This window comes from Sphingomonas xinjiangensis, from assembly GCF_014199255.1.
Taxonomy (GTDB): domain Bacteria; phylum Pseudomonadota; class Alphaproteobacteria; order Sphingomonadales; family Sphingomonadaceae; genus Sphingomonas; species Sphingomonas xinjiangensis.
Genome location: NZ_JACIJF010000006.1, coordinates 112,449 through 168,367, shown reverse-complemented (window position 1 = coordinate 168,367; position 55,919 = coordinate 112,449). Strand labels below are relative to the sequence as shown.

The following is a 55,919-nucleotide window of genomic DNA, read 5'->3' as shown; positions in this document are numbered from 1 at the left end:
GCGCAAGGGCGAGAAGAAGCGGAGAAAGGTCATGCTGCCGCTTAGATAAGGGGACCGGGGCCGGCCCGCAAACCCTCCCGCAGCCGCACGGGAAGAACGATGCGTTTTCACACTCTCGTCAGTGCCGGCCCTGGCCGAAATCCCGCTTCTTAAGCCGGTGCAAGGCAGCGTCACCCCGGCTCGAGGCCGGGGTGACGATTGGGGGTAGGTGTCGATAGGGAGGGCGCCCTCCCCCACCCCTTACGGCTAGAGATTCTCGATCAGAAAGCGGGCGGTGATCTGTTTCCAGCTTTCCTGGGGCACGTCGCCGCGCGTCGCGGGCTTGAAGCGCCATTTGGCGAGCGCCTGACGCCTTGTGGCTTCAAAGAAGGCGGGACTGGTGGCGCTGAGCTGCTGCACTTCCTTTACACGGCCATCGACGCCGATCCGTACGCGGACCACGACCACCCCGTCGCGCTGCGCGCGCAGTTCGTTCGAGGGATATTCGGGCTGGAAGTCGCGGGCGTAGCGCGGATCCTGGGTGGCGCCGACCAGTGGAAGCACCACTGGCTTCGGCGTTTCCACGGCACCGGTGGTGGTGGGGCCAGGCTGCGCGACCGGACCGGGCGGCGGCAAGTCCAGGGGCAAGCGATCGGTGCCGTCGAGCACCGGCGCCTGCGGGACGGGGATCGGGGCGGGGGGAATGTACGGCGCGGGTGCTTGCGCGATGTCGCGCTGCTCGACCTTGGGCTGAGGCTTGGGCGGTTCGGGTGGCGGCACCGGCGGGAGCGGGATGTTCTCGGTCTGGAGGATCGTTTCGGGCGCGCCGGGCAGCACGTGCGGGGCGGAGAACATCAGCCCGGCGATGATGACGCCGTTGATGAGGAACGCCGCACCGAAGCTGACGGTGCGGGACTTGGGAGGCGTGTAGCGGTCGGCTTGCATGCGTTGCACTCCTTCTCCTGGTACCGGACTCGGGCCGGCTTAGGTGATGGTACAACGTTTCATTCACGTGGCAAGCGGAGACGTGACGCGCCATTTCCTCCCGGCACGGGGAAGGGGACCATGCGGACCATGCGGACCATGCGGACCATGGTGGCGGGGGCTTTCCACTAAGGAAAGCCTGTGAAGAGGACCTCCTCCATCGCGCCGCTTTGCGACGCCGTCCCCCGGCACGGAGGGAATTTAGGCTTGGAGCCGTTCCACAGCGCGTTCCTTGCCGATCAGCGGCAAGAGCGCCCCCATGTCGGGGCCGTGTTCGCGGCCGGTGAGTGCCAGGCGGAGCGGCAGGAACAGCGCTTTGCCCTTGCGGCCGGTTTCTTCCTTGAGCGCGCCGGTGAGGGCGCGCCACGGATCCGTGCTCCAATCGAGCGACTCGGCGTGTTCGGCGGCGCGGGTGAGGAAGGCGCGGTCATCGTCCGATGGTGCGGGGGCGTCGACCGGGCCTTGTACGACCCGCCACCAGTCGGCGGCCTGGCCGACGGTCTCTAGATTGGGGCGGATGGCGCTCCACGCCGCGGCATCCACCCCCTCTGGCACGCGGCCGGCAACCGCCGCGAAGGGCAGCTGGTGGACGATGCGGGCGTTGAGCTGGGCGAGCTCGGCTTCATCGAAGCGCGCCGGCGCGCGGCCGAAGCGGGCAAAGTCGAAGCCGGCGATCAGCGGCGACAGATCGGCGAAGGGTTCGACCGGATCGCTGGTACCCAAGCGCCCGAGCAGTGACGCGATCGCCTGCGGCTCGATGCCGAGTTCCCGAAAATGGGCGATGCCGAGCGAACCGAGGCGCTTGGACAGCTTGCCTTCGCTGCCGGTCAGCAAGGCTTCATGCGCGAAGGCTGGCGGCGTGCTGCCAAGCGCCTGAAACATCTGGAGCTGGCTGGCGGTGTTGGAGACATGGTCCTCGCCGCGCACGACATGGGTGACGGCCATGTCAATATCGTCGATCACCGAAGGCAGGAGATAGAGCCAGGACCCGTCGGCGCGGCGGATAACGGGATCGCTCATCGTCGCGGGATCGAAGCGCTGGGGGCCGCGGACAAGGTCGTCCCATATGATCGGCGCGTCGTGATCGAGGCGGAAGCGCCAATGCGGCGTGCGCCCCTCCCCTTCCAGCCTGGCGCGGTCTTCGTCGCTCAGCGCCAGCGCGGCGCGGTCATAGACCGGCGGCAGGCCACGCCCGAGCCGGATCTTGCGTTTGAGATCGAGTTCCTGCGCGGTTTCATAGGCGGGATAGACGCGTCCGGCGGCGGCGAGTTCAGCGAAGCGCGCTTCGTAGTGGTCGAAGCGCGCCGACTGGCGTTCCTCGGCATCCGGCTGAAGCCCCATCCAGGCGAGATCGGCGCGGATCGCCTCAACAAAGCTTTCCTGCGAGCGCTCCTTGTCGGTGTCGTCGATGCGCAGCAGGAAGGTACCGCCATGACGCCGGGCGAACAGCCAATTGTGGAGCGCCGTGCGCAGATTGCCGACATGGAGCGTGCCGGTCGGGCTGGGAGCGAAGCGGGTGGTCACCGTCATGGCGCGCGGCTTAGGACGCGGCGCCGCGCCGGGCAACGGTGTGGATTGCCCGGGCATCACTGTGCCGTTCCCGCCACACCTGCCACCCGGTGTGCAGCGATGTGACAGAAGCGTGGCGATGCCCCTTTGCGCAGAGCCGCTGTGCGCCCTAAGGGAACGCGCAACAGCAGCGGACGGGACCTCGCGCACATGAAACTGATGGCCGGCAATTCGAACATGCCGCTCGCCACGGCGATCGCCGACTATCTGGAGATCCCGCTGACCAAGGCGAATGTGCGCCGCTTCGCCGATGACGAGATCTTCGTCGAAATCCTGGAGAATGTCCGCGGCGAGGACGTGTTCGTGCTCCAGTCGACCAGCTATCCGGCCAACGACAATCTGATGGAACTGCTGATCATGATCGACGCGCTGAAGCGCGCGTCGGCCAAGCGGATCACCGCGGTGCTCCCTTATTTCGGCTATGCCCGCCAGGACCGCAAGCCGGGCCCGCGCACGCCGATCTCGGCCAAGCTGGTCGCCAATCTGATCACCAAGGCGGGTGCCGACCGCGTGCTTTCGGTCGACCTGCATGCCGGGCAGATCCAGGGTTTCTTTGACATCCCGACCGACAATCTGTTCGGCGCGCCGGTGATGAGCGCCGACATCCAGACGCGCTTTCCAGGCAAGCAGTGGATGGTAGTGTCGCCCGACGTGGGCGGCGTGGTGCGCGCGCGGGCGCTGGCCAAGCGGCTCGACAATGCGCCGCTGGCGATCGTCGACAAGCGCCGCGAGCGTCCGGGCGAATCCGAAGTCATGAACATCATCGGCCATGTCGAGGGGCGCTTTTGCATCCTGATCGACGACATCGTCGATTCGGCTGGGACGCTGTGCAACGCGGCTGCCGCGCTGAAGGCGGCGGGCGCCGAGGGCGTCGTGGCCTATTGCACGCACGGCGTGCTGTCGGGCGGCGCGGTGGCGCGCGTCGACGGATCGGCGCTGCACGAGCTGGTGATCACCGATTCGATCGGCAATCACGCGGTAATCGCCGAGAGCGAGAAGATTCGCCACCTGACCATCGCGCCGCTGCTGGCCGAGGCGGTGCGCCGCATCGCCGACGAGGCGTCGGTTTCCAGCCTGTTCGACTGAGCCTTTGGGCGGTGCCGGCCCGCTCCTCTCCCGTCGCCCATAGCATATTCTGGATGGGTCGCCGGAGGGGGAGCGGGCCGGCCCCGTGATTCACGGAAGCGCTTCCCAGAGAAGCCCTGCACCGACTGCGATCATCAGCATGTAGATCGCGGTGAAGAAGCGCTCCGCCGGCACGCGGCGGACGAGCCAGACGCCGGCCACCGTCGAGACGAGCGCGAGCGGGAGCAGCGCAGCGGAGGTGAGCAGGTTGGCCGCAGTGAACTGGCCGAGCGCGAAATAGGCCGGCACCTTGATCCAGTTGATCAGCGCGAAGAACACCGCGGTCGTGCCGACCAGCAGTTCGCGCGGCAGGTTGCGTGGCAGCACCCAGAGTTGGAACGGCGGCTGGCCGGCATGGGCGATCTGGCTGGTGAAGCCCGAAGCGACGCCGAACAGCGAGCCCACCCATTCGGGCCAGCGCGCGGCACTGCGGGGCGTCGCGTGGCGCGCCGCCCAGAGGCGGTAAGCGCCGAACAGCATCGAGATCGCGCCGACCGCGGCCATCACCATGGCGGGCGAAACGCTGGCGGCAAAGGCATAGCCCAGCCAAATGCCGAGCACCGCGCCGGGCACCATCCAGCCAAGCAAGCGCCACTCGACGGTGCGGCGGAACGCCCAGACGCCGACCACGTCCTGCGCGATCAGCAGCGGCAGGGTGATCGCGGCGGCGCGCACCGGATCGACGGCGAAGGTGAGCAATGGCAGCGACAGCGCGCCCATGCCGGCAAACCCGCCCTTGGCAAGACCAAGCAGGATGACGGCGGGGATGGCGAGCGCGTAAAAGTGCCAGTCGGTAATCATGGGCTGCGCGCTAGCGGCTTTGCGGGCCGCGGCAAAACTTCTTACGCTGCCGCCTATGGAACAGGGGCGCACCGGGGAGACCGCCGTGATCTTCATCGCCGAGCGGACGGCGGAGGACGATGCCGGCTATGCCGCGGCAGCCGCGGCGATGGACGCGCTGGCGGCGGCGCAGCCCGGCTATCGCGGGATCGACTCGGTGCGCGGGGGCGATCAGGTCGGAATCACCGTCAGCTATTGGGCGGACGAGGCAAGCGCGGTTGCGTGGCGCAAGCATCCCGAACACGCGGCGATCCGCGAGGCCGGGCGGGAGCGGTGGTATCGCTGGTACCGGCTGCACGTGGCGCAGGTGGGGCGGAGTTATGGGTGGGAGCGGCCCTGAGGCCGCAGCCGGTTACCCGGCTGCGGCGTGGCAGATCAGTCGCTGCCCTTGGGGCCCCTGCCCTCGAGCATACCGGGGGCGATGAACCCCAGCGGCTGGAGGGCGCTGGCCTGTTGCTTGAGGCGGCCCTGCATGGCGCGGTATTCCTCCTCCATCTCGGGCGTGACGGTTGCGCGGCTGTCGCCCAGGGCTTCGTCGAAATGCGCCATGGTCACTTCGCGCGTGTCGAGCGACTGGCGCAGCGCGACGAGGCCGGCGCGGCGGACCACGTCTTCCAGATCGGCGCCGGTGTAGCGCTCGGTCTTGCCCGCGACCTCGCCGAGATCGACGTCGCCCGCGAGCGGCATCTTCTCGGTCTGGATGCGCAGGATGCGCTCGCGCCCGGCCTTGTCGGGCACCCCGACATAGACGAGCTCGTCGAAGCGGCCCGGACGGAGCAGTGCCGGATCGATGAGGTTCGGGCGGTTGGTCGCGCCGATCACCACCACCGATTGCAGCTCTTCCAGCCCATCCATCTCGGCGAGGATGGTGTTCACCACCCGCTCGGTCGCCTGGGGCTCGCCGAGCCCGCCGCCGCGTGCCGGCACAAGGCTGTCGAGCTCATCGATGAAGATGACGCAGGGCGCCACCTGGCGGGCGCGGGCGAACAGCCGCGCGATCTGCTGCTCGGACTCGCCATACCATTTGCTCAGCAGGTCGCTTGACTTGGTGGCGATGAAGTTCGCCTCCGCCTCGCGCGCGACTGCCTTGGCGAGCAGGGTCTTGCCGGTGCCGGGCGGGCCGTAGAGCAGGAAGCCCTTCGCCGGGCGGATGCCCAGGCGGCGGAACGCGTCGGGATCCTTCAAGGGCAGCTCGACACCTTCCTTGAGGCGCATCTGCGCGTCGTCCAGCCCGCCGACATCCTCCCAGCGGACCTGCGGCGCCTGGACCATGACTTCGCGCATCGCGCTTGGCTGGACGCGCTTCAACGCCTCGACGAAATCGTCGCGAGTCACTTCCAGCGTGTCGAGCACCTCCGACGGGATCGTGCCGTCTTCGAGGTTGAGCCGGGGCATGATGCGGCGGACCGCCTCGATCGCGGCTTCGCGGCAAAGCGCCGCCAGGTCGGCACCGACAAAGCCGAAGGTGGTGCGGGCGAGCTCGTTCAAGTCGACGCCCTGCGCCAGCGGCATGCCGCGGGTGTGGATGCCCAGGATCTCTCGGCGGCCGCGGTCGTCGGGAACCCCGACCACGATCTCGCGGTCGAAACGGCCGGGACGGCGCAGCGCTTCGTCGATCGCCTCGGGGCGATTCGTCGCGGCGATGACGACGATGTTGGCGCGGGCTTCCAGCCCGTCCATCAGCGTCAACAGCTGGGCGACAAGGCGCTTTTCCGCCTCGCCCGACACCTGGCCGCGCTTGGGCGCGATCGAGTCGATCTCGTCGATGAAGACGATCGAAGGCGCGTTCTTGGCCGCCTCCTCGAACACCTGGCGCAGCCGCGACTCGGACTCGCCATAGGCCGAGCCCATGATCTCGGGTCCGTTGATCAAGTGGAACTGCGCGTCGCTTTCATTGGCGACTGCACGCGCGAGGCGCGTCTTGCCAGTTCCGGGCGGGCCATGGAGCAGCACGCCCTTGGGCGGATCGACGCCCAGACGCTGGAACAATTCGGGGTAGCGTAGTGGCAGCTCGACCATCTCGCGCAGTTGGTCGATCGTGGCGGCCATGCCGCCGATATCGTCATAGGTGACGTCGGCGCGACGGCTTTCGGTCGGCTCCTCATATTCGGAGCGCAGTTCCACCTCGGTATTCTCGTCGATATGCACGACGCCGCGCGGCGCGGTGGAGATCACGCCGAGGCGGATCTCCTGGAGCGCATAGGCCGGCGCGCGCAGATATTGCGCGACATTGGGCGGCACGTCGGCGCGCTGGTGGCCGACAGTGGCGATGGTGTCGCCGGCAGTGAGCGGGCGGGCGAAGAAGGTGCGCTTGAGCGCGTTGCTCGACCCCTGGAGGCGCAGATTGGCCTGGGCCGGGGCGAACACCACGCGCGTCGCAGGCTTCGATTCGGCCTTGCGCACTTCGACGAAGTCGCCCGAGCCGACGCCGGCATTGGCGCGCTGAAGCCCGTCGATGCGGAGCAGCTCGAGCCCTTCATCCTCGTTATACGGCAGCACCGCGCGCGCCGGCGTGGCGCGCTTGCCCACGATCTCGATCACGTCGCCTTCGGTGATCCCCAGCGTCGCCATGAGCGAGCGTGGAATATGGGCTAGGCCGCGGCCGCTATCCTCGGGCCGGGCATTGGCAACCTGGAGCTTGCGACCTCTTGTTTCATCGTCCGCCATGGGATCCTTCCAGAAGCATGAAGGGCGGAACATAGGAACGGTGCGAGGGTGCCGCGAGAGGGGCAAAAAAAATGGCGGACCCGGGGGTCCGCCTTTGAAAGGTTTAGGAGAGGATGCCTGAAAGGCCTGCTCGATTTGCGGTCGAGGGAACTTTTGTGCAAGTGCGAAAAATACGGAAGTGACGTGCAGGACTTGCAATCGTAACGTTCCGGATCGATATTCCTCTACAGCGTGAACATGCGGCAAAGCCCGTCCGCGGCTCGCCAGGAGTTCTGACGCAGTGCACAACGAGACGCCATGCGCCGCCTTCCTCCCCTGACCGCGATCGAAGCGTTCGTGCAGGTTGCACGGCTCGGGTCGATCAAGGCCGCAGCCGAAGAGCTGGCGCTATCGTCCCCGGCGCTGAGCCGCCGTGTCCAGTCGCTGGAACGCTTCATCGGCAAGCCGCTGTTCGAGCGGCGTCACCAGGCGCTGCGGCTGAACGCCGAGGGCGAGCGGCTGCTGGGGATGATCGCCCCGGCGCTGGACGGAATGACCGACGCGGTCGAGGCGATGATGAGCGGCAGCGAGTTGCTGCGCCTGCGCCTGAGCGTGTTTCCGCTTTATGCCACCCAGCAGCTGATGCCCAAGATGCCCGAGCTTCGGCGGCGCCACCCCGAGTTGCACCTGGACGTCGACACCGCCGGCCATGCCATTGCCCGGCTGGGCGACAGCCTGGACGCGGCGATCGTGATCGCGCGCGACATCGACCCGGCGCTCTATGCCCGGCGGCTGGACCGCAACCGGGTGCATGTGATCGGCCACCGTTCGCTGCTGGAAGGGCCGAATCCGGTCACCGAGCCCGAGCATCTGGCGCGGCTGACCGCGCTGGTGCACCGCGACATGCCCGAGACGTTCACGGCGTGGAAGGCGGCGGCGGGCATTCCGGACTTGGACCCCCTCGCGATCGATCATTTCGACGCGGGCAACCTGATGCTGGAAGCCGCCGCGCAAGGGCTGGGCGTCGCCTTCATGCTCGAATCGCATTTCGAGGCCGCGCGCGACGAGCGGCTGGTGCGTCTGTTCGACCTGACGGTGGAGAGCCAGTACAGCTATTGGTTCGTGTGCCGTCCCCGGGCGCTGTCGCAGCGGCCGGTGAAGATCTTCCACGACTGGCTGGTGGAAGCGTTCGCGGCGGAGTAGCCCTTTAAAAGGCAAAAGGCGAGGCATCGAGCCTCGCCTTTGCTGAACCCGCCCACCCCTGCCCCCCCTTGCGGGGAGGGGAAGAGGGGAGGTCAGAGCGCGCTTACGCTTCCGAGCGCGCCTTCACGATCTTGCCGGGATTGCGGGGGGGCTCGCCCTTGGGGAGCGCGTCGACATGCTCCATGCCTTCGACCACTTCGCCCCATACGGTGTACTGGCGGTCAAGGAAGCTGGCGTCGGCCAGGCAGATGAAGAATTGCGAGTTGGCGCTGTCCGGATCGTTGGTACGTGCCATCGAGCAGACGCCACGGGCATGACGCTCGGCCGAGAATTCAGCCGGAAGGTTCGGTTCCTTGGAGCCACTCATGCCCGTGCCCGAGGGATCGCCGCCCTGGGCCATGAAGCCGTCAATCACACGGTGGAACACGACGCCGTCATAAAAGCCTTCGTCCGACAGCTTGACGATACGGGCGACATGCTGGGGCGCGAGATCGGGGCGCAGCTTGATGCGGACGTCGCCCGTTTCGAGCGTCATCACCAGCGTGGTTGGATCGGCCATGGAAAAACTCCTGAGAAATACTTCGCCCCGGACTTAAGGGGCGCACCCCCAAACGGCAATGGCCGGGGTGCATTGGCAGGAGAGAGGCGGCGCGTTAGGAGCGGCGCGACCGGGTGCGACGAAGGAGGTCCAAGGTGAGCGAGACCGAACTTCTGGATGCGACGCCCCCCGCCGAAAGCCAGCTTGACGAAGACGACCGGCTGAAGCCCGAATTCGTCGACGCGGTGCTGGAGGCAGTCGAGGCGGGCGACGCCGAGGCCGCGCATCTGAAGGTTGCGCCGCTCCACCCCGCGGACATCGCCGACCTGGTCGAGCTGACACCCGCCGAACAGCGCCCCGCGCTGGTGGCGGCGATAGGCGACCTGATCGACGGCGATGTGCTCGCCGAGATGAACGACTGGGTCCGCGAGACCTTGGTCGACGCGCTGACCGCCACCCAGGTCGCCGACATCGCCTCCGAACTCGATACCGACGACGCCGTTGCGATCATCGAGGACATGGAGCCGGAGGATCAGCGCGAAGTGCTGCGCGCGCTTGACCCGGACGACCGTGCCGCGATCGAGGAAGCGCTGTCCTATCCCGAGGAGTCCGCCGGACGCCTGATGCAGCGCGAGCTGATCGCCGTGCCCGAGCATTGGACGGTGGGCGGCGTGCTGGATTACCTGCGCGGGCACGAGGAACTGGCGACCGATTTCTGGGAAATCTTCGTGGTCGATCCGGCTCACAAGCCGGTCGGCACCTGCGCGCTGTCATGGGTCCTGCGCTCTCCGCGTTCGGTGTCGGTCAGCGACGTCATGGCGCGCGAGCAGACGCTGATCCCGGTCGACATGGATCAGGAGGAAGTCGCTTTGCGCTTCCAGAAATACGCGCTGATCTCTGCCGCGGTGGTCGACGGCAGCGGGCGGCTGGTGGGAATGATCACGGTGGACGACGTGGTCCACATCATCTCGCAAGAAGCCGGCGAAGACATTTTGCGCCTGTCCGGCGCGGGCGAAGGCGACATCAACGAGCCGGTGCTCGACAGCTATAAGGGCCGCGTCCGCTGGCTGATCACCAATCTGGTGACCGCGCTGTCGGCCGCGACGATCATCAGCCTGTTCGGCGGCACGATCGAGAAGCTGGTGGCGCTGGCCGCGCTGGGGCCGCTCGTGTCGGGGGTCGGCGGCAATGCCGGCACGCAGACCATGGCGGTGACGGTGCGCGCATTGGCGACCAACCAGCTGACACAGTCCAACACGCTGCGCGCCATTCGACGCGAGTTGCAGGTGGCGGTTCTCAACGGATTGTCGGTCGCGACTCTGGTGGGGATCGGCGTGGCGCTGTGGTTCGGCCATGTGGCGCTGGGCGGGGTGATCGCGGTCGCGATGCTGGTCAACATCGTCATCGCCGGGCTGGCCGGCGTGGTCGTGCCGCTGACGCTGGAGCGGTTCGGGGCCGATCCGGCGGTGTCTTCGTCGGTGTTCGTAACGATGACCACCGATTCGATGGGGTTCCTGGCGGTACTGGGGCTTGCGACACTGGTGGGGCCGGCACTGCTGGCTTGAACCGCAATGGCCAAGCGCCCAGCTAAGCCGCGTGCCGCTTCATCTGACCAAGGTCGCCTTTGGCTGCGACAGTATCGAATTCCTGCAAGATCGTCTGGCGATGCGCGCCGTGCATGGGCCGAGCTATCTGAGCACGCGCTACTTGCCCAAGCGGCATGAAGAAATCGCCGGCGGATCGCTGTTCTGGATCATCAAGCATCAGCTGATCGGGCGTTCGCCGATCCTGGGCTTCGGCGAGGCCGAGGGCGGGCGCGTGGCGATCCATCTCGAGCCCAGGCTGGTACTGGTGCAGGCGCGGCCCAAGCGCGCGCATCAGGGATGGCGGTATCTGGAGGGCGCGGATGCGCCCGTCGATCTGGGCGAGGCCGCTGGCGGCGTGGACGAGCTGCCGCCGCATCTGGTTGGCGAGTTGGCGGGCTTGGGGTTGCTCTAGGGTCCGTCCCAGCGGCTGCGCTGCGCCGGCCCCTCACCCAACCCTCTCCCGTAAACGGGAAAGGGCTTTTGATCCTTAATTGGTTAGTTGCGGGTAGGCGTTGCGGAAGGCGGTAACCTTGGGCTTGTCCCAGCGCGTGATGTAGGGGTTGTTCGGGTTGCGCCAGAAGAAGTCCTGGTGCTCGGCCTCGGCCGGGTAGAAGCCGCCGGTCTCCAGCCTGGTAACGATCGGGCGTGGATAGGCCTTGGCGCGGCCGAGTTGGGCGATGTACGCCGCCGCTACGCGCTGCTGCTGGCGATTTTGCGGGAAGATGGCCGAGCGGTAGCTGGGGCCGCGGTCCGGACCCTGGCGGTTGAGCAGCGTGGGATCGTGCGCGACCGAGAAGAAAACGCGCAGCAGCGTGCCGTAGCTTACCTTGCGCGGATCATAAACGACGCGCACCGCCTCGGCATGGCCGGTGCGCTCGGTCGAGACCTGGGCATAGCTGGCCGACGCCTTGGTACCGCCGGCATAGCCGTTTGTGACCGATTGCACCCCCTTCACCGACTGGAACACCGCCTCCATCCCCCAGAAGCAGCCGCCGGCGAATATGGCGACCTGCGGCCCCTTGGCCGCCGGCACATCCTGCTGCGCGACGGGGATCGGCACCGCCCGCTCGGCCCCGACCGAGGCCGGGGCGAGGAACAGGGCTGCCGCGACTGCCGCGGCGGGAAGCGTCCATTTGAGCATGGACGATAGATCGTGCGGCGAACCGTTCAGCGCAAGGCGGCGCAGGCGGTTTGAATGCGGGTGCACGCCTCGGTCAGCAAGGCCTCCGACGTGGCGTAGCTGATCCGCATCGCCGGCGAGAGTCCAAAGGCCGCGCCATGCACCGCGGCGACCTTCGCTTCGTCGAGGAAATAGCCGATCATTTGCTCGTCGGTGGTGATCGTCTGGCCCTTGGGCGTGGTCTTGCCGATCAGGCCGGAAAATTCGGGATAGACATAAAAGGCGCCTTCGGGCGTCGGGCAGGTCATGCCCTCGATCTGGTTGAGCATGCCGACCACCAGGTCGCGCCGCTTCTGGAAGGCGGCGGTGCGTTCGGCCAGGAAGCTTTGATCGCCGTTCAGCGCGGCGACCGACGCCGCCTGGCTGATGCTGCAAGGGTTGGACGTCGACTGCGACTGGAGCTTTCCGATCGCCTTGATCAGCCAGTCCGGGCCACCGGCATAGCCGATGCGCCAGCCCGTCATCGCATAGGCCTTGGACACGCCGTTGGCGGTCAGCGTACGATCATGGAGCTGGGGCACGACCTGGGCGATCGTCGCGAATTCGAACCCGTCATAGAGGATATGCTCGTACATATCGTCGGCGTAGATCAGCACATGCGGGTGGCGCAGCAGCACTTCGCCGAGGGCGCGGAGTTCGGCGGCGCTATAGGCAGCACCGGTAGGGTTGGACGGTGAGTTGAGGACCACCCACTTGGTCTTGGCAGTGATCGCGGCGTCGAGCTGCTCGGGCGTGATCTTGTAGTTCTGGCCGGCGCCCGCGGCGATGAACACCGGCTTGCCACCGGCGAACTGGACGACATCGGGATAGCTGACCCAATAAGGCGCGGGCACGATCACTTCGTCGCCGGCGTCGATGGTCGCGCAGAAGGCATTGAACAGCGTGTGCTTGCCCCCGGCATTCACGCTGATCTGGTTCTCGGCATAGGTTAGGCCGTTGTCGCGCGCGAACTTGGCGACGATCGCCTGCTTGAGTTCGGGAATGCCGTCGACATTGGTGTATTTGGTCTTGCCGGCGCGGATTGCCTCGATCGCGGCTTCCTTGACGAAATCGGGTGTGTCGAAATCGGGCTCGCCCGCGCCCAGGCCGATCACGTCGATGCCCTGGCGCTTCAGCTCGAACACACGGCTCGTCATGGCGAGCGTGGCGGAGGGCTGGATGCGCTGGAGCGCGGCGGAGGTCTGCATGTGCGGCGGCCTTTCCGGGATGGGAACGCGCCGGGCTATACGTCCGCGTTCGCGCTTTCCGCAACTGTAACGGCTGCAACCAGTCCGCGCACCGCGTTGCCGACGAAGAAGCCATCGGCCAGGTCGGCGGGGGTGAGGTCTCCCTCCACCGCGCGGCCGGTTTCGAGCAGTTCGGCGCGCAGTATCCCGGGCAGCAGGCCGCGCGCGAGCGGTGGGGTGACGAGCACGCCGTTGCGCGCCACGAAGACCGAGGTGAAGCTGCCCTCGGTCAGATATCCTTCGGGATCGGTGAAGACGACTTCCCAGGCGCCGGTCGCGTCGCGGGCGCGGTCGTAAAAGCCGCGGCGGCTGGTCTTGTGGCGCAGGCGGAAATCGTCGGGCGCAACGGGCAGCGGGCGAATCGCGACCTCCACCGGTCCCGCCGGCGCGGCAGGAAGCGGGCTCGCGCCGATCGCGATCGCGCCGGAGGGGCCGAGCAGCAGCCGGACCCTGGCGGCGTGGCGCAGGCGGAAAGTGGCTGCCTGAAGTTCGTTGCGGACCGCGTGGCGATCGAACGGAAAGCCGAACCCCGCCGCGCTTTCCTTTATTCGTGACAGGTGACGCTCGAGATGGAGAATGCCGTCGAGCGGGTCGAAGCGCATCGTCTCGATAAGGTCGAACCGAGTCTCGCCGGCAGTCACGAACGCTCCCTTGGCAAGGCATTCCTCCCATTCGGCGCGCGGCTGCGAGTCGGCGACGACGCCTGAGCCGAGGCCGAGCACCGCCCGACCCGCGCCATCGCAGGCCAGCGTACGGATTGCCACGTTGAACATTGCATCGCCATTGGGATCCAGCCTGCCTATCGCCCCGGTATATGTGTCGCGCGGCTCCTGCTCGACCTCCCCGATGATCTGCATCGCGCGGATCTTGGGGGCGCCGGTCACCGAGCCGCAGGGGAACAACGCACGCAGCGCGCTTACGGCGTCAAGCTCCGGCTTCAGGTGCGCGGTGACGGTGGAGATCATCTGGTAGACGGTGGGATAACGCTCGACCTGGAAGAGGTGTGGGACGGCGACGGTGCCCGGTTTTGCGATCGTGGCGAGATCGTTGCGCATCAGGTCGACGATCATCAGATTTTCTGCCTGCTGCTTGGCGTCGGCGGCAAGCGCTCGGGCGGCCTCGGCATCCATGACGCCCTCGCCGGTGCGCGCTGCGGTGCCCTTCATCGGCCGCGCGGTGAGCTGGCCGGCTTCCAGCGCGAAGAAGAGCTCGGGCGAGAAGCTGAGCAGCCAGCGGTCGCCAGTGGCGATCAGCGCGCCATAGCCGGCACGGGCACGCTTGCGCAGCAGGGCAAACAGCGCAGCCTCGCCGCCGGCATAGGGCAGCGCGGCGCGGAAGGTCAGGTTCGCCTGGTAGATGTCGCCGGCGCGGATATAGTCGAGCACGCGGTTGCACGCGGCGCGATAGTCGGGCCAGCCTATCCGTGGTTCCGGCGCGCCCGCCCAGGCGCCGGCCGGATCGGGAAGCAGCGCATCGACCTCGTCGGCGTTCAGCGTGGCGAAGTCACCGAACAGGCCAAACCACAGGCTCGACCCTTCGTAGTTCAGATACCCGGCAGCATGGAGGCCCTCTCCGCTCGCCTGCCGCAAGCGGGCAAGCGCCGGCTCGATTTGCTGCATATCGCGGGCTTCGACGATTTCGACCGGGTTGGCGTACAGCCGCGAAGGCGCACCGCCGTTGCGGGCGTCGTCGAGCAAGACAAAAGGAGGTGCCGGCAGCCGCATTGCCGCTCGCATGCCGATAGCGGAGGGCAGGAGCAACCCCGTGTTGCCGCTCCCCTCTGCCCGGCCTATCACCGCTCCATGTCCGCCCCCCCGCTGCGCGCCGTCATCGTCCCCGTCACACCCTTGCAGCAGAACTGCACCTTGCTGTGGTGCACCAAGACCATGCGCGGTGCTTTCGTGGATCCGGGGGGCGACTTGCCCAAGCTGCGCGCCGTCGCCGCCGAACATGGCGTAACGGTCGAAAAGATCCTGCTGACTCACGGCCATATCGATCATTGTGGCGAGGCTGGCGTGCTGTCGCAGGAACTGGGCGTGCCGATCGAGGGGCCGCAAGAAGCCGACCGCTTCTGGATCGAGCGGCTGGAGGCGGACGGCCGCAAATATGGCATTCGCGGGGTGCCGTTCGAGCCCGACCGCTGGTTGAACGAAGGCGACCAGGTGCATGTCGGCGAACTGGCATTCGCCGTTCATCACTGCCCTGGCCACACACCGGGGCATGTGATCTTTCACCAGCGCGACTCCAAACTGGCGCTGGTGGGAGACGTGCTGTTCCGCGGGTCGGTGGGCCGCACCGATTTTCCCCGCAGCAACCCGCAGGCGCTGATCGACTCGGTCGTCGCCAAGCTCTGGCCGCTCGGCGACGATACCGCGTTCATTCCAGGCCATGGTCCTGCCAGCAACTTTGGGTACGAACGGCGGACGAACCCGTTCGTCGGAGACGCGGCACTGCGGCGGAGTTGAGGGCCGATCAGCGGTTCTGCTGGATATGGAACACCGTCGTGCCGGGCTCGGGCGCCCCGCGGCTCTGAAGCCCGGTCCAGGCCGCGAACAGGGCGAGGCCCAGCATGATCAGCATCGTCGTCGCGATGCCGATCTGACGCAGCCGCATAGAGCCGTCCATGCCGAAGCCGTGCAGGATACGGCCGAACACGAAGATCGCCGCCACGACCCAGAGCCACAGCTGCGTCCCAACCGCGAATTCGATCAGCGCGATCAGCAGGAGCACGACCGGGGCATATTCGGCGAAATTTGCGTGCGCGCGCATGCGGGCAAGCACCTGGGGATCGCCGCCATCGCCCACCGAGATACGCCGGGCGATCCGTAGCTGGCCGACGCGCGCGGCGAGCCAGAAGTTGATCAGCGCGGCGGCGCCCGTGGTCGTGAGCGCGACTGGCAACAGCATGTGAAATCCCTTCGAATAATCGCCCGCACCCTACACACACTTGCAACATGGACAAGAATCGCTATAGGCGCTGCCTCGCTTCGTGACCTGTCCGCTGGTCCGGCGAGCGGCCGGCAGCAGCCGTCGCTTGCCTGAACATCGACGCGGGCGTATCGCGACCTATATTCAAGTGCTTGTTTTGTAAGAAGGTGCCTCCATGGCCGTTCCTAAGAGAAAAACCTCGCCGTCGCGGCGTGGCATGCGCCGGGCGCACGATGCGCTCACCGTTGCAGCATTCCAGGAATGCTCGAACTGTGGCGAACTGAAGCGCCCGCACAATCTGTGCACCGGCTGCGGCCATTATAACGGCCGCGAAGTCGTCGCCACCGAGGCCTGAGCCACGCGGACAAGAGGCCTGTCGGCATGACTAGTCCCATGCGAATCGCCGTCGATGCAATGGGCGGCGACGAAGGGATTGCCGTCATGCTGGCCGGCGCCGCACGCGCGCGCCGCCGATTCGAGGGGATGGAATTCATCCTGGTCGGCGACGAGGCCAAGATCCGGGAAGGGCTGAACACCCATCCCAACCTGGCGGCTGCGTCGGAGATCGTCCACGCGGCCGATGTCGTCGCGTCCGACGCCAAGCCGAGCCAGGCGATTCGCCGCGCCAAGACCACGTCGATGGGGATCGCCATCGATATGGTGAAGCAGGGGCGTGCCGGCGCCGCGGTATCGTCGGGCAACACCGGTGCGCTGATGGCGATGTCCAAGCTGGCGCTACGCACCATGCCAGGTATCGACCGGCCGGCATTGGCTGCGCTGATGCCGACGCTGGGCGAAAACGACTCGGTCATGCTGGATCTGGGCGCAAATACCGAGGTGGACGCCCAGAACCTGGTCCAGTTCGCCGTCATGGGCGCAGCCTATGCGCGCATCGCACTGGACCTGGAAAACCCCCGGGTCGCCTTGCTGAACATCGGTACCGAAGAAATGAAGGGCACCGACAGCATCCGCGACGCGGCGGCCGAGCTGCGCGACGCCAAGCATCTGCGACTCGACTTCCAAGGCTTTATCGAAGGCAACAAGCTGTCACGCGGCGAAGTCGACGTGATCGTGTGCGACGGCTTTTCCGGCAACATCGCGCTCAAGACGATCGAGGGCACGGCCCGGTTTGTCGGCGACCTGTTGAAGCGCGCCTTTTCCAGTTCGGTGCGCTCCAAAATTGGTTTCCTGATCTCGAAACCGGCGACCGAGCTGCTGCGCCACCATCTGGACCCCAACAACCACAATGGCGCGATTTTCCTGGGGCTGAACGGGATCGTGGTGAAGAGCCATGGCGGCGCCAACGAAATTGGCATAGATACGGCTATCGGCTTTGCGGCAAAGATGCTGCGCGACGACTTGAATCGCCGCATCGCCGAGGATCTTGGGAATTTCAAGGCTAAGGCTGCGTGACACGGCGTTCGGTTATCCTCGGCACCGGTTCCTTCCTGCCGGCGCGGCGCGTCTCCAATGCCGAATTAGCGGAGACGGTGGACACCACCGACGAGTGGATCGTCGAGCGTACCGGTATCCGGTTCCGCCACATCGCGGCTGAAGACGAGACGACCAGCACGCTGGCCACCGGTGCCGCGCGTGCCGCGTTGGAAGCCGCCGGCGTTGAGCCGACGTCGATCGACTTGATCGTGCTGGCCACCGCCACTCCGGACCAGACCTTCCCCGCCACCGCGACGCGCGTGCAGACGGCACTGGGCATCGGCGACTGTGTCGCCTTCGATGTGGCGGCGGTGTGCTCAGGCTTTCTCTACGCAGTGCAGGTCGCCGATTCCATGATCCGCGCCGGCGCGCACACTCGCGCACTGGTGATTGGCGCCGAGACGTTCAGCCGCATCCTCGATTGGGAGGACCGGGCGACCTGCGTATTGTTCGGGGACGGCGCAGGCGCAATCGTGCTGGAAGCCCAGGAGAGCGATGAAGCGGCGGGCGCCGGCATCCTCGCTACCCGGCTGCATGCCGATGGGCGCCACAACGACTTGCTCTATGTCGATGGCGGGCCGTCCACGACGGGCACTGTCGGCAAGCTGCGCATGAAGGGCCGCGAAGTGTTTCGCCACGCGGTGACGAATCTTGCCGCGGTGATGCAGGAATCGCTCGGCGCTGCGGGACTGGTGTCCGGCGATGTCGACTGGGTGGTGCCGCACCAGGCCAACGCCCGCATCCTGGACGCCACCGCGCGCAAGCTGGGCCTGGCGCCTGAAAAGGTTGTGGTGACTGTCGACCAGCACGCCAACACTTCGGCCGCGTCGGTGCCGCTGGCGCTCGACACGGCGGTGCGTGATGGGCGAATCAAGCGCGGCGACCTGCTGGTGCTCGAGGCAATGGGCGGCGGCTTCACCTGGGGCGCGGCAGTGGTGCGCTTCTGAACCGCCGAGCGGTGCTGTAGTTGCGGTGTTAGGGACGTTGCAGGTTTGCGAAACGCTCGCATTCTGCTAAGTTGAAACAACACAGGTTAAATCTTCGGGGGAAGTTTGGTGGACATGGCCGTTCCGGGCACGCTGACTCGAGCTGACCTGGCAGAATCGCTGCATCGCGAAGTCGGCCTGTCCCGCGCAGACGCAGCACGGCTGGTTGAGCAGATCCTCGCCCATATGTGCGAGTCGCTCGCCAAGGGTGACAATGTGAAGATCTCCGGCTTCGGCAGCTTCATCTTGCGTGACAAGGGGGAGCGGATCGGCCGCAATCCCAAGACCGGCGTCGAAGTGCCGATCGCACCCCGCCGCGTCCTCACTTTCCGCGCCAGCCAGATGATGCGCGACCGCATCGTGGCTGGTGACTGAGTAGCCGATGGCGCCGGCGGAAAAGGCAGCCGGCGCGCTGCGGACCATCGGTGAGCTGGCCGAAGAGATCGGGCGTCCGCAGCATATCCTGCGCTATTGGGAAACGCGTTTTCCTCAGCTGCGCCCGCTGACTCGTGCCGGAAACCGCCGCTATTATCGCACGGAGGACGTCGCGCTCGTGCGACGCATCCACCAGCTGCTGGCCGACCAAGGCTATACAATCCGCGGCGTTCAGAAATTGCTCACCGAGGAGAAGGGCGCCAGCGCCAGGGTCCCGAGCGCGGCGCCGAGACCCGGCCAGGATTTGCGGGCGATACGCGACACGCTGGCGCAGGCGCTGGAAGACGACCGAAGCTAACCTCCCCGCGTTTGCGCTGTGCGTGCCTCTTGAAGCGTGAATCGAACGGAAGCAGCGTGCCGCAAGGATAGGGCTCGCTTCGATCCGGGCCCGCTACGGCGTGTCGGGCCCCAGCGTAGGATCCAGGTCGCGCGGCCGGACGAAGAAGGCCAGCTCCGCCGCTCCGCGCCGAACATCGGTCCATTCGCCGGCGAAGTGCAGTTGCGCGAGGCTGGCGGTGGGAAACTTGATCTCCACTTCGTCGCGCAACGCGCCGCCTTCGGGCACCAGCAGCAGGATCAGCTCCTCCAGCCCGGGGTTGTGCCCCGCGAGCAGCACTTCGCCAGCATCGGCGGGAAGATCGTGGATGACATCGAGCAGCGTCGCGGCGGAGGCGAGGTACACACGCTGGTCCCAATCGGGCGCGAGTACGCTGCCATAACCGCGGCTGACATGGTCGAGCGTCTCGATCACACGCAACGCAGGCGAGGCGACGACATGGCCGAAATGCAGCTTGAGGCTGCGCAGGTGCCGCCCCATCATCGCTGCCGCGCGTTGTCCCTTGGGGTTGAGCGGCCGGTCGAAATCGCGCGAGACCAAGTCGTCCCACCCGGACTTTGCGTGGCGCAGCAGCGTGAGCGTCTTCATGCGTCCCCGGGATCGTTCAGGCGGTTGCCGGCGCCTCATGCCGCAAGCGCGCCGACAAGGAAAGCCGGACGCGCGCGATCGCTTCGTCCAACGTCACCCGCGCGACCGGCGTTCCGGCTGGGAAGGCGGTCAGCAGCCGCGAGGGCATGGCGGCGGACAGCAGCACGAAGCTGCCGCGATCATCGGCACGGCGGATCAGCCGGCCGAACGCCTGGGCAAGCTTGGCGCGGATGATCCGGTCATCATAGGCGCTGCCGCCGCCGGCCAGCCGGCGCGCGGCGTGGAGCACGGTCGGCTTGGGCCAGGGCACCCCCTCCATCACCACCAGCCGCAGCGAATCGCCGGGCACGTCGACGCCGTCGCGCAGCGCGTCGGTGCCCAGCAGCGAAGCACGCGGATCGTCGCGGAAGATGTCGACCAATGTGCCCGTATCGATCGGGTCCACATGCTGGGCGAGCAGCGGCAGCCCTTCGCGGGCGAGCCGGTCGGCGATGCGGGCATGGACGGCACGCAGGCGCCGGATGGCCGTGAACAGCCCCAGCGTTCCGCCCTCTGCCGCGACGATCAGCCGGGCATAAGCATTGGCAAGCGCGGGCAGATCGCCGCGCTTGACGTCTGTGACGATCAGCACCTCGGCCTGGGCGGCATAGTCGAAGGGACTGTTCGCCTCGAAGCGTGCGGCGGGACGGATCATGTGGACGGCGCCCGAGCGCGCCTCGGCAACGTCCCAGTCGCCGCCGGCGCGCAGCGTGGCCGACGTCACCAGCGCGCCATGCGCGGACTTGAGCACGGTTTCGGCGAACGGCTTGGACGGGTCGACCCAGTGGCGGTGCAGGCCAATATCGTATTCGCGGCCCTCGACACGGTCGATGGCCAGCCAGTCGACATAATCGGGGTCGGCCGGGCCACCGATGCGGGCAATCAAGGCCAGCCAGGCCCCCACCGTCTCGGTACGCCAGGCAAGCGAGGCGATCGCCCCTTCGATGCGGACACGGGCCGGGCCATCCATCCAATCGGGCGAATCGGCGAGCACCGCTTCCAATCGCCGCCCGAGCGCCACCATCGGCCGAATCAGCGCGTCGAGCGCCGCAGCGGCGGGCCCAGCGGCCTCCACCAGTGCGGCGTCGGGTTCGGCGAGTTCGGTCTCCAGTCCGTAGCCTGCTTCCGCGGAGCCGTTGACGTCGCGGGCATAGACCAGGCCGCGTACGGCGCCGAGCAGCGCTTCGACGGGGCCGAACGGCTCGCCTTCTGCGACGCGCTGGAGCCAGCCGTCGCTGGGCAGCGCGCGGGCGGCATCGACGGCTTCGGCAATGGCAACGCCGCCCGCCTCATCATAGCTCGCGACGTCGGACAGGCGGGCGGCGAGGCCACGGCGCCGGCCCCGCGAGCCCGATTCAGGCCCGGTGACCCAGCGGCGGATCTCAATCGCTTCCTGGCCGGTGAGCGCGGCGGAGAACATCGCGTCGGCGGCGTCGAACAGGTGATGCCCTTCGTCGAACACGTAGCGCGACGGGCGCGTCGTCGATTCCCGCCCCCGCGCCGCGTTGACCATCACCAGCGCGTGGTTGGCGATGACGATGTCAGCCTCGGCGCTGGCGCGGGCGGCGCGCTCGATGAAGCATTTCCGGTAATGCGGGCAGCCGGCATAGATGCACTCGCCGCGCCGATCGGTCAGTGCGGTCGATCCGTTGCGGCGGAACAGCGTCGGCAGCCAGCCGGGCAAGTCGCCGCCGATCATGTCACCGTCAGCCGTGAACGCCGCCCAGCGCGCGACCAGCTGCGCCAGGATCGCGGCGCGCCCGGCGAAGCCGCCTTGGAGCGCATCCTCGAGATTCAACAGGCAGACATAATTCTCGCGTCCCTTGCGGGTGACGATGCGCTGGTGGCGCTGCTCGGCGTCGGGGAACAGGCGCTCGCCTTCTGCGGCGAGCTGGCGCTGCAAAGCCTTGGTGAAGGTCGACACCCACACCGCGCCGCCGGCCTGCTCGGCCCATAATGAGGCAGGGGCGAGATAGCCGAGCGTCTTGCCGATCCCCGTGCCGGCTTCGGCTAGGACCAGATTGGGGGAGTCACGGACCGCGCGGGGTGAAAAGGCGCTGCCCGCGGCGGCGGCATAGTCGCGCTGGCCCTGGCGCCGCTCGGCAGTGCTGCCGGTGAGCGCGGCGAGCCGTTCGGCGATCTGATCGGGTTCGAGCGTAATCGTGCGGGGGGCGGCACGCGGGGGCTGCTCTTCCCATTCGGGCAGTTTGGAGAACAGCCAGCGTTCGGCGCGCTCGGGCTTGGCGATCTGTTGGCTGAGCGCTGGCGCCCAGGGCCAGCGCAGGCGGTACAAGGATTGCAGCGCGTGCCAGCCCCCTTCCCGCTCCGCCCAGGTGCCGTTCGGCACCGCCAGCAGCGCGGCGGCGGCTTCACGGAGGAAGGCGGCGACGTCGGCGTCTTCGGTGGGTGCCGACAGGTCGGTGACACGCGCCAGCCCCTTGGGAGTCGGCACCATGAAGCGCGCCGGATGGAGGAAGGCGAAGAGTTCGAGGACGTCGAGACCCGACAGCTCGGGGTGGCCGAGGCGCTGGCCGATCAAGGGTGCGTTGAGCAGGATCGTGGGTGTGTCGGCTGCAATGCGGATCGCCTCGCCTCGGCTGACGGCGCGGGTCTCTTGCGCAGTCGCGATCCAGATGCCGCCATGGCTGGCGTGGAGCGCGGGATAGGGAACGGAGGCGGTCATCGCTGGCGATGCTGTACGCGCTTCGTTCCCGTGCGAACAGGCGTGAAATCGCGTGGTCTACTATCTGGTCGACGCGGAAAGCGCATGTTGAAGGGCCTGGACCTGGCGGTTGAGGGCGGCGAGCTGATCGACGCCCATACCTGCACGTTCCAGCAGGCTTTCAGCGAGGCAGCCGCATTCCTCGCGCATTGCCGCGCCCCGCCCTGTGAGACGGACGCGGACCTGCCGCTCGTCGTCCGGGTTGCGCTCGCGGGTGACGAAGCCGGCAACCTCGAGCCGCTTCACCAGTGGCGTGATCGTGCTCGACTCGAGCGCGAGGCGTTGCGCAATCGCGCCGACGGTGCGGCCGTCCTGCTCCCAGAGGGCATGGAGCACCAGATATTGCGGATAGGTGATGCCGAGCCGGTCGAGCATCGGCTTGTAGGCGCGGGTGATCGCCATGCTGGTGGCGTAGAGCGAGAAGCAAAGCTGATCATCGAGCGGCAAGGCGGCGGGCACGTACATTCTCCTCAAGCGCATGATACATATCGCGATAAATAAACTGCTGGACAAGAGGTACATGGGCCCTTAGCTAAATCGTTATCGCGATACATAGTTTTCAGCACAGGAGTTCAGCCATGTCCGTTGATGTGAAATACACCACCCGCGCCACCTCCACTGGTGGCCGCGACGGCGAAGCCCGGTCCGAGGACGGCCGCTTCACCGCCAAGCTTTCGACGCCCAAGGAACTGGGCGGCGCCGGCGGTGACGGCACCAATCCCGAGCAGCTGTTCGCCGCGGGCTATTCGGCCTGCTTCATCGGCGCGCTCAAGGCAGCCGGTGCGCAGCTGAAGTTGAAGGTTCCGGCCGAGACGACCGTAACGGCGACGGTGGGTATCGGTCCGCGCAGCGAAGGTGGGTTCGGCATCACCGCCGATCTGGAAGTCAGCCTACCCGGGCTGGAGCGTGCCGACGCCGAGAAGCTGGTGGAGACGGCGCACCAGATCTGCCCGTATTCGAACGCGACCCGCAACAATGTCGATGTGGGACTGAGCGTGGCTTGACCTTCACGGTGACGGGCGAGGTGCGAGCCTCGCCCGGCGCAAATCCTCCCCGGGGTAGGGAGGATCTGGTTGTTGCTGGAACCCGCGCGCGTGCTTCGCTAGAGCCGCGGGATGACTGACACGAACCTCTTCCGCGACGCCGCACTCACTTCAAAGGCCTGGCCCTATGAAGAGGCCCGGAAGCTGCTGAAACGCTATTCCGCGGGCGCGCCGGCCAAGGGGCATGTGCTGTTCGAGACCGGATACGGTCCATCGGGCCTGCCGCATATCGGCACGTTCAACGAAGTGCTGCGCACCACCATGGTGCGCCATGCGTTCGAGACGCTGTCGGACGTGCCCACCCGCCTGATCGCGTTCAGCGACGACATGGACGGGCTGCGCAAGGTGCCCGACAATGTGCCCAACCAGGATATGCTGCGCGAGCATCTGGGCAAGCCGCTGACGCGGATCCCCGATCCGTTCGGGACGCATGAGAGCTTCGCCGCGCACAACAATGCCCGGCTGCGGGAATTCCTCGACCGGTTCGGGTTCGACTATGAGTTCGCGTCGTCCACCGACTATTATGCCAGCGGCCGTTTCGACGAGGCGCTGAAGCTGGTGCTGCGCCATTATCAGAGCATCATGGGCGTGATGCTGCCGACGCTGCGCGCCGAGCGGCAAGCGACCTATTCGCCCGTGCTGCCGGTCAGCCCCAAATCGGGCGTCGTCCTTCAGGTGCCGATCCAAGTGATCGACCCTGAAACGGGGATGATCGCTTTCGAGGATGAGGGCGAGCGCATCGAGCAATCGGTGTTCGCCGGCCAGGCCAAGCTGCAATGGAAAGTCGATTGGGCGATGCGCTGGGTCGCGCTCGACGTCGATTACGAGATGGCGGGCAAGGACCTGATCGATTCGGTGATCCAGTCGGGCAAGATCGCGCGTGTCATGGGCGGGAAGCCGCCCGAAGGCTTCAATTACGAGATGTTCCTCGATGAAAAGGGCGAGAAGATCTCCAAGTCCAAGGGCAATGGGCTGAGCCTGGAGCAGTGGCTCAGCTATGGCCCCGACGAGAGCCTGGCCTTCTATGCCTATCGCGAGCCCAAAAAGGCCAAGGCGCTGCACTTCGGCGTGATCCCGCGCGCAGTGGACGAATATTGGCAGTTCCGCGGCAATTACGCCGCCCAGCCGCCCGAGCAGAAGCTGGGCAACCCGGTGCATCATGTCCATAACGGCGACGTGCCGGGCGACGCGCTGCCAGTCACCTACAGCCTGCTGCTCAATTTGATCGGCGTGCTCGGCGCGCAGGCGAATGAGGACGCGGTGTGGAAGCTGCTCGAGCGCTATGGCGAAGGTCTGACGCGCGAGAGCAATCCGGATCTCGCCAGACTGGTGCCGCTGGTGCTGGCTTATTATCGCGATGTGGTGGCGAGCACGCTTAAGCGGCGTGCGCCTACGCCCGTGGAGGCAGAGGCGCTGCGGCGGCTGGATGCGGTGCTTGCCGAACTGCCCGAGGGCGCCTCGGCCGAGGACATCCAGAACCATGTCTACGAGATCGGCAAAACCGGCGGCTTCGAGAATCTGCGCGATTGGTTCAAGGCGCTGTACGAGACGCTGCTCGGCTCCGAACAGGGACCGCGCATGGGCAGCTTCATCGCGCTCTATGGTGTCGAGAATAGTCGCAAGCTGATCGCGGAAGCGTTGTCGGGTCAGGTGGCGAACTAGTAACCTCTTCTTCGTCATCCCGGCTCAAGGCCGGGGTGACGACGGGGTTTTGGACTTTCGGTGAAACGCTGGAAGTTTCCCGGCAAAGGCCGGAACCCGTCGCAGCGCGGCTGTGGTACGCGTCCCGCGCCTCCGAAAGGACATTGCGGCCCGGCCGCGCCTGCGCCGGGGAACTACAGCGGTGTGCCCGAGCGCTTTGACCCGCCACCGCGACCCGGTAAAGGTATGGCGATGCAGGCCACTCTACAGCCCCTTCGCCGCGCCCGCTCGGCGACGCGCGACTTCCTCCACAGCCAAGCGGCGGGCGGTATCGTTCTGATTGCCGCCGCGGCGCTGGCGATGCTGGTGGCGAACTGGCCCGGAGTGGCCGAGCGCTACTTCCACTTGCTGCACCTCGAAACCGGGCCGGTGATCAGCCCGCATCATGGGCCGATGACGGTGCATCTGTGGATCAACGACGCGCTGATGGCGCTGTTCTTCCTGCTCGTCGGGCTGGAGATCAAGCGCGAGTTCATCGACGGACGGCTGGCGACCTGGGAACGGCGGCGGCTGCCGGTGGTGGCCGCGGCGGCAGGCATGGCCTGCCCTGCTTTGTTTTACCTGCTCGTGGCCGGAGGCGATCCGGCGCTGGTACATGGCTGGGCGATCCCGGCGGCGACCGACATCGCCTTTGCGATCGGGTTGCTGGCGATTTTGGGCAAGCGCGCGCCGACGTCGCTCAAGCTGTTCCTGACCACCGTGGCGATCGTCGACGATCTGGGCGCGGTGGTGATCATCGCCTTGTTCTACACTGCCGAACTCGACCTGCTGTCACTGGGGATTGCCGCAGGGATCGTGCTGGCGATGGTTGGCCTGAACCGCGCGGGCGTGAAGCGGTTGCCGGTGTACCTGCTGCTGGCGGCGGTGCTGTGGGTGTTCGTGTTCCGATCGGGCGTGCATGCGACCATCGCCGGGGTGCTGGCGGCGCTGACGATTCCGATCACCAAGTCACCCGCCGCGCCCGACGACGCGCAGTCGCCGCTGCACCGGCTGGAGCATGCGCTGCACCCCTGGTCGGCTTTTCTGATCGTGCCGCTGTTCGGCTTCGCCAATGCCGGGGTGTCGCTGGCCGGAAGCAGCGCTTCGGTGCTGCTCGAACCGCTACCACTGGCGGTGATGCTGGGGCTGTTTCTGGGCAAGCAGTTGGGCATCTTCGGAAGTGTTCTGCTGGCGGACAAGACCGGCTTCGCCAAGCGGCCTGGATGGGCGAGCTGGCCGCAACTCTATGGCGTGTCGCTGCTGGCGGGGATCGGCTTTACGATGAGCCTGTTCATCGGCGGGCTGGCCTTTGCCGGCGAGGACGTGCTGATCGATGATGTGAAGATCGGGGTGCTTGCGGGGTCGGTTCTGTCTGCGGTGGCCGGATATGCGGTGCTGCGGTTCGCGCCCCCCCGGCGGGTGTTGGCGGCGAAGGCGTTGGCGCGGCGGCGGTGAGGAAATCTATTGTTCCCTCGGCTCAGCGGGGAGGTGGCGCGTAGCGTGACGGAGGGCGTGACCGAGGGGGCGCCGAAGGCGTACCCTCTTACTTGCGGTTGGTGCTCAATGGCGCGGCTTCACCACGCCGCCCCTCCACCACTCGCTTGCGAGCGGTCCCCCTCCCCCGCTGAAGCGGGAGAGGTATAGAGAGGGCAGTTCAGGCCGCGGTGCCGCCTACCGTCAGGCCGTCGACCAGCAGGGTCGGCTGGCCGACACCGGCAGGGATGCTCTGCCCGCCCTTGCCGCACATGCCGATGCCCTCGTCGAGCGCGAAATCGTTGCCGATGCCGGTGACCTTGTTGAGCACGGTGGGCCCGTCGCCGATCAGCGTCGCGCCCTTGATCGGTGCGCCCAGCTTGCCGTTCTCGATCAGATACGCCTCGGTGCAGGAGAAGACGAACTTGCCCGAGACGATATCGACCTGGCCACCGCCGAAGCTCTTGGCGAAGATACCCTTCTTCACGCGGCTGAGCAGTTCGGCGGGATCGTCCTGGCCGCCCTTCATGAAGGTGTTGGTCATGCGCGGCATCGGCGCGTGCTGGAAGCTTTCGCGGCGGCCATTGCCGGTGGGTTCGACGCCCATCAGCCGGGCGTTCAAGCGGTCCTGCATATAGCCTTTGAGAATGCCGTCTTCGATCAGGATGGTCTCACGCGTCGGCGTGCCTTCGTCGTCGATCGATAGCGAGCCGCGGCGGTCATGAATCGAGCCGTCGTCGACCACGGTGACGCCGGGCGCGGCGACGCGCTCGCCGATGCGGCCGGAAAAGGCGCTGGTGCCCTTGCGGTTGAAGTCGCCCTCCAGGCCGTGACCGATCGCTTCGTGGAGCAGCACGCCGGGCCAGCCGGGGCCGCACAGCACGACCATGTCGCCGGCCGGCGCGTCGACGGCATCCAGGTTCACCAGCGCCTGCGCCAGCGCCTCGTCGATCGCACGATTCCAGGATTCGGGCTGGAACAGGCGGTCATAGAGCGTGCGGCCCCCGGTGCCGAAGCTGCCGGTCTCACGCCGGCCATTCGCCTCGACCACGACCGAGACGTTGAGGCGGACCAGCGGGCGAATGTCGGTAGCGATGAAGCCGTCGGCGCGGACGATCTCCACCACGCTCCACGATCCGGTGAGCCCGACCGATACCTGCACCACGCGGGGATCGCGGGCGCGCGTGGCGGCGTCGATCGTCTGGCATAGATTCACCTTGTCGGCGAAGGGCACGAGGTCGAGCGGGTCGGCATCGGTGTAGAGGTGGCGATTGTTGCCCTGGGGCGGCAGCGCCTTGGCGGTCATGGCCGGATCGATCAGCGCCATGGTCTCGGCCGCGCGGCGGATTGCCTGCGGACTGATCTCGTTGGCATGAGCAAAGGCCGTGGTCTCGCCAGACACCGCGCGCAGGCCGAATCCCGACTGCGTGTCATAGGACGCGGTCTTCAGCCGGCCGTCGTCGAAGCCGAACGCCTCGGTCTTGCGGTATTGCAGGTAGAGCTCGCCATCCTCGGCGTTCGCCAGCGCTTCAGCGGTGAGCCGGGCAGCGGCGTCGGGATCGAGTTGGTCGCGGTACAGGAACGCGCGCGGATCGGAAGAAAGGCTCATTCCCCCGATATAGGAGCGTCAGACGCTGGCGCCAGACGGGATGTCGGGAAGCTTGTCCTGGTCGGCGCCATCGGCGGGGCCGCCGATCAGCACGAAACGCCGGTCGCAATAGCCGCAATCGATATAGCCATGCTCGTCGATCTGAAGGAACACGCGCGGATGGCCGAGCTGGGCGGGGACGCCAGGGCCGGTGCCGTCGCACGACACGCGGGCATGGGAGGTGCGGATGGTCTCAGGCGGCGCGATCATGGCTTTCGCCTAGCAAAGCGCGGCAGGGCTCGCAATCGGGGCTTGAGAGTCTTATGCGCCGGCGCATGACTCAGGCCGCGATCGAAATCGACCAGCTGTGCAAGACCTATGCGGGAGGCAAGCGCGCCCTGGACGGGGTGAGCTTCGACGTGCCGCGGGGCACCATATTCGGGCTGCTGGGGCCAAACGGCGCGGGCAAGTCGACGCTGATCAACATCCTGGCGGGCCTGGTCAACAAGACCGGCGGGCGCGCGTCGATCTGGGGCTTCGACATCGACCAGCATCCGCGCAACGCCAAGGCGTCCATCGGGATCGTCAACCAGGAGATCGTGTTCGATCCGTTCTTCACGCCCAAGGAGACGCTGGAGATCCAGGCGGGGCTGTACGGCATCGCCAAGCGCGACTTCGACGCGATTGCTCTGCTGCGCGCGGTGCATCTGGAGGACAAGGCCGAGGCCTATTCGCGCACGCTGTCGGGCGGCATGAAGCGCCGGCTGATGGTCGCCAAGGCGATGGTGCATTCGCCGCCGATCATCGTGCTGGACGAGCCGACCGCAGGCGTCGACGTGGAGTTGCGCCAGCAGCTTTGGGCCTATGTGAAGTCGCTGAACGCGCGCGGCGTGACGGTGGTGCTGACCACGCATTATCTGGAAGAAGCCGAGGAGCTGTGCGACCGGATCGCGATCATCAACCACGGCCAGCTGATCGCCAACAAGCCGACGCGCGAGTTGGTGGGGATGGCGCAGGAGAAGGTGGTCGAAGTAACCGTCGACCGCGACGTGGTGACGCCGCCGGAGAATGGCTGCTTCCAGAAGATCGACGTCAAGGCCGGGCGGACGCTGGTCATCACCTATCGCAAGGACCAGGCGAATGCCGGCGAGGTGCTGGGTGCGGTGCAGGGCGCGGGGCTGGGGATCGTCGACGTTTCCACGCGTGAGGCGGACCTGGAGGACGTGTTCCTCAACCTGACGCGGTCGACCGGCTGACGCCTTATCGGCGGTGGCGGGCGAAAAAGGCCCACACCGCTTCATTGTCGGCGACCCAGCTATGGCCTGCTTGCGGATCGATGTGCGCGAGCACGTCGGCGCGCGCGCGGCAATCGGTGTAGCCGCGTGGGTCGGCGCTCTCGGCCAAGCGCTTGCGGCAGCCGTTGAGATCGGCCCAGCGGGCTTCCGCAACGCGCATCGGATAGTGCCAATAGGGCGCGCCGCCGCCCTCGACCGGGTTGGTGGTGTCCTTGCCGCCGGCAAAGGCGATCACCGGCATCGGCCGGCTGGGGACGCAGCTGGCCGAATCGGGAAAGTTGGGATCGCGCGAGGACGGATTGCCTGCGCGCAGGCCCACCACCGGGGCAATCGCGGCGAAACGGTCCGCCGCGACGCAGCCCAGCCACGACGTCATGCGGCCCCCGCCCGACAGGCCGGTGGCATAGACGCGGGCACGGTCGGCGCAGCCGCGCGTGGCGAGATCGTCGATCGCCGCGCGCAGATAGGCCACATCGTCCGGGTCGCTCGGGCCGGGCACCTTGCCGGTTACGGTGGGCACGCCGGGGATGTTCCACACAAAGCCCTGCCCCGCCGCAATGCCGCCATCGGGCGCGGCGAGCAGAAAGCCGTGGCGGTCGGCGGTGTCCGCCAGCTTGGAGTCGGCGAGGATGTCGCTGCCCTTCCCCGTGCTGCCGTGCAGCAGGAACACCAGCGGCGCTTTGCCGCGGAACTCGCGCGGCACATGGATCAGCATCGTCCGTCCGGTGCCCTGGATCGCCACGCGACTGGTCGTTCCGGGCGCGCCGAGGCCGCAGCCGGACGCATGCGCCGGCGCGGGCCAGATGCCGGCTGACGCAAGCAGGGCAATCGCAACCGCCGACAGGTTCATTCCGCTCTCCCGTTGCAACCGACTGTGCCAAGCGCCTAGGCGGAGACGCGAAGCAGCGGAAGAGTGTATGCCCGGAGATCCCCATACCAGCGACGTCCTTGTGATAGGGTCGGGCGCGGCCGGCCTTACCGCCGCGCTGAACCTTGCCGAGCGATTCAAGGTGACGGTGCTCGCCAAGGGGCGGCTGGACGAAGGATCGACCGCCTGGGCGCAAGGCGGAATCGCCGCGGTGCTGGAGCCCGGCGACACGTTCGACAACCATATCGAAGACACGATGGTCGCGGGCGCCGGGCTGAACGACCGCGCGACGGTGGAGGTGGTGGTCGAGAACGCGCCCGCCGCAATCCAGACGCTGGTGAAGCTGGGCGTGCCGTTCAACATGAACGGCGGCGCGCTGCACCTGACCCGCGAGGGCGGACACAGCCATCGCCGCATCGTCCATGTCGATGATGCTACGGGCATGGCGGTGCAGACCGCGCTGCTGCGCGCGGCGCAGGCGCATCCAAACGTCACGCTGGTTCCCGACATGGTGGTGGTCGATCTGGCCACCAGCCGGCACGAGCTTCGCTATTCGGGCGCGGGCAATGTGTGGGGCGTCTATGCCTTCAATCGCGCCACCAACCGCGTCGAGCTGTTCACTGCCCGCGCGACCGTGCTGGCGAGCGGTGGTGCGGGGCGGACCTACCTGTTCTCCACAGCACCCAGCGGCGCGACCGGCGACGGGATCGCCATGGCGTGGCGGGCGGGTGCCCGCGTATCGAACATGGAATTCATGCAGTTCCACCCGACCTGCCTGTACAATCTGGAGGTCAAGAACTTCCTGATTACTGAAGCGGTGCGCGGCGAAGGCGGGCACCTGCGCAATCCCGAGACCGGTAAGCGTTTCATGCCCGAGCTCGACTCGCGCGCCGAGCTGGCGCCGCGTGACGTGGTCGCCCGCGCGATCGACGCCGAGATCAAGCGCCATGGGCTCGACTATGTCCATCTCGACATCAGCCATATGGGCCCCGAGTTCGTGAAGCAGCATTTCCCGACGATCCACGCCCGGCTGCTCGATCTCGACATCGACATGACGCGCGAACCGATCCCGGTGGTGCCGGCGCAGCATTACACCTGTGGCGGCGTGGTGATCGACCGCAACGGGCGCACCGACCTGCCGCATCTCTATGCCGCGGGCGAGGTCAGCCAATCGGGGCTGCATGGCGCCAATCGGCTCGCGTCGAACTCGCTGCTCGAATGCTTCGTGTTCGGCGAAGCGGTGGCGCGCGACATCGCCGCCCATTGGGGGAATCTTGCGCCACCGCCGGTGATCCGCCCCTGGGATGAAAGCCGGGTTACCCACTCGGACGAGGAAGTCGTCATCAAGCAGAACTGGACCGAGATCCGCCGGTTCATGTGGAACTATGTCGGTATCGTCCGCACGACCAAACGGCTGGAACGCGCAGCGCATCGCATCGCGATGCTACGCGAAGAAGTGAACGATTATTATGGGCATTTCCGCGTCACGCCCGACCTGATCGAACTGCGTAACCTGCTGGAAAGCGCCGACCTGATCGTGCGTTCGGCGCTGCACCGCAAGGAGAGCCGCGGGCTGCACTATACACTGGATTACCCCGAAACGCTGGAGGCGGCGGCGGACACGATCCTGGTGCCCTGACACGCCCGAAAGGACAGCGTTGCAGCTTCCTTCACCATTCGTCGCTAGCGATACCGTATTCGTCGCATACGGACATGGCCGGACTTTGCCGCAGGGGCTGCCGACCGCATGTTCGATCTGGAGAGTGTGGGGCGTGCGCGTGAAGAAAACAGTGGGATTCTCGTCAATTGAGCGCGCGCTGACGATCGCCGGGCTGGGCCCAGCGATGCTGGTCGGCTGCGCGGTGCACGAGGACACCATGCTCGCCGCCTATCTGCCCGCACCGAGCTACAGCGTGGCAATGCCCTTTCCGAGTGCCGTGAAGCCGCAGCGCCGCGCTTACGCCCCTGCCCCGCAGCCGCTGATGTCGGCGCTCGATGATATCACCCGTAATTTCAACGGGCTGGTCGGCGTCGCGGTGGAAAGCATCGACGGCAACTGGATGGCCACGGGCGGCCTGCCCAATCGCCCGATGCCGCAGCAGAGCGTCAGCAAGCTGTGGGTCACCATGACGATGCTGGATCAAGTGGATCAGGGGAAGCTTCGCCTGGACGATCCGCTGACCATCACCCGCGCCGACTTCACCTTGTTTCACCAGCCGGTGGCGGCGTTGGTCAAGGGCGATCGGGGATATACCTCGACTGTGGGCGAGATCGCGCGGCGCGCGATGCAGATGAGCGACAATACCTGCAACGACAAGCTGTTGCGGCTGGTCGGCGGTCCGCAGGCGGTTCGCGCGTTCATCGCCAAGAACCAGCTCGGCACGATCGGCTTTGGCCCCGGCGAGCGGCTGCTCCAGGCTGGGACCGCGGGCCTTCAGTGGCGGCCGGAATATGCCTTTGGCAACGCCTTTGCCGTGGCACGCTCGCGCCTGTCACCGGCGGTGCGCCAGGCGGCCTATGAAGCCTATGTGAAGGATCCGCCCGATGGCGCGGCGCCGGCTGCCATCGCTGGTGCTCTGGCCCGGTTGAAGCGTGGCGAGCTGCTGTCGCCGGCCTCGACTCAGTGGTTGCTGGCGACCATGGGCGCCGCCCGTACCGGCCATGCGCGGGTGCGCGCCTCGGTCCCCGCCGGCTGGAGCTATGGGCACAAGACCGGCACCGGCCAGGACCTCGGCCGCCGCACCGCCGGCTTCAACGATGTCGGCATCCTGACTGCGCCCGATGGGCGGTCCTATGCGATCGCGGTGATGATCGGCGACACCCCGCGCCCGCCGCGTGAGCGCCAGCTGCTGATGCAGGCCGTCGGGGCCGCAGTGGTGTCGTTCCACGGCTTCTAACCTGTGGCCGTTCGGCCACAGTTGAGCGCTTGACGGGCTTGGGGTTGTCCGCCGCCGCTGCTATCTGAGCGCGGATGCCACATCTCTATCTCGTCGATGGCTCCGGCTATATCTTCCGAGCCTATCATCGGCTGCCGCCGCTCACCAACAAGCATGGCGAGCCGGTGGGCGCCGTCTATGGCTATACCACCATGTTGTGGAAGCTGGCCGACGAACTGCACAAGGCCGACGGTCCGACCCACATGGCGGTGATCCTCGACAAGTCGAGCAGCACGTTCCGCAATGCCATGTACGACGCGTACAAGGCGAACCGGCCGCCGCCGCCGGAGGATCTGGTTCCGCAATTCCCGATGATTCGCGAAGCCACCCGCGCCTTTTCGCTACCCTGCATCGAAGAGGAAGGCTGGGAGGCGGACGACCTGATCGCCAGCTATGCCAAGGCGGCGCTGGCGCAGGGGTGGGAAGTAACCATCGTCAGTTCCGACAAGGACCTGATGCAGCTGATCGAGCCCGGGCTCGACATGTACGACACGATGAACAACCGCCGCCTGAGCGACGACGCGGTGATCGAGAAGTTCGGGGTGCCGCCCAAGCAGCTGGGCGAAGTGCTGGCGCTGATGGGCGACAGCGTCGACAATGTGCCGGGCGTTCCGGGAATCGGGCCGAAGACGGCCGCCAAGCTGATCCAGGAGCATGGAACGGTGGAGGCGGTGCTCGCCGCGGCGCCGGACATGAAAAAGAGCAAGCTGCGCGACAATCTGATCGAGCATGCCGACAAGGCGCGGCTGTCGCGCGAGCTGGTCACGCTCGCCTGCGATGTGCCGCTGCCCGATCCACTGGATTCGCTGGAACTCCAGGGAATCCCCAACGCGCCGCTGCGCGCGTTCCTTGAGCATCACGGGTTCAAGTCGCTGATCCTGCGGCTTTCGGCGGTCGCCGATGCGCCGGTTGAAAGCCCCGAGCCGGTCGACTTGCCCGACGATCCGCCCTGCGACCATGACGCCTATGAGACGGTGGTCACCGACGAGGCGCTCGACCGCTGGATCGCGGAAGCGACGCACCAGGGCTGGGTGGCGATCGATACCGAAACCAGTGAACTCGACGCGATGCGTGCCGGGCTGTGCGGGGTCAGCCTGGCGCTGGCGCCCAACAAGGCGTGCTACATTCCACTGACCCATGGCGGCAGCGACATGTTTGCCGAGAAGCCCGAACAGCTCGACAAGCCGCTGGCGCTCGCCAAGCTGAAGGGCCTGCTGGAGGATCCGGCAGTGCTCAAGATCGGGCACAATCTGAAATACGACATGATCGTGCTGGCGCGGCGCGGGATCGCGATTGCGCCCTATGACGACACGATCGTGATGAGCTTCGACCTGGACGCCGGGCTGCACGGCCATGGCATGGACGAACTCGCGGCGACGCACCTGTCGCATAGCTGCATCGCCTTCAAGGATGTCGTCGGCACCGGCAAGAAGCAACTAAGCTTCCGCGAAGTCGATCTGAAGAACGCCACACGCTACGCCGCGGAGGATGCGGATGTGACGCTGCGGCTGTGGCAGCGATTGAAGCCGCGGCTCGCCTTCGAGAGCGTGACCCGCGTGTATGAAATGGTCGACCGCCCGCTGGTGAGCGTCATCGCCGGGATGGAGCGCGAGGGCGTCAAGGTCGATGCCGGTGTCCTGTCGCGGCTGTCGGAGGAATTCTCCAAACAGATCGCCGCGCTGGAGACCGAGATCCACGGCATCGCCGGCTTCCCCTTCACCATCGGCAGCCCCAAGCAATTGGGCGACGTGCTGTTCGATAAAATGGGGATCAAGGGCGGGCGCAAGGGCAAGTCGGGCGTGTATTCGACCGACGTCAACGAACTGGAGCGGATCGCCGCCGACAAGGACTCGCCCGGGCGCGAAATGGTGGTGAAGGTGCTCGACTGGCGCCAGCTTACCAAGCTCAAGAACACCTATACCGACGCGCTCCAGGCGCAGATCGATCCGGAAACCGGGCGCGTCCATACCAGCTATTCGCTGACGGGCGCGCAGACAGGGCGACTGTCATCGACCGATCCCAATCTGCAGAACATCCCGATTCGCACCGAGACCGGCCGGCAGATCCGCGACGCGTTCGTTGCCGAACCGGGCAACGTCATCCTGGCTGCCGACTATTCGCAGATCGAACTGCGGCTGGCGGCGCATATCGCCGATGTGCCGGCGCTGCGCCAGGCATTCGAGGACGGCACCGACATCCACAACATGACCGCGATGGAGCTGTTCGGCGAAGTGAACCGCGACACCCGTGGGCGCGCCAAGACGATCAACTTCGCGATCCTCTACGGCATCTCGCGCTGGGGCCTGGCCGGGCGGCTGGACGTCAGCGTCGATGAGGCGCAGGGCATGATCAACCGCTATTTCGAGCGATTCCCCGGCATCAACCGCTACATCGCCGACACGCTGAGCGAGGCCAAGGCGCGGGGCTATACGACCACCTTGTTCGGGCGGAAGACGCACTTTCCGCGCTTGAAGGCGGCGAATCCGAACGAGCGCGCCGGGTCCGAGCGCGCGGCGATCAACGCGCCGATCCAGGGGACCAGCGCGGACATCATCAAGCGGGCGATGGTCCGCATGGGACCGGCGCTGATCGAAGCCGGGCTGCCCAAGGTCCGCATGCTGATGCAGGTGCATGACGAACTCGTGTTCGAGCTGCCTGAAGGCGATGTCGAGCGCGCGCGCGGGGTGATCGAACACGTCATGGCGACGGCAGCGGAGCCGGCGGTGAAGCTGACTGTGCCGCTCGGCGTCGAGATTGGCGTGGGTCCGAGTTGGGGCGCCGCGCATTGACCAAGGCTGCCGCGTCGGAAGATATCAGCGCACTCGCAAAGGGCGGGCGCACCAATGTGTTCGGGTTTCTGCTGCGCCTGCTGGCCCGGCTGCCGTTCCTGTTCATCGCCGGGCGCGTGTACGGGCCCGACATCGTCGGCCGCTTCGCACTTGCCGTGGTGGTGGTGGAGCTGGCGGCGCTGCTTGCCACGCTGGGGCTGAAGCGGGGCCTGGCGCAGGCGCTGACCAACGAGGATCGTCCGCAAAGCTGGGTAGTGTGGGACGCGATGGCGGTGGCGCTGGTGGCGTCGCTGATCGGGACGGCCGTTCTGATGCTCTTCCCGCAAGTGATGTTCCCCAACAGCCAGGTGACCGGGATCGACCGGCTGTTTCCGTGCATCGTGTTCGCGGTCGCCTGGTCGGATGTGAGCCTTGCTGCCTGTGCGTATCGCCTGAACGTCAAGGCCAGCGTGACCGCGCGCGCCGTGGTGGAACCCTGGACAATCAGCCTGGCCGCGTTCGGCTTCTCCTTCGTTTCGCGGCATGACGGGCTCATCCTGGCGTACATGCTGTCGATGGCAGCGGCGCTGATCGCGTCGCTGATTCCCTTTATCCGCAGCTATGGCCTGCCGCGCGACTGGCGCCCACAATTGCCCACCATGTGGCGGCTGGCGCGCTCGAACGCGCCCTTAGCCGGCGCCGATGCGATCGAATGGGCCACGCGCAATGTCGACCGCTTCATCCTGGGGCTGATGTTCGCGCCGGCGATCGTCGGCGTCTATTACATGGCGCAGCAGGTTGCCTCGCTTCCGCAGAAGCTCAAGACCAGCTTCGACCCCGTGCTGGGCCCGGTGATCACCCATAGCCTGCAAGTGAACGACCGCATGGCGATCGCGCGGCAGGTGCGGCAAGTCGCGTTCTGGATCATGGCGGCGCAGGGCATGCTGGCGCTGATGGGGTCGGTGCCGGGCGAAGCGGTGATGGGCGTGGTCGGCCCGCAATTCGTGCAGGGCACTGCGGCGCTCGCCTTCCTGCTCACCGCCGAGGTGTTGGCCTCGCAAGGCGCGGTGTGCGAATCGGCGCTGGTCTATGTCGCGCGGCACCGCAACCTGCTGATTTCGGTCTGTGTCCTCGTCGTGCAGATCGCGCTAAGCTTCGCGCTGATCCTGGCGATGCGGGCAGTGGGATGGCCGATCGCCTATCAGGCGGCAGGCGTCGCCGTGGCGCTGATGCTGTCGGTGACGCTGAGTTCGATCCTCAAGACGCGGCTGCTCGCCAAGCTGCTGGGGGCGCATGTCTCTGGCTGGCGTTGGCCGATCGTCGGCGCGGCGATGGTGGGCGTGCTGGTCGGCAGCATCTTCACGGCATTGCCGAAGCACTTTGAATGGGCAGAGCTGGTGATCGGCGTGCCCGCGATCGCTGGCAGCTATGCGCTGGTGCTATGGAAATGGGCGTTCAAGCAAGAGGACCGGGCACTGTTCCGCAAGGTGCCGCAGGCCGAGACCACCCCCTCGCTGCCGGTGCAGGAGCGGATCTAGGCCGCTCCTGCCCGCCAGCTCAGTGGCGGAAGTGGCGCATGCCGGTGAAGACCATCGCCAGTCCGGCCTGATCGGCGGCGGCGATCACGTCGTCGTCGCGGATCGAACCGCCCGGCTGGATGACGGCGGTGGCGCCGGCTTCCACCGCGGCGAGCAGGCCATCGGCGAAGGGAAAGAAAGCGTCGGAAGCGACGGCCGAGCCGATCGTGCGTGGCTGGGCCCATCCCGCCTTCTCCGCGGCATCCTTCGCCTTCCACGCGGCAATGCGGGCGGATTCGAGGCGGTTCATCTGGCCGGCGCCGACACCGGCAGTGGCGCCATCCTTGGCATAGACGATCGCGTTGGACTTGACGTGCTTGGCGACGGTCCAGGCGAAACGGCAGTCGGCGAGCTCCTGCTGCGTCGGCTGGCGCTTGGTGACGACCTTGAGTTCGCCGAGTTGGCCATTGTCGCGCGACTGGACCAGCATGCCGCCGGCGATCGACTTGAGCATCAGCCCTGGGCGCGCCGGATCGGGCAGTTCGCCGGTCAGCAGCAGGCGCAGGTTCTTCTTGGCGGCGAACACCGCGCGGGCATCGGCATCAGCATCGGGCGCGACCACCACTTCGGTAAAGATGCCGACCATCGCCTCGGCGGTTTCGCGGTCGAGTGGGCGGTTGACTGCGATGATCCCGCCGAACGCCGACACGCTGTCGCAGGCGAGCGCGTCGAGATAGGCCTGCTTGAGGGTGTCCGCCGTGGCTACGCCGCAGGGATTGGCGTGCTTGACGATGACGACGGTGGGCGGCCCGTCCTTGAACTCGCTGACCAGTTCGAGCGCCGCGTCGGCGTCGTTGAAGTTGTTGTAGCTGAGTTCCTTGCCCTGAAGCTGCTCGGCCTGGGCGACCCCCGACGCACCGGTCTGCGGCAGGTACAGCGCCGCCGATTGGTGCGGGTTTTCGCCGTAGCGCAGTTCCTGCCCCTTGGTCAGCGCGACCGGGAGGGTAACGGGCAGGCTCTCGCCCTGGTCGGCAAAGGCGAACCAGCTGGCGATCGCCGCGTCATAGGCCGCGGTCGCGGCATAGGCCTTGGCGGCGAAGCGGCGGCGGTCGGCGAGCGTCGTGGTGCCGCCGGCGACCAGCGGATAGTCGGCCGGATCGGTGAGGATCGCGACGGCGTCGTGATTCTTTGCGGCTGAGCGCACCATCGACGGGCCACCGATGTCGATATCCTCGATGATCTCGTCGCGCTCGGCGCCGCGGGCGACGGTCTGGGCAAAGGGGTAGAGATTCACCACGACCAAATCGATTGCGCCGATTGCATGCTCCTCCATCGAGGCGAGATGCTCGGCATTGTCGCGCACGGCGAGCAGGCCGCCATGCACCTTGGGGTGAAGCGTCTTGACGCGGCCGTCCATCATCTCGGGAAAGCCCGTCAGGTCGGAGATGTCGCGAACCTCGAGCCCCGCTTCGCGCAGTGCCTTGGCAGTGCCGCCGGTGGAGACCAGCTCCACCCCCTGGGCTGCGAGTGCCTGGCCGAGTTCAAGGATCCCGGTCTTGTCAGAGACCGAGAGGAGCGCGCGCTTGATGGTGACCTGATCCATGGCGGCACGCTTTAGAGCGCGGCGCCCGTACCGCAACCCCTACTTGGCGCGATGGAAGACCCAGCTCAGGTTGGTGCCGCCCGCCGGAGTCTCCCCGGCGATCACCAGCTGACTGGCGTTGATCGGGCGGCCTCGCCCATCGATCCAGACGCTGTCTTCGACACCCAGCGTTCCGCCCTTGCAGCGGAACTGCCACAGCGCGCCATCCGCGGTGCGCAGGATCGCGGCCTGGCCGTCCTGCGTGGGCGCCACCTCGACCTGCGGGTGCAGATGGAAACGGATCGCGAAGGGCGTCACGCCCTTGGTACGCCGGCCCCTGGCCGGGATCAGCATATCCTCGCCGCGCACGTCCCTGCCATCGGGCGAGAGCCCGAGCACGCGGCGGTGCAGAAAGCCAAACCGGCGGCAATAGCCGTCATGGCTGGCCTCGATCCGGCTTCCATTATCGGTTTCGTGCCGGGCCAGCTCCACTTCGATAACGCCGCGGCCGAGGGAACCATCGGCATGGATCGCCGTGGAGTTGCTGTCGGACAGCACCAGCGTGGAATGCGCGGCGGTCGTTCGCAGCCCCTCCAGCAGCGCCGGCGCCAATTGGTGAACCGCCGCGCGGGCGCCGCCGCAATTCACCACGATGCGGCTCGGCCCATCGGACAGCTCGAACGCGAGCGTGGAAGCGCAGCCACCCTCGACCAGCCGGGCAAGCGGCGGTGGCGCGGCGTCCATCACGACGATGCTGGTGCCGGCGGAGAGACGCTGATAGCCCCATTCGCGTGCCTGCTTGAGCGGACGCGTGCGGACTCCGGTGGCTTCGATCACTTGCTGGATGCGCTCGCCAGAAACCGGGGCGCTCCCCTGGAAACTTCCCAGCCCCTTGTCGCCGTGGCACACGCCGAGCAGCGCAGTGACCATCTTGGTCAAGCTCTGTTCGATGAACGCCGGCGGCTCCTGGCGCCGGGCAGCATAGCCTTCCATGAGGACGGTGAGCAGTTGGATCGCGTCGAGCTGCCCGGCGGGCGAGCGCGTGACCACGCCACCATCGTCAAATACCGACTGGTCGAGGGCGCGCTTCAAACCCGCTTCGCCAAAACTGCGCCGGGCGTCGCCGCCGGGCATTACCAAGCCGGCGATGAGCACTCCACACCAGGCCGCGATGCGCGGCGGGCCGATCTGAACGCGGTCAGCGGCGCGATCGATATGACGTGCGCCGCGCGCAAGCGTGTGGAGGAGCGTCGAGCGATAGACCAGATCCTTGCTTGACAGGATGAGCGGCGCATGCGCGGTCCAGGCGAGAATGCGCCGTCCCCAACGGTCACTCCGCCACGCGGTATCCGACACCTTTTCGGCATGGACGGCGAGCCAGCGGCGCATGATCTCTTCGGCGATAGGCACGCCGCTGGCGCGCGTAGTCACGCTGGAGAGATCACGCAGCCATCCAAAGCTTTGCAGATATTCCTGCATCGCCGCCGAGCCTTGCGGGCGGGCGAAGTCGAGCGACAGGATGTCGAGCTGTTCGCCGCGCAGCGAAACGCGCCCATCGAGCAGCGCGTTGCCCTGGTCAATGTCGCCGAAAAAGGGATCGTCGGGGACGGCAATCAGCTTGAGCGGGTACCGCCCCTTCAGCCGCATCGCGTGAAGCGGGGTGCCCCAAGTGAGGCGCGACAGGCGTTCGGCAATGCGGTCCGCAAGCGAAAGGCCCCGGTCGCCACCCATACGCACCAGCCGCTTGCCAGCCTCGACCCCGTCGGCACCGGAGCCGGGAACGTCGTCGCTCAACTTCCCCGAAGGGCGGCGATATTCGCCGCGTAGCAGGACGGGCCGCCGGTGAATGTCGCAGTGCCAGCGACCAGCGCGTCAGCACCCGCGGCGATCGCACGCGGCGCAGTGTCGCGGTCGACGCCGCCATCCACTTCCAAATCGATTGACCGGCCGCTGGCATCGATGCGGCGGCGGAGTTCGGTGATCTTGGCAAGTTGGCTATCGATGAACTTCTGCCCGCCAAAGCCGGGGTTCACGCTCATCACCAGGATCAGATCGACCATGTCCATCACATGGTCGACGACGTCGAGCGGAGTCGCCGGGTTCAGCACGACGCCGGCACGCTTGCCCAACTGCTTGATCGTCTGAAGCGTGCGGTGGAGATGCGGACCGGCTTCGGGATGCACTGACAGGGTGTCCGCGCCAGCCTCGGCAAAGGCGGCAAGCAGCGGGTCGGCCGGCGTGATCATCAAGTGGACGTCGAACGGTTTGGCCGTGTGTGGGCGCAGCGCCTTGACCACTGCCGGGCCGATGGTGAGGTTGGGCACGAAATGGCCATCCATCACGTCGATGTGGATCCAGTCGGCACCGGCCTCGTCGATCGCGCGGACCTCTTCTCCCAGACGGGCGAAGTCAGCCGAGAGAATAGAAGGCGCGATGCGGATTGCGGACATGGTGCCAGTCCTTAGCATGGGGCGAGTCACACGCAACTAGAGCATGCGAGCAAAGCCTTGGGCAGGGTTAGCCCGTGCGTTTCAGCCGTGCGATGAAGAAGCCGTCGCAGCCACCGGCGTCGGCCAATGCTCCCGGAAGCAGGCGCAATGTTCCCTCTCCACGTGAAACAATTCCGGCGGGAAGCTCTTCGGCGCGGATCGGATCGACGGCATAATCGTTATGGCGGGCGAGAAATCCCTCCAGCTGCGCCTCGCCCTCCTCGGGCTCGAGCGAGCAGGTCGAGAAGACGAGCATACCGCCGGGGCGCACCCATTCCGCCGCACGCGCCAGGAGGCGCGACTGGAGTTCGGCCATCTCCTTGATGAGCGATGGGCGAACGCGATGGAGCACGTCGGGGTGGCGGCGAAAGATGCCGGTGGCGCTGCACGGCGCGTCGAGCAGGACGGCGTGCGCCTGCGCCTGTGGCTGCCATTGGAGAAGATCGGCGGCGACGACGTGTAGCGGCAGGCCGGTACGCGTGCTGTTTTCGCGAAGTCGCGCGAGACGACTTTCCGAAATATCGACCGAAGTCACGTCCCAGCCAGCAGCGGCGAGTTGGAGCGACTTACCCCCTGGAGCTGCGCAGAGATCGAGGGCCGCCCCCGGCCCCCGCCCGATCAGCCGGGCGGGGATCGAGGCGGCAATATCCTGAACCCACCAATCGCCGGCTTCGAAGCCGGGCAGTTCGGGCACCGATGTGCCAGGGGCGAGGCGAAGGTGGTTGGGCGTGAGAGACGTCGCGCCTTCGATGTCGATCGGCCGCTGGAGCGTCAGGTCGAGCGGCGGCGGGGCAGCGATTGCGTGCGCAGCCGCATCGACGGCCGCTTCGCCCCAGTGGCGCTGCCAGCGCTCGATGATGGAATCGGGAAGCACCGGGGTTTCGGGAAACTGCACGTCACGTCGCATCAGCGTGCCGAACACGCCATGGACGAGCTTGCGCGGGCCGCCATCCACCAGCGGCAGCACCGTGGCGATGGCGGCATGGTGCGGCGTGCCGAGCCCCAGCGCCTGGGCCAGCGCGATGCGCAGCGCGAAGCGCGCCTTTGCGTCATGGGGCAGCGGGCGCTGCGTGGCGGAGTCGATCAGCGCGTCGAGATCCGGCAGGCGGCGCAGCGTTTCGGCGGCGATCGCGTGCGCAAGGCCGCGGTCGCTGGGGGCGAGCCCCTTCGCCGCGCTATCCAGCGCCTGTTCGAGTGCAAGGCCGCGGCGCAGCACGGCATCGAGCAAGCGGAGCGCCGCGCGGCGGGCGGGAAGGCCTGGAGTTTCGGTGCGCGGTGCGGATTTTTGCGGGGGGTGAGCCATTGCCGTGCCCTAGCCCCTCCCTCTGGTGGAGGGGAAGCCTTATAGAAGACGCGAAACAACGGAGATCTGCCATGGGTCAGCGCCCACCCCATTTGAAGCCGCCCGAATATCTGACCGAAAGCCCGCCGGTGCCGCAGCCTGAACCTGGCGCCACGGTGGAAGGCGATCCCCTGGGCCAGGATCCGACCCGCTATGGGGATTGGGAGTTGAAGGGCATTGCCGTCGATTTCTGACGGCTGAACGCGCTTATCGTTCGGGTTTGAGCGGGCGGGCGAGCAGCGCTTCGATCACCTGCGACACGGCTGCCCCCTCCAGCAGCGCGTTCACCGCTGCGGTGACCGGCATGTCGACGCCAGCATCCGCGGCTGCCTCGCGCAGCACCGGGGCAGTGAACGCACCCTCCGCAACCGTGCGGCGATCGGCGAGCAGCTCGGTGGCGCTACGTCCCTGCCCCAGTCCGACGCCGAGCGAAAAGTTGCGCGAGTTGGTGGACGAGCAAGTGAGAACCAAGTCCCCTAGGCCGGACAAGCCGGTGAGCGTCTCGGCCTGTGCGCCCCGCGCAAGGCCGAAGCGCGTCATTTCGGCAAAGCCCCGCGCGATCAGGGCGGCGCGGGCGTTCTGGCCGAGGCCCGCCCCCTCAACCACGCCGCAGGCGATGGCGAGCACGTTCTTGACCGCCCCGCCGATCTCGGCCCCAATCACGTCGGACGAACCATAAATGCGGAAGGCGGGGGCGGCGAGGCGGTCGGCCAGCCGGGTGCGCAGCGCCGCGTCCGTGCAAGCCAGCGTCACGGCAGTGGGCTGACCGGCGGCGACTTCATGCGCGAAGGTGGGCCCGGACAGCACGGCGATCGGCGCATCGGGCGCCGCGCCCTGCGCGACGTCGCTGATCAGGCGGCGCGTGCCCGCCTCGATGCCTTTGGCACAGAGCACCAGGGGCGTGGCGCCGATCGGCGCTTGGGCCAGCACCGCGCCGACATGCTGCGCCGGTGCGACGACCAGGATCGCGGCGGCATCGGCCAAATCGGCCAGGTCACCGGTGGCGCGGATCGAGGGGGACAGCGGCACGCCGGCAAGGAACTGGTTGTTCTGGTGAAGCGTGTTGATACTGTCGACCACGTCGGGCTCGCGCGCCCATAGCAGCACATTCTGATCGGCGCGGGCGGCGACCTGCGCAAGCGCCGTTCCCCACGCACCGCCGCCAATGACTGCGATCTTCATGCCTTCACTCCTGCGCCACGAACCTTTTCGGCACGGGGATCGAGCGGCCAGCGCGGGCGTGCGGGCACGTCGAGCGAGTCGAACAGCCCGGCGGCATGGCGTTCCACCCCGGCCCAGGCGATCATCGCGGCGTTATCGGTACACAGCCACAAAGGCGGGGCGACGAACGCCAGATCATGGTCGGCGGCGAGCGACTCCAGCGCCGCGCGAACGGCGGTGTTGGCGGCGACCCCGCCAGCAACGACCAGCGCGGTCGGGCGAACCTTTGCCAGGGCGATGCGAGTGCGGTCGACCAGGCAATCGACCACCGCCTGCTGGAACGAAGCGGCGATGTCTTCGGGGCTATATTGACCGACCACGCGCGCCACCGCGCTCTTAAGCCCGGCAAAGGAGAAGTGCGGCTCGCCGGAGCCGAGCAACGGGCGGGGAAGCGCCACGGCTTTCGGGTTCCCCTTGGCGGCGGCGGCTTCGACGGCGGGACCACCGGGGAAACCGAGGCCGAGGATTTTGGCGGTCTTGTCGAATGCTTCGCCGGCAGCGTCGTCGATCGTGGTGGCGAGGCGGCGATACTGCCCCACCCCTTCGACCAGCAGCAACTGGCAATGCCCGCCCGAGACGAGGAGCAGCAGATACGGAAAAGCGAGATCACGGTCGGTAAGGCGCGGTGAGAGGCCATGCCCTTCGAGATGATTGACGGCGATCAGCGGCTTGCCGGCGGCCAAGGCGAGCGCCTTGCCCGTGACCAGACCGACCATCACGCCGCCGATCAGGCCGGGACCGGCGGTGGCGGCGATCGCGTCGACCTGATCGAGGGTGACGCCGGCTTCCTCCAGCGCCGCCTCCACGAGCGGGCCAAGCACTTCGACATGCGCGCGGGCGGCGATTTCGGGCACAACGCCGCCATAAGGGCGATGTGCGGCGTCCTGCCGTGCGAGCTTGTGCGCGCGGATCGTGCCGTCGCTTTCCACCAGTGCCGCGGCGGTTTCGTCGCAGCTCGATTCAAGACCCAGGATCAGCGCCATTGCATCCATCTAAGCCCCCGGGGCATTAGCACAAGCCATGGCCAAGTTTCGTATCGGCACCCGCGGTTCGCCGCTGGCACTTACCCAAGCCAACATGGTTGGCCAGCATCTGGTCGACGCGGAAATCGTCGCGGCGCAGGACGTGGAGATCGTCACGATCCGCACCACCGGCGACCGGGTGCAGGACCGGGCGCTGGCGGAGATCGGCGGAAAGGCGTTGTGGACCAAGGAGTTGGACCGCGCGTTGCTGGCGGGCGACATCGATTGCGCGGTGCATTCGATGAAGGACGTCGAGACGTTCCGCCCCGACATGATCGCCATTGCCGCGACCCTGCACCGCGCCGACGTGCGCGACCGGCTGATCGGCGCGGATTCGATCGAATCGCTACGCCAAAACGCCGTGATCGGCACCAGTTCGCCGCGAAGAGCCGCGCAATTGCGCAAGATCCGCCCCGATCTGCAGATCGTGCTGTTCCGCGGCAATGTCGAAACGCGGTTGGCCAAGCTGGCCGCAGGCGAAGTCGACGCGACGCTGCTGGCGGCGGCGGGGCTGGCGCGGCTTGGCCGGGACGATGTCGGCACGGCCATTCCGATCAACGTGATGCTGCCCGCCCCGGCACAAGGGATCATCGGCGTGGAGTGCCGCGCCGACGACGCGCATAGCCTGGCGATGCTCAAGGCGATCGACGACCCGCAGACGCATGCCTGCGCCGACGCCGAGCGCGCCTTCCTGGCGGCGCTGAAAGCCGATTGCCATTCGCCGGTGGCGGCGCTGGCGACGCTGGAGGGCGGCATCCTGACACTGCGCGCCGAGCTGTTGTCGCAGGATGGCGCGCATCACCTGTATTCGCAGATCGAAGGCGCCCCGCTCGACCCGCTGCTGCCCCGTGCAGTGGCGCAGGATCTGCTCGAGCATGCGCCACCCGAGATCCGCCGGCTGTTCGAGGGATGAACCGCCCTTTCGCGGTCTTGCGGCCCGAGCCCGGCAACCGGATCATGGCCGCAGCGGCAGAGGCGCGTGGACGCCGGGTGGTTCGATTGCCGTTGTTCGGGATCGCACCGGTACCCTGGGACCTGCCCGACCCCGCAGCCTTTGACGCGCTGATCCTGACCAGCGCCAACGCCGTGCGCCAGGGCGGCGCCGGCCTGGCGATGCTGCGGAATCTGCCGGTCTTTGCCGTCGGCGCTTCGACCGCCGAATCGGCCGAGCGTGCCGGGTTCCGCATCGCGCAGATCGGCCGGGCCGGCGCGGCGGCGCTGGTGGCGCTGGCGCGCGAAGCAGGCGTTTCGCGGGCTCTGCATCTGGCCGGGCGCGAGCGGACCGTGGAACAGGGCGGGATCGTGGCGGATATCCGCACGGTCTATGCCAGCGAAGCCCTGCCCATCGCGCCTGCCGCCGCCGAGCGGCTGATCGGATCGATCGCGCTGGTGCAATCGGCACGCGCCGGCGAGCGGCTGAGCGACGTGGTGGACGCATGTGGGCTGGATCGCGCGCGAATCGGCGTGGTGGCGATGAGCGACGCCTGCGCCCGAGCGGCCGGCGAAGGATGGAATGTGCTGCGCGTCGCGCCCGACCCGAGCCCGGAGGCGCTGCTCGATACCGCGATCGCGCTGGCCGATTGACCCCGCCCATCGCGGGGCGAATAAGGACGCCATGAACGACGAGCCTTTCGCGCCGGAAGCGGCCCCTATTTCTTCCGGGCGGCGGAGCAACCTGTTGATCGGCGGCATCGCCTTTCTGGGGGGCATCGCCGCGACCGCGGGCGTGCTGCATTTGACCGGCCAGGACGGCGGTGTGGGTCCGCAGCCGGCGCCGACCATCGCCGTGCCGTCGCAACCCGTCGCGGTGAAGGTGCCGGTGCCGCCGGGCACCGATCTGGCGACGCTGAACGCACGCGAGCAGGACCTGGCTTCGCGGCTGGACCAGCTGGAAAACCGGCTGAACGATGTCGGCACCAGCGCGCGTACCGCATCGAGCTATGCGGGTCAGGCCGAGCGGCTGATGATTGCGTTTTCGGTGCGGCGCGCGATCGAGCGCGGAACGCCGCTGGGTGGGCTGGAGCTGCAATTGCGCCGGCGATTCGCCGAGGAGCATGGCAATGCGGTGTCGGCGATCACGCGCGCAGCCGCGCAGCCGGTGACGATCGAGGATCTGCGGCTGGCGCTCGACACGATTGCGCCCAAGCTGCTGACCGGACCGGACGACAGCCTGTGGACCCGGGCGCAGCGCGTGCTGGGCGACATGGTGGTGCTGCGCCAGGCCGGATCGCCAAGCCCACGCGGGCCCGAGCGGCTGCGCCGCGCCAAGCGCGACCTGGACATGGGCAGGATCGAGGCGGCGCTGGCCGAAGTGGCGCACCTGCCCGGCGTCGCCACCGCCGAAAGCTGGGTTTCGGCGGCGCGACGCTATGTCGAGGCGCGGCACGCGCTGGACGAGATCGAGCGGGCCGCCGTGCAGTTGCCGGCCACCCCGCCGCCGGCTGCCGCGCCGGCTGCTGAAACCGTGTCTCCCGACGCGATCTGAGGAAAGTGTGATGGCACAGATGGGCCGGTTCGACTGGCAGGACCCCTTCGCACTCGATGCGCAGCTGACCGACGAGGAACGCATGGTGCAGGCCGCCGCGCGCGATTATGCGCAGGGTGAGCTGTTGCCGCGCGTCACGCGCGCGTTTCTGGACGAGCGCTTCGACCGCGAGATCATGGCCGAGATGGGCCAATTGGGGCTGCTGGGCGCGACGATCCCGGAGAATTATGGCGGCGCCGGACTGGGCTATGTCGCTTATGGCCTGGTGGCCCGCGAAGTGGAGCGCGTCGATTCGGGGTACCGGTCGGCGATGAGCGTGCAGAGCTCGCTCGTGATGTACCCGATCCATGCTTATGGTTCGGAGGAGCAGAAGCGCAAATATCTGCCCAAGCTGGCGAGCGGCGAATGGGTGGGCTGTTTCGGGCTGACCGAGCCCGATGCCGGGTCCGATCCCGCCGGCATGCGCACGCGGGCCGAGAAGATCGACGGCGGATACCGGCTGAGCGGCGCCAAGATGTGGATCACCAATTCGCCGATCGCCGACGTTTTCGTGGTGTGGGCGAAATCCGACGCGCATGACGGCGCGATCCGCGGTTTCGTGCTCGAACGCGGCATGGCGGGGCTTTCGACCCCCAAGATCGAAGGCAAGCTGAGCCTGCGCGCAAGCGTGACCGGCGAGATCGTGATGGACGGCGTCGAAATCCGCGAGGACGCGCTGTTGCCCGAAGTGCAGGGGCTGAAGGGGCCGTTCGGCTGCCTCAACCGCGCGCGCTATGGCATTTCCTGGGGCGTGATGGGTGCGGCCGAGGCGTGCATGCATGCCGCGCGGCAGTACACACTGGACCGCCAGCAGTTCGGCCGGTCGCTGGCGGCGACTCAGCTGGTGCAGCTGAAGCTCGCCAACATGCAGACCGAGATTGCGCTGGGGCTGCAAGCGGCATTGCGCGCCGGACGGATGTTCGACGAAGGCATCCTGGCGCCCGAGACGATCAGCATCATCAAGCGCAACAATTGCGGCAAGGCGCTGGATATCGCCCGCGTCGCGCGCGACATGCATGGCGGCAACGGCATTTCCGCCGAGTTCCATGTGATGCGCCACGCGATCAACCTGGAGACGGTCAACACGTACGAAGGCACGCATGACGTGCACGGGCTGATCCTGGGCCGGGCGATCACGGGGATCGCGGCGTTCTGATGGACCTTCAGCCGACCCTTGTCGGCGAGCGCGTGCTGCTGCGCCCGACGGTGGCGGAGGATTGGGCTGGGCAATATGCCGTCGCATCCGATCCGTTGATCTGGGAGCTGCATCCCGCACGGGACCGCTGGCAGGAAGCCATGTTCCGCCGCTTCTTCGAGGAAGCGCTGGCAAGCGGCGGCGGACTTACGATCATCGACCGCGCGAGCGGCACGATCATCGGTGCCAGCCGCTACTGCTTCCCCGATCCGGTGCGCGAAGAAGTGGAGATCGGATACACTTTCCTGGCGCGCGAACATTGGGGCGGTGCCGTCAATCGCGAGGTCAAGCAACTGATGCTCGGCCATATCCACCGCTTCGTACCCACGGCGATCTTCGTAGTGGGCGAGAACAATCTCCGCTCACGCAGGGCGATGGACAAGATCGGCGGCGTGCTCCAGCCCCGACGCGTGGAGCGCGGCAATGGGCAGATGCTGCACGACCATGTCTTTTACGCGGTTCGGCGGGCAGAGGGATGAAGCCGCTTTCAGGCATCCGCGTCGTCGAACTGGCGCGAATCCTGGCGGGTCCCTGGTGCGGGCAGTTGCTGGCCGATCTGGGCGCCGAGGTGATCAAGGTGGAGCGGCCCGGCGCGGGTGACGACACGCGGCATTGGGGGCCTCCATTCCTGCACGATGCGCAGGGCGCGAACCGCGACGCGGCCTATTTCCATGCCACCAATCGAGGCAAGACCAGCCGTTTCATCGACATCGCCGCGCCCGATGGGCAGGCGGAGGTGCGCGGCCTGATCGCGGATGCCGATGTGGTGATCGAGAATTACAAGGTCGGTGGGCTGGTGAAGTACGGGCTCGACCCAGCCACGCTGCGGGCCGTCGATCCGCGGCTGGTGGTGTGTTCGATCACCGGCTTTGGCCAGACCGGCCCGTACGCGCATCGTGCCGGATACGATTTCATCATCCAGGGCATGGGCGGGTTCATGTCGCTGACCGGGGAGCCGGACGGCGACCCGCAAAAGGCGGGCATCGCCTATGCCGACATCTTCACCGGCGTTTATTCGGCGGTGGCGATCCTGAGCGCGTTGCGGCGGCGTGACGTCACGGGTGCGGGCGCGCATATCGACATGGCGCTGCTCGACACGCAGGTGGGCGTGCTAGCGAACCAGGCGCTCAACTGGATGGCGAGCGGCGCCGTGCCGCATCGCATGGGCAACGGGCATCCCAATCTGGTGCCCTATCAGGCGTTCGAGACGCGCGACGGCGCGCTGATCGTCGCGGTGGGCAATGATGCGCAGTTCGCCCGGCTGTGCGGCGTGCTGGGGCTGGACGTGGCGGCGGATGCGCGGTTCGCGACCAATGCGGCACGCGTGGCGAATCGGCGGGTGCTGCTGCCGCTGCTCGAATCGGCGATCGGCGGCTGGGCCAAGGCCGCGCTGTACGAGGCGCTGGAAGGCGTCGGCGTGCCCGCCGGCCCGATCAACCGGATGGACGAAGTGTTCGCCGACGCGCAGGTTGCCGCGCGGGGCATGCGGATCGAACGCGACGGCCTGCCCGGGGTGGCGAGCCCGATCGTGATCGATGGCGAGCGGATGGTGGCCGAGCGGGGCAGCCCGGCGCGGGATTGAGGAAACGGCAATGGGGGGCGCAAATCTGAAATGCAGCGCGGCGGCATGGGTGGCGGGCTGGGCCGTGGCGGTGTTCCTGCCCAGCCTGTTGATCGCCCTTGCACACATGCCCGAAGGCAGTTTCACGCTGAAGCGGTGGGGCGCGGACACCTGGCAAGTCGCCGACACCATGGCACCCGCCGCCAAGCTGATGCTGGGGGGCGTGCTGGCGATCCTGTTCTGGAGTGCGCGGCGGCTGACCCGCGACGATTATGAGGCGTTCATGGCGATGAGCGCGGTGGCGGGCGTAGTGGGAATGGCGCTCACCTTGCTGCTGATCCCGGCAGATTGGGCGCACGGGTTCGGCATCGGGCTTACCGGCGAGCGGATGGCGGGGAGACTGCTCCCCTTATACCTGATGGGCTCGGGGATTGGGGGAATGGTGCAGGCGTCGAGTTTGCGGGCGTGCCGGGCGCGGCTGGGCTGAAACAAGCGGTGCGGCCCTGCTCGATCGCGATTGCCGGATGCGGGCCGGCCGGGCTCGCCGCGGCGCTGCTGCTCCATGGCGACGGGCATGCCGTCACTTTGTTCGACCGTTTCGACGCACCCCGGCCCGTGGGATCGGGATTGCTGCTGCAGCCCACCGGCCTGGCGGTGCTCGATCGGCTGGGGCTCGCCGGGGCGGCAGCGGCGCGCGGGGCGCGAGTCGACCGCCTGGTGGGCGAGGCGAACGGGCGCGTGGTGCTCGACGTCTGGTACAAAGCCCTGAAGGGCGAACACTTTGGCGTGGGCATCCATCGCGCCGGGCTGTTCACGGTGCTGCACGACGCGGTGTTGGCGCGCGGGATCGAGATCCGCACCGGCTGCCCGGTCGAGGGCAGCGAGCGCGACGGAACGCGGCGGCGGCTGCGTTGCGCCGGAGGAACGACCCAAGCGTTCGATCTGGTGGTCGATGCGCTGGGGGCACGCAGCCCGCTGGTGCCGGCGGGACGGGGGCTTGCCTATGGCGCGCTGTGGGCCAGCGTGGGCTGGCAGCCGGGGTTCGACCCCCATGCGCTTCAGCAGCGCTATCGCCGCGCGAGCGTGATGGCGGGCGTGCTGCCGGTGGGCTCGATCCCCGGCAGCGACGGCGCGCAGGCGGCGCTGTTCTGGTCGATGCGTGCCGACCGGCTGGACGCGTGGCGCGACGCGGGGATCGAAGCGTGGAAGCGGGAGGTCGCCGCGCTGTGGCCCGCCACCGCGCCGCTGCTCGACCAGATCACCAGCCCCGATCAGCTAAGCTTTGCCCGCTATGCCCATCGCACGTTGCGCCGCCCGGTCGAGCCGGCGCTGATCCACCTTGGCGATGCATGGCATTCGACCAGCCCGCAGCTTGGCCAGGGCGCGAACATGGCGCTGCTCGACGCCTGGGCACTGGCCAAGGCGCTGCGCGCGGCGAACACGGTGGAGGCGGGGCTGGCGCGGACCGTGGCGCTGCGGCGCGGGCATATCCGCCTGTATCAGGCGATGAGCGCGCTGCTGACGCCCGTCTATCAGTCCGACGGGCGCGTGGTGCCGTTCGTCCGCGACCGCGTGATGGGGCCGATGTCGAGGCTGTGGCCCGTGCCACGCCTCCAGGCGGCGACGGTCAGCGGGCTGATCGGGCGCCCGTTAGAACGGCTGGGGCTCGGCTAAACGGCGGATCAGTTCCTGCGCGGCGGCAGGCGCGCGGACCTTGCCGCCATGGATGAAGAACAGGAAGGTTTCGCGCGGCCGTGCGGGCGGTGTGTCCGCCGTGACATAGGGCAGGCCCTCCGGGCGTTCGCCCTGCGCCCAGCTATGTGCGGTGGCGCGCCAGCGGGGAAAGTCGGCCTCGGGATAGCAGAGCGGGTTGGCGTCCTCACCCGCTTCGAGCCGGGCGTAGACGAAGTCGGCGGTGATGTCGGCGAGCGCGGGATATTGCGGCGAATCGGCATACACGATGGCGACGCCGGCTTCGCGGCACATCGCCACGAATTCGGGAACGTGAAAGCTGTCGTGCCGGACCTGCACCGCGTGGCGCAGCGGCACGCCGTCCTGCGTGCGCGGAAGCAAAGCGAGGAAGGCGGCGAAATCCTGGGCGTCGAACTTCTTGGTGGCCATGAACTGCCAGAGGATCGGCCCGAGCTTGTCGCCGAGTTCGGTGATCCCCTGTCCCACGAAGCGGACGACCGATTCGCCGGCCTCTGCCAGCACCTTGCGGTTGGTGCAGAAGCGCGAGCCCTTGACCGTGTACACGAAGCCTTCGGGCGCAGTGGCGGCCCAGCCGGCGAAGGTCGCGGGCTTGAACGTCGAATAATAGGTGCCGTTGATCTCGATCGCAGTGAGCTGACGGCTGGCAAATTCCAGCTCGCGCTTTTGCGTCAGCCCTTGTGGATAGAAGGTGCCGCGCCATGGCTCGAAGGTCCAGCCACCGATGCCGATTCTGATGCTGCCGCTTGTCATGGGCGCAACATAGCGCGCGATCAGCGCACGCGCGACCAGGTCTGTGACTTGCAGCCCAGCCCTGCGATCAGACAGCCGCGGCCGATCAGGCGGTCACCCTCGACCGTGATGCGGCCGCTGAAGGTCGTGGCAAGGTCGGGCACATAGACGCGACCGCGCCACACGCCGGCCTGGGCAGGGCGGAAGTCGCGGAAGATGCGGGTGCCGACCAGCGGCTGGCTGGAGCCGCGCGCGGCATCGGCAATGGCCTTGTCGCTGGCCCAGATCACGGTGCCGCACAGCTGCGCGCCGCAGGGCTCGAACCGGACATGGACGCTGTTGCGCGGGTTCTGCCAGACGGTTTGCGAAAGCTCCGGCGGGGCGGCCTGGAGCGGCGCGGGGGCGAGGAGGGCGAGAAGCAGTGCGATCATGGCAGCGCGCTTTTCCGAAAGCGGGCATAAGGACTTAAGAAAACGCACCATCTTCGAACCTCCCGTGGCGCAGACTAGCGCATCGCCCGGATCCGGACCAGCCGCGGGTGCGTTCGAGGGATGTTCCACGTGCCAAATGGGCCTAGGCAATCGGCAGCGCGCTGTTGGCGAATCGGGCCGCCCGGTGGATACAGGCTTGGAAAAGGGACATTCTAGCGACATGAGCCAGTTGAACGACAGCGCGACGCAGCGGCTTGCTGCATTGGCGCGCTACGACGTGCTGGACACACCGCGCGAAGCCGCTTTCGACGAGATCACCGCACTTGCGGCAAAGCTGTGCGAAGCGCCGATCGCCGCCGTCAACCTGATCGGCGATGGCCGCCAGTTCTTCAAGGCCGCGGTCGGCCTGGGGGTGCGCGGGACGCCGCTCGACGGCCTGTTCTGTGCCGAGGCGCTGCTGGAGGACGACTTCCTTCTGGTTCCCGACGCGGCCCAGGACCCGCGGTTCGAGCGGAACCCGCTTGTCGCCGGCGAACCGCACCTTCGCTTCTATGCCGGCGCACTGCTGAAGACCCAGGAGGGAGTGCCGATCGGCACGTTGTGCGTGCTGGACCATCATCCGCGCCAGCTGACCGCATTGCAGCAGGAAACGTTGCGGGTGCTGGCCCGGCAAGTCATGGCGCACTTGGAAATGCGGCGCGCGGTGGCGAACCGCGAGGCGCGCTTCGAAGCCGCGTCCGCCAGCGAACAGCGCCTCCGCCTCGTTCTGGACAGCGCGCGGGACTACGCGATCATCACCACCGACGAGCAGCGCCGCATCACCAGCTGGTCGGCCGGCGCGCAGGCGACGTTCGAATGGTCGGAGCAGGAGGCGCTCGGACGGCTGATCGACGACATCTTCACGCCCGAGGACCGGGCCGCCGGTGTGCCCGCCGAAGAGATCGCAAAAGCCCGGGCCGCCGGGTGCGCGCCCGATGTCCGGTGGCATGTCCGCGCCGACGGATCGTGCGTGTTCATGAACGGATCGACGCACCCGATCGTCATGGCCGACGACCGGCTGATCGGATTCCTGAAGATCGCGCGCAACGAGACGGGCGCGCGCGAGCAGACCGACGAGCTTGCCCGCACCCGCGCCGAACTCGTCGCCAGTGAAGCGCGCTTCCGCAACATGGCCGATAATGCGCCCGTGATGATGTGGATGACCGAACCGGACGGGTCGTGCACCTATCTGAACCGCAGCTGGTATGCGTTCACCGGGCAGCGCGAAGCCGAAGCGCTGGGCTTTGGCTGGCTCGATGCGACGCACCCGGAGGACAAGCCGGCAGCCGAGCGCATGTTCGTGGAAGCCAACGCGGCACATGCGCCATTCCGCGCCGAGTACCGGCTGCGCCGGGCCGACGGAACCTATCGCTGGGCGATCGACGCAGCCAGTCCGCGGTTCGGCGCGGACGGCGCGTTCCTGGGCTATATCGGGTCGGTCATCGACATCGACGAGCGGCGGGCCGCTGAAGACGCGCTCCGCCGCGCCAATGTGCTGCTGGAAGCAGTCATGGAGGCCGTGCCCGGTGTGGTCTATGCCAAGGATCAAGCAGGGCGGATGCTCGCCGCCAATCGCGGAACGGTGGACCTGGTCGGCAAGCCGCTGGCGGCAATCATCGGACGAACCGACGCCGAATTCCTAGCCGACGCGGCACAGGCGGAAGCGGTCATGGCCAATGATGCGCGCGTCATGGCGGAAAACCGCCCGGAGGTGCTGGAGGAATCCGTCAGCCGTCCGGACGGCAGCCGCGCCACCTGGCTTTCGACCAAGGCGCCGTTTCGCGACGCGCAGGGCGCCGTTGTGGGTCTGGTCGGATCCTCGATCGACATCACGCAGCGCAAGGACGCCGAAGAGCGCCTGCGCGAAAGTCAGATACGGCTTTCGGAGGAGCGCACGCGCCTAGCGACGCTGATCGAGAGTCTTCCGGTCGGCGTGTGTTTCCTCACACCCGCCGGCGACGTGCTGCTGTCCAACCCGGCCTATCGCCGCTTCCTGCCCGACGGCGTCCTGCCCTCGCGCCTTGCCGACCCGGACCCCCGCTGGACGGGCTGGGACGAGCGTGGCGCGCCTTTGTCCCGCGACGCCTATCCTGGCGCGCGCGCCCTGCGGGGTGAAGCGACGGGCGGCACGGAATTCCTGTACCGCACGGCCGATGGCGACAAATGGGTGCGCGTCAGCGGCGTGCCGCTTGGCGCCGACGACGGCAAACTGGCCGGGGCGATCATCGTCCTGATCGACACCACCGAGCAGAAGCACGCGCAGGAAGCACTGCGCCGGTTGAACGAAAGCCTTGAAACACAGGTCGCCGAGCGCACCGCGGAGCGCGACCGGATGTGGCGTCTGTCGACGGATCTGATGCTGGTCGCCCGGTTCGACGCGACGATCACCGCGATCAATCCCGCCTGGACGACGCTGCTCGGGTGGAGCGAGGACGATCTGATCGGGCGCCGCTTTATCGACCTGGTGCATCCCGAGGACCGGGAAAGCACGCTTGCCCAAACGGCAAGGCTGAGCGAGGGATTGCCAACCCTTCGCTTCGAGAACCGCTACCAGCACA

The 55,919-nt window shown here is 67.3% G+C and carries 53 protein-coding genes (2 of these 53 cut by a window edge); 29 read left to right on the top strand and 24 right to left on the bottom strand.

What is annotated here, in order from left to right:
• From FHT02_RS11965 to gltX, 3 genes are all read right to left on the bottom strand, one after another.
• Window positions 1-33, bottom strand: the 5' end (the start) of a protein-coding gene (locus FHT02_RS11965) for a hypothetical protein (RefSeq protein ID WP_184087824.1). The gene continues 315 nt to the left of window position 1, outside the view; only the first 33 of its 348 coding nucleotides appear in the window; its start codon is at window positions 31-33; its stop codon lies beyond the left edge, outside the window.
• A gap of 213 nt (window positions 34-246) precedes the next feature.
• The gene (locus FHT02_RS11960) at window positions 247-924 is read right to left on the bottom strand and encodes a TonB family protein (protein WP_184087822.1); all 678 of its coding nucleotides are present in this window, start codon (window positions 922-924) and stop codon (window positions 247-249) included.
• A 240-nt stretch (window positions 925-1,164) separates the two neighbouring features.
• A complete protein-coding gene (gltX, locus tag FHT02_RS11955) occupies window positions 1,165-2,493 on the bottom strand; it encodes a glutamate--tRNA ligase (protein WP_184087821.1) in 1,329 nt (442 codons plus the stop codon).
• 189 nt (window positions 2,494-2,682) lie between these two features.
• On the opposite strand from gltX, the gene FHT02_RS11950 reads away from it, so the two are divergent.
• Window positions 2,683-3,618: a ribose-phosphate pyrophosphokinase gene (locus tag FHT02_RS11950; protein WP_184087819.1), complete on the top strand. Its 936-nt coding sequence runs from the start codon at window positions 2,683-2,685 to the stop codon at window positions 3,616-3,618.
• A gap of 90 nt (window positions 3,619-3,708) precedes the next feature.
• Here FHT02_RS11950 and FHT02_RS11945 read toward each other — a convergent pair whose 3' ends face one another.
• Window positions 3,709-4,458 carry a sulfite exporter TauE/SafE family protein gene (locus tag FHT02_RS11945; RefSeq protein WP_184087817.1) on the bottom strand — a complete coding sequence of 250 codons (750 nt, stop codon included), beginning with the start codon at window positions 4,456-4,458 and terminating at the stop codon, window positions 3,709-3,711.
• Window positions 4,459-4,513: 55 nt separating this feature from the next.
• On the opposite strand from FHT02_RS11945, the gene FHT02_RS11940 reads away from it, so the two are divergent.
• Window positions 4,514-4,837, top strand: coding sequence for an antibiotic biosynthesis monooxygenase family protein (locus FHT02_RS11940; RefSeq protein ID WP_184087815.1), 324 nt, complete (start codon window positions 4,514-4,516; stop codon window positions 4,835-4,837).
• Window positions 4,838-4,872: 35 nt separating this feature from the next.
• On the opposite strand, the gene FHT02_RS11935 is transcribed toward FHT02_RS11940, so the two are convergent.
• Window positions 4,873-7,164 carry a CDC48 family AAA ATPase gene (locus tag FHT02_RS11935; protein ID WP_184087813.1) on the bottom strand — a complete coding sequence of 764 codons (2,292 nt, stop codon included), beginning with the start codon at window positions 7,162-7,164 and terminating at the stop codon, window positions 4,873-4,875.
• A 297-nt stretch (window positions 7,165-7,461) separates the two neighbouring features.
• Here FHT02_RS11935 and FHT02_RS11930 point away from each other — a divergent pair, with 297 nt between their 5' ends.
• A complete protein-coding gene (locus FHT02_RS11930) occupies window positions 7,462-8,346 on the top strand; it encodes a LysR substrate-binding domain-containing protein (RefSeq protein WP_184087811.1) in 885 nt (294 codons plus the stop codon).
• A 103-nt stretch (window positions 8,347-8,449) separates the two neighbouring features.
• Here FHT02_RS11930 and FHT02_RS11925 read toward each other — a convergent pair whose 3' ends face one another.
• Window positions 8,450-8,905 (bottom strand): peptidylprolyl isomerase, encoded by a 456-nt coding sequence (locus FHT02_RS11925; protein WP_184087809.1) that lies wholly within the window; start codon window positions 8,903-8,905, stop codon window positions 8,450-8,452.
• Between the two features lie 134 nt (window positions 8,906-9,039).
• Here FHT02_RS11925 and mgtE point away from each other — a divergent pair, with 134 nt between their 5' ends.
• A complete protein-coding gene (gene mgtE / locus FHT02_RS11920; RefSeq protein WP_184087807.1) occupies window positions 9,040-10,449 on the top strand; it encodes a magnesium transporter in 1,410 nt (469 codons plus the stop codon).
• A gap of 31 nt (window positions 10,450-10,480) precedes the next feature.
• Window positions 10,481-10,882: a DUF1489 family protein gene (locus tag FHT02_RS11915; RefSeq protein ID WP_184087805.1), complete on the top strand. Its 402-nt coding sequence runs from the start codon at window positions 10,481-10,483 to the stop codon at window positions 10,880-10,882.
• Window positions 10,883-10,957: 75 nt separating this feature from the next.
• Here the strand turns inward: FHT02_RS11915 and msrA are convergent, their stop codons facing one another.
• Genes msrA through pabB form a run of 3 tightly spaced genes read right to left on the bottom strand, consistent with a single transcriptional unit; the run spans window position 10,958 to window position 14,600 of the window.
• On the bottom strand, window positions 10,958-11,611 hold the full coding sequence (msrA, locus tag FHT02_RS11910) for a peptide-methionine (S)-S-oxide reductase MsrA (RefSeq protein WP_184087803.1): 654 nt from the start codon (window positions 11,609-11,611) through the stop codon (window positions 10,958-10,960).
• Between the two features lie 26 nt (window positions 11,612-11,637).
• On the bottom strand, window positions 11,638-12,837 hold the full coding sequence (locus tag FHT02_RS11905) for a pyridoxal phosphate-dependent aminotransferase (RefSeq protein ID WP_184087801.1): 1,200 nt from the start codon (window positions 12,835-12,837) through the stop codon (window positions 11,638-11,640).
• Between the two features lie 35 nt (window positions 12,838-12,872).
• Window positions 12,873-14,600, bottom strand: coding sequence for an aminodeoxychorismate synthase component I (gene pabB, locus FHT02_RS11900; RefSeq protein ID WP_184087799.1), 1,728 nt, complete (start codon window positions 14,598-14,600; stop codon window positions 12,873-12,875).
• 78 nt (window positions 14,601-14,678) lie between these two features.
• Here pabB and FHT02_RS11895 point away from each other — a divergent pair, with 78 nt between their 5' ends.
• Window positions 14,679-15,341, top strand: coding sequence for an MBL fold metallo-hydrolase (locus FHT02_RS11895; protein ID WP_184087797.1), 663 nt, complete (start codon window positions 14,679-14,681; stop codon window positions 15,339-15,341).
• Between the two features lie 7 nt (window positions 15,342-15,348).
• Here FHT02_RS11895 and FHT02_RS11890 read toward each other — a convergent pair whose 3' ends face one another.
• On the bottom strand, window positions 15,349-15,783 hold the full coding sequence (locus tag FHT02_RS11890; protein WP_184087795.1) for an MAPEG family protein: 435 nt from the start codon (window positions 15,781-15,783) through the stop codon (window positions 15,349-15,351).
• Between the two features lie 196 nt (window positions 15,784-15,979).
• Between FHT02_RS11890 and rpmF the strand changes: the two genes are divergently transcribed.
• The 5 genes from rpmF (at window position 15,980) to FHT02_RS11865 (ending at window position 18,957) form a co-directional block, all read left to right on the top strand.
• Window positions 15,980-16,159: a 50S ribosomal protein L32 gene (rpmF, locus tag FHT02_RS11885; protein WP_184087793.1), complete on the top strand. Its 180-nt coding sequence runs from the start codon at window positions 15,980-15,982 to the stop codon at window positions 16,157-16,159.
• A 26-nt stretch (window positions 16,160-16,185) separates the two neighbouring features.
• The gene (plsX, locus tag FHT02_RS11880; RefSeq protein ID WP_184087791.1) at window positions 16,186-17,217 is read left to right on the top strand and encodes a phosphate acyltransferase PlsX; all 1,032 of its coding nucleotides are present in this window, start codon (window positions 16,186-16,188) and stop codon (window positions 17,215-17,217) included.
• Window positions 17,214-18,185: a beta-ketoacyl-ACP synthase 3 gene (locus FHT02_RS11875; RefSeq protein WP_184087789.1), complete on the top strand. Its 972-nt coding sequence runs from the start codon at window positions 17,214-17,216 to the stop codon at window positions 18,183-18,185. The genes plsX and FHT02_RS11875 overlap by 4 nt, the downstream gene beginning before the upstream one ends.
• A 114-nt stretch (window positions 18,186-18,299) precedes the next feature.
• Window positions 18,300-18,599 carry an integration host factor subunit alpha gene (locus tag FHT02_RS11870; protein ID WP_184087979.1) on the top strand — a complete coding sequence of 100 codons (300 nt, stop codon included), beginning with the start codon at window positions 18,300-18,302 and terminating at the stop codon, window positions 18,597-18,599.
• A gap of 7 nt (window positions 18,600-18,606) precedes the next feature.
• Window positions 18,607-18,957 carry a MerR family transcriptional regulator gene (locus tag FHT02_RS11865; RefSeq protein WP_184087787.1) on the top strand — a complete coding sequence of 117 codons (351 nt, stop codon included), beginning with the start codon at window positions 18,607-18,609 and terminating at the stop codon, window positions 18,955-18,957.
• A 93-nt stretch (window positions 18,958-19,050) separates the two neighbouring features.
• On the opposite strand, the gene FHT02_RS11860 is transcribed toward FHT02_RS11865, so the two are convergent.
• Genes FHT02_RS11860 through FHT02_RS11850 form a run of 3 tightly spaced genes read right to left on the bottom strand, consistent with a single transcriptional unit; the run spans window position 19,051 to window position 22,804 of the window.
• Window positions 19,051-19,584: a SixA phosphatase family protein gene (locus FHT02_RS11860; protein WP_184087785.1), complete on the bottom strand. Its 534-nt coding sequence runs from the start codon at window positions 19,582-19,584 to the stop codon at window positions 19,051-19,053.
• Between the two features lie 16 nt (window positions 19,585-19,600).
• Window positions 19,601-22,306 carry an ATP-dependent DNA helicase gene (locus FHT02_RS11855; RefSeq protein ID WP_184087783.1) on the bottom strand — a complete coding sequence of 902 codons (2,706 nt, stop codon included), beginning with the start codon at window positions 22,304-22,306 and terminating at the stop codon, window positions 19,601-19,603.
• Window positions 22,307-22,366: 60 nt separating this feature from the next.
• The gene (locus FHT02_RS11850; protein WP_184087781.1) at window positions 22,367-22,804 is read right to left on the bottom strand and encodes a MarR family transcriptional regulator; all 438 of its coding nucleotides are present in this window, start codon (window positions 22,802-22,804) and stop codon (window positions 22,367-22,369) included.
• Between the two features lie 119 nt (window positions 22,805-22,923).
• Here FHT02_RS11850 and FHT02_RS11845 point away from each other — a divergent pair, with 119 nt between their 5' ends.
• From FHT02_RS11845 to nhaA, 3 genes are all read left to right on the top strand, one after another.
• Window positions 22,924-23,349, top strand: coding sequence for an organic hydroperoxide resistance protein (locus FHT02_RS11845; RefSeq protein ID WP_184087779.1), 426 nt, complete (start codon window positions 22,924-22,926; stop codon window positions 23,347-23,349).
• A 111-nt stretch (window positions 23,350-23,460) separates the two neighbouring features.
• Window positions 23,461-25,050, top strand: coding sequence for a lysine--tRNA ligase (locus FHT02_RS11840; protein WP_184087777.1), 1,590 nt, complete (start codon window positions 23,461-23,463; stop codon window positions 25,048-25,050).
• Between the two features lie 231 nt (window positions 25,051-25,281).
• Window positions 25,282-26,523, top strand: coding sequence for a Na+/H+ antiporter NhaA (nhaA, locus tag FHT02_RS11835; RefSeq protein WP_221239447.1), 1,242 nt, complete (start codon window positions 25,282-25,284; stop codon window positions 26,521-26,523).
• A gap of 199 nt (window positions 26,524-26,722) precedes the next feature.
• Here the strand turns inward: nhaA and tldD are convergent, their stop codons facing one another.
• Complete coding sequence (gene tldD, locus FHT02_RS11830) at window positions 26,723-28,150, bottom strand: metalloprotease TldD (protein WP_184087773.1); 1,428 nt, start codon at window positions 28,148-28,150, stop codon at window positions 26,723-26,725.
• An 18-nt stretch (window positions 28,151-28,168) separates the two neighbouring features.
• Window positions 28,169-28,399, bottom strand: coding sequence for a zinc-finger domain-containing protein (locus tag FHT02_RS11825; RefSeq protein WP_184087771.1), 231 nt, complete (start codon window positions 28,397-28,399; stop codon window positions 28,169-28,171).
• A gap of 65 nt (window positions 28,400-28,464) precedes the next feature.
• Between FHT02_RS11825 and FHT02_RS11820 the strand changes: the two genes are divergently transcribed.
• On the top strand, window positions 28,465-29,385 hold the full coding sequence (locus FHT02_RS11820) for an ABC transporter ATP-binding protein (protein ID WP_184087769.1): 921 nt from the start codon (window positions 28,465-28,467) through the stop codon (window positions 29,383-29,385).
• A gap of 4 nt (window positions 29,386-29,389) precedes the next feature.
• Here FHT02_RS11820 and FHT02_RS11815 read toward each other — a convergent pair whose 3' ends face one another.
• Window positions 29,390-30,274 (bottom strand): CE1 family esterase, encoded by an 885-nt coding sequence (locus FHT02_RS11815; RefSeq protein WP_184087768.1) that lies wholly within the window; start codon window positions 30,272-30,274, stop codon window positions 29,390-29,392.
• 67 nt (window positions 30,275-30,341) lie between these two features.
• Here FHT02_RS11815 and nadB point away from each other — a divergent pair, with 67 nt between their 5' ends.
• The 4 genes from nadB (at window position 30,342) to FHT02_RS11795 (ending at window position 37,534) form a co-directional block, all read left to right on the top strand.
• Window positions 30,342-31,931, top strand: coding sequence for an L-aspartate oxidase (gene nadB, locus FHT02_RS11810; RefSeq protein WP_184087766.1), 1,590 nt, complete (start codon window positions 30,342-30,344; stop codon window positions 31,929-31,931).
• Window positions 31,932-32,070: 139 nt separating this feature from the next.
• On the top strand, window positions 32,071-33,189 hold the full coding sequence (locus FHT02_RS11805; protein WP_343056929.1) for a serine hydrolase: 1,119 nt from the start codon (window positions 32,071-32,073) through the stop codon (window positions 33,187-33,189).
• A 74-nt stretch (window positions 33,190-33,263) separates the two neighbouring features.
• Window positions 33,264-36,017, top strand: a complete 2,754-nt coding sequence (polA, locus tag FHT02_RS11800; protein ID WP_184087764.1) for a DNA polymerase I — start codon at window positions 33,264-33,266, stop codon at window positions 36,015-36,017.
• The gene (locus FHT02_RS11795; RefSeq protein WP_184087762.1) at window positions 36,014-37,534 is read left to right on the top strand and encodes a lipopolysaccharide biosynthesis protein; all 1,521 of its coding nucleotides are present in this window, start codon (window positions 36,014-36,016) and stop codon (window positions 37,532-37,534) included. Before polA ends, FHT02_RS11795 begins: the two co-directional genes overlap by 4 nt.
• A 19-nt stretch (window positions 37,535-37,553) precedes the next feature.
• On the opposite strand, the gene purH is transcribed toward FHT02_RS11795, so the two are convergent.
• From purH to FHT02_RS11775, 4 genes are all read right to left on the bottom strand, one after another.
• Complete coding sequence (purH, locus tag FHT02_RS11790; protein ID WP_184087760.1) at window positions 37,554-39,116, bottom strand: bifunctional phosphoribosylaminoimidazolecarboxamide formyltransferase/IMP cyclohydrolase; 1,563 nt, start codon at window positions 39,114-39,116, stop codon at window positions 37,554-37,556.
• Window positions 39,117-39,155: 39 nt separating this feature from the next.
• A complete protein-coding gene (locus FHT02_RS11785; RefSeq protein ID WP_184087975.1) occupies window positions 39,156-40,826 on the bottom strand; it encodes a heparinase II/III family protein in 1,671 nt (556 codons plus the stop codon).
• Between the two features lie 59 nt (window positions 40,827-40,885).
• Window positions 40,886-41,545, bottom strand: coding sequence for a ribulose-phosphate 3-epimerase (rpe, locus tag FHT02_RS11780; protein WP_184087759.1), 660 nt, complete (start codon window positions 41,543-41,545; stop codon window positions 40,886-40,888).
• A gap of 67 nt (window positions 41,546-41,612) precedes the next feature.
• The gene (locus FHT02_RS11775) at window positions 41,613-42,887 is read right to left on the bottom strand and encodes an RsmB/NOP family class I SAM-dependent RNA methyltransferase (protein WP_184087757.1); all 1,275 of its coding nucleotides are present in this window, start codon (window positions 42,885-42,887) and stop codon (window positions 41,613-41,615) included.
• Window positions 42,888-42,958: 71 nt separating this feature from the next.
• On the opposite strand from FHT02_RS11775, the gene FHT02_RS11770 reads away from it, so the two are divergent.
• Entirely contained in the window at window positions 42,959-43,120 is a 162-nt protein-coding gene (locus FHT02_RS11770) for a DUF1674 domain-containing protein (protein WP_184087755.1), read from the top strand.
• Window positions 43,121-43,133: 13 nt separating this feature from the next.
• Here the strand turns inward: FHT02_RS11770 and FHT02_RS11765 are convergent, their stop codons facing one another.
• Both FHT02_RS11765 and tsaD read right to left on the bottom strand, forming a co-directional pair.
• Window positions 43,134-44,108 carry an NAD(P)H-dependent glycerol-3-phosphate dehydrogenase gene (locus FHT02_RS11765; protein ID WP_184087753.1) on the bottom strand — a complete coding sequence of 325 codons (975 nt, stop codon included), beginning with the start codon at window positions 44,106-44,108 and terminating at the stop codon, window positions 43,134-43,136.
• Entirely contained in the window at window positions 44,105-45,130 is a 1,026-nt protein-coding gene (tsaD, locus tag FHT02_RS11760; RefSeq protein ID WP_184087751.1) for a tRNA (adenosine(37)-N6)-threonylcarbamoyltransferase complex transferase subunit TsaD, read from the bottom strand. Before tsaD ends, FHT02_RS11765 begins: the two co-directional genes overlap by 4 nt.
• Before the next feature lie 37 nt (window positions 45,131-45,167).
• Between tsaD and hemC the strand changes: the two genes are divergently transcribed.
• The 8 genes from hemC to FHT02_RS11720 are packed head-to-tail and all read left to right on the top strand — an operon-like array spanning window position 45,168 to window position 52,123.
• Entirely contained in the window at window positions 45,168-46,082 is a 915-nt protein-coding gene (hemC, locus tag FHT02_RS11755) for a hydroxymethylbilane synthase (protein WP_184087749.1), read from the top strand.
• Window positions 46,079-46,753, top strand: a complete 675-nt coding sequence (locus FHT02_RS11750) for a uroporphyrinogen-III synthase (protein WP_184087747.1) — start codon at window positions 46,079-46,081, stop codon at window positions 46,751-46,753. The genes hemC and FHT02_RS11750 overlap by 4 nt, the downstream gene beginning before the upstream one ends.
• A 31-nt stretch (window positions 46,754-46,784) precedes the next feature.
• A complete protein-coding gene (locus tag FHT02_RS11745) occupies window positions 46,785-47,654 on the top strand; it encodes a hypothetical protein (RefSeq protein WP_184087745.1) in 870 nt (289 codons plus the stop codon).
• Between the two features lie 10 nt (window positions 47,655-47,664).
• Window positions 47,665-48,849 carry an acyl-CoA dehydrogenase gene (locus FHT02_RS11740; protein WP_184087744.1) on the top strand — a complete coding sequence of 395 codons (1,185 nt, stop codon included), beginning with the start codon at window positions 47,665-47,667 and terminating at the stop codon, window positions 48,847-48,849.
• Window positions 48,849-49,367 carry a GNAT family N-acetyltransferase gene (locus FHT02_RS11735; RefSeq protein WP_184087742.1) on the top strand — a complete coding sequence of 173 codons (519 nt, stop codon included), beginning with the start codon at window positions 48,849-48,851 and terminating at the stop codon, window positions 49,365-49,367. Before FHT02_RS11740 ends, FHT02_RS11735 begins: the two co-directional genes overlap by 1 nt.
• Window positions 49,364-50,470, top strand: a complete 1,107-nt coding sequence (locus tag FHT02_RS11730) for a CaiB/BaiF CoA transferase family protein (protein WP_184087740.1) — start codon at window positions 49,364-49,366, stop codon at window positions 50,468-50,470. The genes FHT02_RS11735 and FHT02_RS11730 overlap by 4 nt, the downstream gene beginning before the upstream one ends.
• A 10-nt stretch (window positions 50,471-50,480) precedes the next feature.
• On the top strand, window positions 50,481-50,936 hold the full coding sequence (locus FHT02_RS11725; protein ID WP_184087738.1) for a hypothetical protein: 456 nt from the start codon (window positions 50,481-50,483) through the stop codon (window positions 50,934-50,936).
• Window positions 50,915-52,123 carry an FAD-dependent oxidoreductase gene (locus tag FHT02_RS11720; protein ID WP_343056928.1) on the top strand — a complete coding sequence of 403 codons (1,209 nt, stop codon included), beginning with the start codon at window positions 50,915-50,917 and terminating at the stop codon, window positions 52,121-52,123. The genes FHT02_RS11725 and FHT02_RS11720 overlap by 22 nt, the downstream gene beginning before the upstream one ends.
• Here FHT02_RS11720 and FHT02_RS11715 read toward each other — a convergent pair.
• Window positions 52,100-52,912, bottom strand: coding sequence for a DUF72 domain-containing protein (locus FHT02_RS11715; RefSeq protein WP_184087736.1), 813 nt, complete (start codon window positions 52,910-52,912; stop codon window positions 52,100-52,102). The genes FHT02_RS11720 and FHT02_RS11715 overlap by 24 nt on opposite strands.
• Window positions 52,913-52,932: 20 nt before the next feature.
• Window positions 52,933-53,322 carry a DUF2147 domain-containing protein gene (locus FHT02_RS11710; RefSeq protein ID WP_184087734.1) on the bottom strand — a complete coding sequence of 130 codons (390 nt, stop codon included), beginning with the start codon at window positions 53,320-53,322 and terminating at the stop codon, window positions 52,933-52,935.
• 220 nt (window positions 53,323-53,542) lie between these two features.
• On the opposite strand from FHT02_RS11710, the gene FHT02_RS11705 reads away from it, so the two are divergent.
• Window positions 53,543-55,919 carry the 5' portion of a PAS domain S-box protein gene (locus FHT02_RS11705; RefSeq protein ID WP_184087732.1) on the top strand. The gene runs 1,283 nt beyond the window's last position, so the window shows 2,377 of its 3,660 coding nt (coding positions 1-2,377); the start codon lies at window positions 53,543-53,545; its stop codon lies beyond the right edge, outside the window.

Coding starts and splice junctions, on each gene's coding strand:
- FHT02_RS11865 (WP_184087787.1), top strand. CDS start 18,607: ATGGCGCCGGCGGAAAAGGCAGCCGGCGCGCTGCGGACCATCGGTGAG.
- FHT02_RS11715 (WP_184087736.1), bottom strand. CDS start 52,912: ATGACAAGCGGCAGCATCAGAATCGGCATCGGTGGCTGGACCTTCGAG.
- plsX (WP_184087791.1), top strand. CDS start 16,186: ATGACTAGTCCCATGCGAATCGCCGTCGATGCAATGGGCGGCGACGAA.
- FHT02_RS11815 (WP_184087768.1), bottom strand. CDS start 30,274: ATGAACCTGTCGGCGGTTGCGATTGCCCTGCTTGCGTCAGCCGGCATC.
- FHT02_RS11745 (WP_184087745.1), top strand. CDS start 46,785: ATGAACGACGAGCCTTTCGCGCCGGAAGCGGCCCCTATTTCTTCCGGG.
- FHT02_RS11710 (WP_184087734.1), bottom strand. CDS start 53,322: ATGATCGCACTGCTTCTCGCCCTCCTCGCCCCCGCGCCGCTCCAGGCC.
- FHT02_RS11770 (WP_184087755.1), top strand. CDS start 42,959: ATGGGTCAGCGCCCACCCCATTTGAAGCCGCCCGAATATCTGACCGAA.
- FHT02_RS11860 (WP_184087785.1), bottom strand. CDS start 19,584: ATGAAGACGCTCACGCTGCTGCGCCACGCAAAGTCCGGGTGGGACGAC.
- FHT02_RS11825 (WP_184087771.1), bottom strand. CDS start 28,399: ATGATCGCGCCGCCTGAGACCATCCGCACCTCCCATGCCCGCGTGTCG.
- FHT02_RS11820 (WP_184087769.1), top strand. CDS start 28,465: ATGACTCAGGCCGCGATCGAAATCGACCAGCTGTGCAAGACCTATGCG.
- FHT02_RS11845 (WP_184087779.1), top strand. CDS start 22,924: ATGTCCGTTGATGTGAAATACACCACCCGCGCCACCTCCACTGGTGGC.
- tldD (WP_184087773.1), bottom strand. CDS start 28,150: ATGAGCCTTTCTTCCGATCCGCGCGCGTTCCTGTACCGCGACCAACTC.
- gltX (WP_184087821.1), bottom strand. CDS start 2,493: ATGACGGTGACCACCCGCTTCGCTCCCAGCCCGACCGGCACGCTCCAT.
- FHT02_RS11895 (WP_184087797.1), top strand. CDS start 14,679: ATGTCCGCCCCCCCGCTGCGCGCCGTCATCGTCCCCGTCACACCCTTG.
- FHT02_RS11930 (WP_184087811.1), top strand. CDS start 7,462: ATGCGCCGCCTTCCTCCCCTGACCGCGATCGAAGCGTTCGTGCAGGTT.
- FHT02_RS11750 (WP_184087747.1), top strand. CDS start 46,079: ATGAACCGCCCTTTCGCGGTCTTGCGGCCCGAGCCCGGCAACCGGATC.
- FHT02_RS11940 (WP_184087815.1), top strand. CDS start 4,514: ATGGAACAGGGGCGCACCGGGGAGACCGCCGTGATCTTCATCGCCGAG.
- rpmF (WP_184087793.1), top strand. CDS start 15,980: ATGGCCGTTCCTAAGAGAAAAACCTCGCCGTCGCGGCGTGGCATGCGC.
- FHT02_RS11950 (WP_184087819.1), top strand. CDS start 2,683: ATGAAACTGATGGCCGGCAATTCGAACATGCCGCTCGCCACGGCGATC.
- FHT02_RS11725 (WP_184087738.1), top strand. CDS start 50,481: ATGGGGGGCGCAAATCTGAAATGCAGCGCGGCGGCATGGGTGGCGGGC.
- FHT02_RS11740 (WP_184087744.1), top strand. CDS start 47,665: ATGGCACAGATGGGCCGGTTCGACTGGCAGGACCCCTTCGCACTCGAT.
- FHT02_RS11890 (WP_184087795.1), bottom strand. CDS start 15,783: ATGCTGTTGCCAGTCGCGCTCACGACCACGGGCGCCGCCGCGCTGATC.
- msrA (WP_184087803.1), bottom strand. CDS start 11,611: ATGCTCAAATGGACGCTTCCCGCCGCGGCAGTCGCGGCAGCCCTGTTC.
- FHT02_RS11905 (WP_184087801.1), bottom strand. CDS start 12,837: ATGCAGACCTCCGCCGCGCTCCAGCGCATCCAGCCCTCCGCCACGCTC.
- FHT02_RS11870 (WP_184087979.1), top strand. CDS start 18,300: ATGGCCGTTCCGGGCACGCTGACTCGAGCTGACCTGGCAGAATCGCTG.
- tsaD (WP_184087751.1), bottom strand. CDS start 45,130: ATGGCGCTGATCCTGGGTCTTGAATCGAGCTGCGACGAAACCGCCGCG.
- FHT02_RS11960 (WP_184087822.1), bottom strand. CDS start 924: ATGCAAGCCGACCGCTACACGCCTCCCAAGTCCCGCACCGTCAGCTTC.
- purH (WP_184087760.1), bottom strand. CDS start 39,116: ATGGATCAGGTCACCATCAAGCGCGCGCTCCTCTCGGTCTCTGACAAG.
- FHT02_RS11925 (WP_184087809.1), bottom strand. CDS start 8,905: ATGGCCGATCCAACCACGCTGGTGATGACGCTCGAAACGGGCGACGTC.
- FHT02_RS11765 (WP_184087753.1), bottom strand. CDS start 44,108: ATGAAGATCGCAGTCATTGGCGGCGGTGCGTGGGGAACGGCGCTTGCG.
- pabB (WP_184087799.1), bottom strand. CDS start 14,600: ATGCGGCTGCCGGCACCTCCTTTTGTCTTGCTCGACGACGCCCGCAAC.
- FHT02_RS11840 (WP_184087777.1), top strand. CDS start 23,461: ATGACTGACACGAACCTCTTCCGCGACGCCGCACTCACTTCAAAGGCC.
- FHT02_RS11735 (WP_184087742.1), top strand. CDS start 48,849: ATGGACCTTCAGCCGACCCTTGTCGGCGAGCGCGTGCTGCTGCGCCCG.
- hemC (WP_184087749.1), top strand. CDS start 45,168: ATGGCCAAGTTTCGTATCGGCACCCGCGGTTCGCCGCTGGCACTTACC.
- FHT02_RS11775 (WP_184087757.1), bottom strand. CDS start 42,887: ATGGCTCACCCCCCGCAAAAATCCGCACCGCGCACCGAAACTCCAGGC.
- nadB (WP_184087766.1), top strand. CDS start 30,342: ATGCCCGGAGATCCCCATACCAGCGACGTCCTTGTGATAGGGTCGGGC.
- FHT02_RS11730 (WP_184087740.1), top strand. CDS start 49,364: ATGAAGCCGCTTTCAGGCATCCGCGTCGTCGAACTGGCGCGAATCCTG.
- polA (WP_184087764.1), top strand. CDS start 33,264: ATGCCACATCTCTATCTCGTCGATGGCTCCGGCTATATCTTCCGAGCC.
- nhaA (WP_221239447.1), top strand. CDS start 25,282: ATGCAGGCCACTCTACAGCCCCTTCGCCGCGCCCGCTCGGCGACGCGC.
- FHT02_RS11935 (WP_184087813.1), bottom strand. CDS start 7,164: ATGGCGGACGATGAAACAAGAGGTCGCAAGCTCCAGGTTGCCAATGCC.
- FHT02_RS11855 (WP_184087783.1), bottom strand. CDS start 22,306: ATGACCGCCTCCGTTCCCTATCCCGCGCTCCACGCCAGCCATGGCGGC.
- FHT02_RS11945 (WP_184087817.1), bottom strand. CDS start 4,458: ATGATTACCGACTGGCACTTTTACGCGCTCGCCATCCCCGCCGTCATC.
- FHT02_RS11785 (WP_184087975.1), bottom strand. CDS start 40,826: ATGGGTGGCGACCGGGGCCTTTCGCTTGCGGACCGCATTGCCGAACGC.
- rpe (WP_184087759.1), bottom strand. CDS start 41,545: ATGTCCGCAATCCGCATCGCGCCTTCTATTCTCTCGGCTGACTTCGCC.